Below are 56868 nucleotides of genomic sequence, written 5' to 3'. Positions count from 1 at the left end.
GAGCGTCGAGTACGTGGCGCTCGACGACGCGGTGGGACGCGTGCTCGCCTGCGACCTGGCGTCGACGAACACGCTGCCGGTGGTGCGCGCCTCGTCGTTCGACGGTATCGCGGTGAAGTCGGCAGCGTTCGCGAACGGCATGCCCGACACGAGCAGCTGGAAGCCCGGCGTGGATTACGTGCGCGCCGACACCGGAGACGACTTCCCCGACGCGTTCGACGCCGTGGTGATGATCGAGAAGGCGGTCGTTCGGGAGGACGGATCGGTAACGTTCGACGACGACGTGACCGTCGAGCCCGGTTCGGGCGTGCGGCCCGCCGGCTCCACGCTGCGCGCGGGCGAGCCGCTCATGAGCGCCGGCAGCATTATCCGACCCACCGACCTGGCCGCTCTCGCCATGGGCGGCGCCACGATGGTGCCCGTGCGCGTCAAACCGCGCGTGGCGTTCATTCCCACGGGCAGCGAGCTCGTACCCGCAGGCATCAAGCCCCGACGAGGTCAAAACGTGGACACGAACAGCCTCATGTGCAAGCACCTCCTCATCGAGTACGGTGCCGAACCCGTGGTGTTCCCCCTCGTGCACGACGATCCCGTCGAGCTCGAACGCGCCTTCGAGGCGGCGCTCGCCACCGCCGACGTCGTGGTGGTCAACGGGGGATCGGCCCTCGGCGAGGAGGATTTCAACGTGAAGCTGGTCGAACGCCGCGGGCAGGTGGTGCACCATTACATCGCCGCCGTGCCGGGACGGCCGCTCATGCTGGCCGTAGCCGACGGCAAACCGGTCGTCGATCTGCCCGGCCCCACCATGGCCGCCTACTTCGGCTCCGAATGGTGCCTGCAAGCGATCACGGCGCGCATCCTGGGAATTCCGCTGCGCCGCCGCCCCGTCGTGCAGGCGCGGGCGGATGCCGCGAAGACGAGCATCCCCAAGATGGCGAACATAGCCCGCGTACACGTGACGCGCGACGACGAGGGCTACGCGGCGCACTTCCTCGATTTCAAAGCCGGGGAGCTGGCCGCGTGCATGACGTCGAACGCCCAACGCGTCTCGCCCCTCGGCGAAGCGGGATGGGCCGAAGGCGACCTTTTGGACGTGGAGTTGCTGCGCGGCGAGGAGTTCGTCGATCAAGGCTAGGGCGCGCCTGAAGCGGCCCCACCGATGCCGTTGTCGCCCGAAAGCCGCGCTTCGAGGGCGAAAACCACGGCTTTCGGGCGACAACGCGCGCGGATCGTCCCTGGACGCACGAACGGCCCGGTCATCGACCGAGCCGTTCGCTGTGCTTGCTGCAGAAGCGCTATTCGGCGGCAGGAGCCTCTTCGACGAGGGCGTCCACCGCGGCGGCTTCCTCGGCCGTAGCCTCGGGAGCGGTCTCGGCGGCAGCCTCAGCCTCGGCGGCCTTCTTAGCCTCGGCTTCGGACTTCTTGGCGAACTCCTCGGCGCGCTTGGCCTTCTCGGCGGCCTTCGCCTCGCGCTCGGCCTTCTTCTTGGCCTCGGCCTCGGCGATAGCGGCGGCACGCGCGGCCTTCTTGGCGGCCTCGCGCTCGGCCACGGTCTCCTTTGCGGCACCGAACTTGTCGGCGAAGCGCTGGACGCGTCCGCCGGTGTCGACGAAGCGCTGCTGGCCGGTGTAGAACGGATGGCACACATTGCAGATGTCGATCTTCAGCTCAGGCTTCGTCGAACGGGTCTGGAACGTGTTGCCGCAGCTGCACTTGACCGTGCAGTCCACGTACTCCGGATGAATACCCTGTTTCATTATGGTTCTCCTTTACGGGCCTTGGTTTCCGACCAAGGCGAAGACAAGCCTTTGCACTATAGCACAGTCGACGCCGCAACGCACGCGTTTTCTCCGGAAATTCCCAACCTAAGCGAGGAACGCCTCGTTCACCGGAAGATGGTACGCCTCGGCGATGCCGCGCAGGCCCTCGTCGGGAATGGCGCTGGCGAACCGGTCGCTGCCGCCGTTCATCGCGCGCGCCTGCGCGTAGACGGTCGCGGCCTTGTCGATGGTCTGCGCCAGCCCGAACGTCGAGTCGAAGTCGTTCCCAGCGCAGAACAGGCCGTGGTGAGCCCAAACGCATGCGTCGTAGACGCGCATGGCGTCGGCCGTGGCGCTGGCGATCTCGGGGCCGCCCGGCACCATCCACGGCACTACTCCGATGCCCTTCGGAAACGCGATCATGGCCTCCATCAGCATCTTCCACAGCGCACGGGTGAACGTGCGCGCATCGAGCGGCAGCACGTTGGTCAGCGCCACCACGTTTGCGGGATGGGCGTGGTACAGCACCCGGCCCGTGCCGCCGGTCGCCTCCTTGCGTACCGACTGGATGGCTGCGTGGCTGGGGAACTCGCTCGTGGGCACGCCGCCGTTCTTGAAACCCCACACGATGCGCCACGCGTCGCCCGCGGCGTTGACCTCCACGATGCCCGCGCCCGTGTCGGGGTCCAGCGCCACGTTGCGCATGTGCGCTCCCGCGGCCGTCACCAGGAAGAACTCACCGCCCAGGTTGGCGACCTGCACGCCTAGCGGCACCCACGAGCTGGGATTGTCGTAGAAGAACGAGCGGCTGGATGCCACGTCCTCCGGCGCAAGCCGGTACGACGCGTTGCCGCCGTTGCTCTCATGCCATCCCTGGCTCGAGCCCTCGCTGCACAGGCGCGCGAACCCTTTCACGAACGCCTGCTGCTCCACCGCCACGCCCGAGACGGCGCCCTTCGCCGCCGACACGCCGCGGTCGAGCACTTCCTGCGCATTGTCGAAGAAACCCATGGTCAACTCCTTATCCGAAGCCTATCGTCCGTTATCTGCCGCATACGGCCGGCACCGTCCGCCGCGGCCTATAGCCCGCCGTCGCCTTCGCCGGGACGTATCTGCACGACGTACATCACGTTGGTGGCGGCCGCCGCGCCGTCGCCCGGCTCGCCGATGGTGGGACTCGTGGAGGGATCGCCCGCCGTGAACACCGCGAGGTCGCCCGGTCGCACGAGCCCGTTCTCCAGCACGGCGTCGTGCGCCTGCTCGACGACGTGGCGCATGTCGCCCTGCACATCGCCGAGCATGGGCGTCACGCCCCAGTTGAGCTGCTGCTGGCGCATGACGCGCGGAAACGGCGTGACCGCGAGGATGGGCACGCGCGGGCGCAGGTTCGACACGAGGCGCGCCGTGCGACCGGACATCGTAGGCGCGACGATGCAAGCGGCGCCCACGTTCTCGGCCGTCTGCACGGCGGCCAGCCCTACGGCCAGCGCCACGCGCGCCTTGTCGCGGCTGCGGTCGGGCGCGCGCTCGTCGAACAAGTAGGGCTCGCTCGACTCGGCGATGCGCGCCATCATGCGCACGGCCTCCACCGGGTAGCGCCCGCCAGCCGTCTCGCCCGACAGCATCACGGCATCGGTGCCATCGTAGATGGCGTTCGCCACGTCGCCCACCTCGGCGCGCGTAGGACGCGGGTTGCGTATCATAGAGTCCAGCATCTGGGTTGCCGTGATCACCGGCTTCGACGCACGGTTCGACGCGCGGATGATCTCCTTCTGGATGTGCGGCACCTTGTGAGCCGGCACCTCCACGCCCAAGTCGCCACGCGCCACCATCACGCCGTCGGCCGCTTCGATGATGCCCTCGAAGTTCTCCACCGCCTCGGCGCATTCGATCTTCGCGATCAAGCACACGCCCTCGCCGCCGTGCTCGTCGAGGAAACGCCGCAACTCGCGCACGCCCTCGGCGTTGCGCACGAACGAGGCCGCTACGAAGTCGACGTCCTGATCGATGCCGAAGACGAGGTCGGCCCGATCCTGGTCGGTCATCACGGGCAGCGGCACGCTGGCGCCGGGGATGTTGACGGACTTGCGCTCGCCCAACAGCCCGCTGTTGCGCACCGTGCAGCGGATGTCCGAGCCTTCGACCGCCTCCACCCGAAGCTCGATGAGCCCGTCGTCCAGCAGGATGGGCTGGCCGGGCCCGACGACGCGCGCCAACCCCGCGCAGGTTTGCGAGACCAGCTGCGCCGTGCCGTCCACCACGCGCTCGGTGAGCACGAGGGAACCGCCCTCCCGCAGCTCCACGGGACGCCCGCCCGCAAGCGCGCCCGTGCGGATCTCGGGGCCGCGAGTATCCAGCAGGATGGCGCACGGCGAGCCGAGGTCGCGACGCACGCGTTTCAGCAGATCCATGCGCGCCCGGTGTTCGTCGTGCGAGCCGTGCGAGAAGTTGAAGCGCGCCACGTCCATGCCGGCGGACAGCAGCCCGCGCAGGGCGGCCTCGTCGTCGACGGCAGGTCCCAGCGTGCAAACGATCTTCGTGCGTCTTGCCATGCTCCTCCTCGATCGCGCCCGTTCCGTGGGATCCATCATACCGTGAAATCCCCGCGAGCCCCCGTCGCGCCGCGCCAATCCGACGAGTCTGCACACAAGCGCGGGGTCTCCGAGCCGCAACGGGCTTCGAAGCCGCCTTCGGATCCTCGCGCGCTGCGCGAGATCCTTCGACTCGCTTGCGCGCGCCCAGGATGGCGAACGGATATCCGCTAACTCAGGATGGCGACATGCATGCTCTTCCCTTCCGAGCAGACGTCCCGACCGCACGCCTGGCGCATGACCTCCCGAGAAAACGTCTCGCCCCAGGGATCGCACGCCCCGTCGGACGACCTCCCAAGCAGCTTGCAGACGCACGGAGGCTCCCCTGATGGCGAAGCATCGAATTCGGAAGAAATCGAGCGCCTCGGTGGAACCCTGCGCGCGGCGGCGAAAGAAGGGACGCCCGCGACCAGGAGCGATACAGGAGGAGGCCTCCCGACGAACCCGCAGCACCGTCGGGGACTTCCGAATTCGATGCTTTTTCGCCATCCGAGGAACCGTCGAAAGCTCGGAGGCCATGGCGCGCGGGCGAGACGGATGCGGGGATGGGCCGCTCGGGCGGCAAGCGCGACGCATGGTGCGAACCCCGCGCAGCCGCGCCGCGCGGGCAAAACGCCAAACGCGACCGAACGAGTGTCTAAACGCCCATTCAGAACAAATGTTTCACGTGAAACATCCGCAGCGGAAACACGCGCGCCGACCGCGACGCAAACGAAAACGCCCGCCCCGCGAAGCGGGACGGGCGCGTCATGCGCTAAACGCAGGGCCGTCTACACCTCAGCGACCCAAAGGCCGTGCAGGTTGCAGTACTCGTACACCTTGAGAGCCTCATCGCCTTCGGCAATGGCGAAGTCGGCGACGGGAGCATCCTCCGGCGTCAGCTCGACGATCTGGTAGCCGTTCTTCGTGACCAGGCAGATGAACGTGATGTAGTGCTCCGGAGTCATGGGATGCAGCGTGCTGCCCACCTCGACGTGCACGTTCGAGCCGTCGACGCGCACCACGGGCACGTGCTTCTCGACCGCGGCATCGGTGGTATTGGCAGTGAGCTCGGTCATCTTCTCGCCACAGCACACCAGCGGCACGCCCGCGTCGAACGGCTTGATGGCGATGTTGCCGCAGTGCATGCACTTGTAGAACTTGAGATCCATGGGAAGTCCCCCTTCGTCGTCTGATAAAACTTGCAGCCAATATGATCTGTTGCCAGTTTAGCTTCGCCCGGCAAGCAAACCGTTACCGCAGGCAAGGTTGCCGCCGAACCGTAACCAATCGCACGGCTTAGCGAGTCGAAGCCTCGAGGAGCCGTGCGTTCGATTCCCTTATATGTTACTCAGATTGTTTCATTTCAGGAAGCCCTTTTTGGGGCTTTTTCACGACAAGCGCATAAACCAGCACGCCGGCGCCCACGAGGATCAGCGGCACCGATAACAGCTGCCCCATGGTAAGCCAGCCACCCCATAGATAGCCCAGCTGCGCGTCGGGCTCGCGCACGAACTCGACGAGGAAGCGGAAGCATCCGTACATGACGAGGAACGTGCCCAGAAACGTGCCGCGCGGACGCGGCGGCATGCGTCGCGACAGCAGATACAGTACGGCGAAGATGACGACTCCCTCGAGAAAGGCCTCGTAAAGCTGCGACGGATGGCGCGGCATCGTGCCCGCGGCGCCTCCGAACACCACGCCCCAGGCGGCGTCGGTGGGCGCGCCCCACAGCTCGCCGTTGATGAAGTTCGCGCAGCGGCCGAACAGCAGGCCCAGCGGCGCGCCGATGCAGCCGAGGTCGGCCAACGTGAGGTACGGGATACGAGTGAGCTTCGCAGCCGCGATGCCCGCCAAAAGCGCGCCTATAAGCCCGCCGTGGAAGCTCATACCGCCTTTGTTGAACGCGAGGATCTGCTCGGGATGCTGGAAATAGTACCCCTCGCCGTAGAACAGCACGTAACCCAGCCGTCCGCCCACGATGACGCCTATGATGACGCAGAACATGATGGTCAGCAGTGAATCCGCATCCACACGCACGCGCCAGCGGCGCGCGACGCGCCAGATGACGAGGCCCGCGAAAACGAAGCCCAGCACGTAGGCGACGCCGTACCAGCGCACGGTGAACGGGCCGAACGCGAACAGGACGGGATCGATGGATTGGTAGATGTCGTTGAGCATGTCGTTCCTTCGCAGCCCGCGCGGCACGGGCATTCGGTTGTCGTTCGAACCGCATAGAAAAAAGTTCCGCCGGCACGATGCCGGCGGAACCGCTACTCAAGGCCCATGCCGGCGCCCACTTCGAGGGCGGCGAACCGCACCTCCTCGTACAGCTGCGGCGGGATGGGCTGCATGCTGGACACGGTGGCTTTGCAGTGCGGGCAGCGCAGCGTGAACATCGCGAGATCGGCGCGCACCACCATCATGGACTCGTAACGGCACACGTCCAAACCGACCGCCCCGCACGCAGGACAGGTCACGCCTTTGCTCATAGGTTCACGCTCCTCTCGCTTCGTCGCCCGCCTTCCTTCATCTTCATTGTAGCAGAACTCGTCGAGCGCGCTCCCGCGATTGGAAACGCCCCGGCAACGCAGGAGAGGCTCCTCACGACCCGACGACGCGCTCCAGGAAGAAAGCATGCACGCGGGAATCGTCGGTGAGCTCGGGATGGAACGCCGCGGCCAGCGCGCGGCCTTCGCGGACGGCCAGCGGCTCGCCGTCCTCGGACGTGCTGAGCACCTCCACGCCCGCGCCGAGGTCGGCGAAGCGCGGGGCGCGGATGAACACGCCCTTCACCGGCCCTCCTTCGATGCCCGCCCACGGCACCGTCGTCTCGAACGAGTCGATCTGCCGCCCATAGGCGTTGCGGCGGATACGCACGTCCATCAGCGCCAACGGCTCCTGGTCGGGGCGGGCCCCCTCGATGTCGCGCGCCATGAGTATGGCACCGGCGCACGTGCCGAACACGGCCATGCCGGCCGCATGCGCGGCGCGCAACGGCCCGTACATGCCGTGGATGGCCAGAAGCTTCGCGATGGCCGTGGACTCGCCGCCCGGGATCACCAGGCCGTCCAGCCTTTCCAGCTCGGATGGCCAGCGCACGAGGCGCGTGTCGGCCCCCAGGCCTTCCAGCATCCGCCGATGCTCCCGGAAGGCGCCCTGCAAGGCCAGGACGCCGATCGTCTTTCTCACAGGTTCCATTGACACCTCCCTGGTTGGCGTAGTAAGTCAGCGAGGGGCGCCGAGGCGCGCCGAATTCGCGCGATGGCGGAGGCGCCGCGTACTTCGGTACGCAAGCCTTCGACATCGCGCGAAGGCGGGGCACCTCGGCACGCCGCAGCGTCGAGCAGTTCCGGCGGCTGGCAAGCCGCCGGAACCCGCCTTACCAGCCGCGGCCGGCCATGAGCTCGTTCTCGGGGATGTCCGAGATCTCGATGCCCACCATGGCCTCGCCCAGATCGCGCGAGACGCGGGCGATGGTGTCGGGGTCGTCGTAGTTCGTCGTGGCCTCCACGATGGCCCGGGCGCGCTTGGCCGGATCGCCCGACTTGAAGATGCCGCTGCCCACGAACACGCCGTCGCAGCCCAGCTGCATCATCAGCGCCGCGTCGGCGGGCGTGGCGATGCCGCCGGCCGAGAAGTTCACCACGGGGAGGCACCCGTGCTCGGCCACCCACTTCACCAGCTCGTAGGGCGCCTGCAGGTCCTTCGCAGCCGTGAACAGCTGCTCGTCGCGCAGGCCCTTGATGCGGGCGATGTCGGTGGTCACGGTGCGCATGTGGCGCACGGCCTCCACCACGTTGCCCGTGCCCGGCTCGCCCTTCGTGCGGATCATGGCCGCGCCCTCGGCGATGCGGCGCAGGGCCTCGCCCAGGTTACGCGCGCCGCACACGAACGGCACGTCGAAGTCCCATTTGTTCACATGGTACTCGTCGTCGGCCGGGGTGAGCACCTCGCTCTCGTCGATGAAGTCCACGCCCAGGCTCTGCAGCACCTGCGCCTCCACGAAATGCCCGATGCGGCACTTCGCCATGACGGGGATGGACACGGCCTCCACGATGCCCTCGATCATGGTGGGGTCGCTCATGCGGGCCACGCCGCCGTGCGCGCGGATGTCGGCGGGAACGCGCTCCAGGGCCATGACGGCCACCGCGCCCGCGTCCTCGGCGATCTTCGCCTGCTCGGGGTTCACGACGTCCATGATGACGCCGCCCTTCATCATCTCCGCGAACCCGGTCTTCACCTTCAGCGTGCCGTGAGCCTGCTCTGCCATCGTCTCCCTTTCGTCGGTTCTTTGCTGGTATGGGGGTAGCGCGCGGCCGCGCAGATGTCCTGCACGGCCGCGGTTGCTCGCTGCGATTGTCGCGCGCTCCTCGCGGATGCGCGCGTTTCGAACCGGTTCGCCCTGCTAGAGCAGAAACCGGTTCGGATTGCCCTGCCTCGTGACTTCGCCAGTGCGCTCGGCCACGCCAGGGCCGTGCTCCAGGAAGTGCTCGCAGAAGCGACACACCTCCTTGACGGCCGCGTCGTAATCGCGCTCGGGATTCAGCAGCTTGTTGAAATCCTGGCACACCTCGTGCGTCGAGCGCGTGCATGCGGCGAAGCGGCAATCGGCAGGGCACGGCTCGCCCGGGATGTTGTGCGGGCAGCGCGACATCATCTCCTCGTCGCACCCGCGGCGTTCCCAACACTGCGCCATATCCGCCTCCTTCGCCTTCGAGATCGATCCGGTTTACAGGTCGGCCGGAACGACCTTCGTCACGCCGGGAACGCGCTCCTTGAGGATGCGCTCCACGCCGTTGGCCAGCGTCATCTGGGACATGGGGCAGCCCTTGCAGGCACCCTGCAGCTCCACCGACACCACGCCGTCCTCGTTCACGTCGACGAGGCGCACATCGCCGCCGTCCGCCTGCAGGCTGGGGCGGATGAGCTCGAGCACCGCCGCCACATCGTTCTTGTCTACCATGGCAAAGCTCCTTCGTTGAACTTGAACATCTTGCTTTCAGGTGCCGATTCTACCACAGTCTACGATGTGGGCTTCCAATCCTTGCCGAGAACCACCAACACGTCGGTATCGAACGTGTAGAAACCCGCCCCGGGCACCGTACGGCCCAGGCCGAGCGACGCCACCACGGTTTCCGCCGCCGCCTCGAACGCGTCGTCGTTGTACACGACGAGCGTCTCGTCGTAAGCGTACGTGTCGGTGTTGCCCGTCTCGGTCACGTCGAAGCCGCGGTCTTTCAGCGCGTCGGCAATCTGGCCGGCCCCGCCCGTCACGCCCGAGCCGTTGCGTACGGTGATGGTGAAGCTGCCCGGATCCACCTGGGGCGCCGTTTGCTCCACCACGGGCTCGGAACCGGCCGCCACGAGCTCCATCATGCTCTTCCAGGCATCGGAAGACACCACATACGAGCTCGCGCCATCGCGCGCGGTCTCGTAGCCGGGCACAAGCGCCCCGTACACCGAGGAAGAGTCCACACCGCGAAGCGCATCGGCGACGGAAAGCGCGGCCGCAGCCGAAAGGTCGGTCTGGAACGACCCTCCCACGTTGTCGAGCGTGGCGAGGAAGCTCAGCCGCCCTTCCCCCAGAAGGCGCAGCGACAGTGCCGTGAGCAGCTCGCGCTGGTTCGCCGCCTGGACTTCGAGGCCGTTCGAGAAGTTGCTGGCGCGCAAAAACGTGAGCGCCTGCGCGCCGTCGAGCGTCTGGGTGCCCGCCGGCAGGTAAGCATCGCCCGCGTTCGGGTCGTCCACCTCCTCGGCCACGTTCACCTCGACGCCGCCGAGGGCGTCCACGAGGCGCACGATGGATTCGGCGTCGGTCTTCACGTAATGAGCCACGTTCACCCCTGCGAAGTCGGCCACGGCCGACACGAGCGCGGCATCGCCCTCCTGCGTCGAAGCCTCGCGCAGCGGGTGCTTCTTGCCGTCCTTCAGCGACACCTGCAGCGTAGGCGGAATCGAGACGACGGTGACGACGCGGGTCTCCTCGTCGACGCGCACCAGCGCGATGGCGTCGGGGCCGTCCGTCGCATTCGCCGAGCCCGGCGCATCGAGGTCGGCCGACACCACCGTGTAGAACGCCTTCGCATCGGCCTTGGGAGCAACGAGCGCCGACGCTGCATCGGAATCCTTGAGTCCGAGCTTCGCGTCGAGCGACCCGAAGAACGTCGCCACGCCGACGGCGGCGGCGACGGCAACCGCCACGAGCAGGCAGACCGCGATCGCGACGATGCGGCGGATGCGCGCCTTACGTTGGATGTCCTGGGCGAATTCGCGACGGCTGACGCGGCGGGCGTATTGCGACGAGCTCTCGCCCGACGATGTGACGGGCAGAATGGTTTCCACGATGCCGCGAGCCGCGCGCTTCCTTTTGCGCGGGCTGGAGAATCCCACCGCCTCGCCGTTCATATGACGCGACGAGCGTCGCGGCACATGGGTGCCGACCGTTGCCGACCTCATGCGATGCGACGTAAGTTTCGCACGAGCCTGCGTCAGGCCCTGCTTGCGTTTGTTGACCATGGGCGCTCGCTACCGGGACATCTGGGCTTGCTCGGTTTCAGCGCGCACGACATCGGCGCCGAGAGCGCGCAGCTTGCCCACGTAGTCCTCGTAACCGCGATCGATATGGCCGATGTTGTGCACGCGAGTCTCGCCCTCCCCCGCAATGCCGGCCAGCACGAGAGCCGCCCCGGCGCGCAGATCGGTGGACGACACGTCGGCGCCCTGCAGCACGTCCACGCCGCGCACGAGGGCGTGATGGTCCTCAATGGCGATGTCCGCGCCCATGCGCATGAGCTCGCTGGCGAACATGAAACGGTTCTCGAACACGTTCTCGGTGATGACGGACATGCCGTCGGCGAACGCGGCCAGCAGCATGAACTGCGCCTGAAGGTCGGTGGGAAACCCGGGATGCGGCAGCGTCTGCAAGTCGATGGGAGCCAGCGGGCGCGTGCGGCCCACGGTGATCCAGTCGTCGCCCGTCTCCACGTCGCAGCCCATGGCGCGGAGCTTCATGAGCGCAACGCGCAGATACGACGGATCGATGCCGTGCACGGTGACGGGACCGCCCGTCAGCGCGCCTCCGGCCAGGAAGGTGCCGGCCTCGATGCGGTCGCCCACCGTCGTGTGCTCGCAAGGATGCAGCGAAGAAAGCGGCACGCCCTCGACCTCGATGATGTCCGAGCCCGCGCCCGCGACGCGCGCCCCCATGGACACGAGCATGTTCGCAAGATCCACGATCTCGGGTTCGCGCGCGGCGTTCTCTATGACCGTGGAGCCCTCGGCCGCCACGGCGGCCATGAGCAGGTTCTCGGTTGCTCCCACACTGGGGAAGTCGAGTACGACGTGCGCGCCGTGCAGCCCGTTGGGCGTGCTGGCCTCAAGGAAGCCGTGGTCGATGGAGAACTCCACGCCGATGGCCTCGAGGCCGACAAGATGCATGTCGATCTTGCGAGCGCCGATCTGACAGCCGCCCGGCATGGCCACGCGGGCGCATCCGAAGCGGCCAACGAGCGGGCCGAGCACCGAGATGCTCGCACGCATCTTCGACACCAGCTCGTAGGGGGTCTCGTGCTTGTCGATGGCGGAGGTGTCCACCGTCAGCGTATGGCCGTCGCGCTCCACCCGCGCGCCCAAACAGCGCAGCACGTCGGACATGATGCTGATATCCGAGATGAGCGGGACGTTATGGATGGTCGTTTCCCCCTGGCCCAGCAGCGCGGCGGCGATCAGCTTGAGCGCCGAGTTCTTCGCGCCCGACACGGCGACGTCGCCGGCCAGCGTGTTGTTGCCCTGTACGATGATGATCTCTTCAGCCATGGAAGCATCCTCCGCGCCCGCGACGACGAGGGTCCGGGCGTTGGTTTCATTGGGTGGCGGACGCCGTCCGAGGCGCCCTTCGCGGTACCCACCATTATAAGAACAGGGAGGCTGCGCGCCCACCATCATCACAACGAAAGCAGAAGGGCCGATAGCTGCTGGTACCGAAACGAAAAACGCAGGTTGGCGCAGCAAGACAGCGAGAAGCCCCCTCGTGCCGATCCTCGCCTCGTTTCGCGGCTGAGCGTACTTCGGTACGCGAAGGCAAGCGAAAAAGGGCTGAGGATCGGTGCGAGGGGGCTTCGCAGCGTCGAGCGATTCCGACGGCCATCAGGCCGCCGGAACGCAGCTATTCACCAAGCACGAAGCGCTTGAAGTCGACGATCTTGATCTCGCCGCCCAGGCTCTTCGCAACCTCGGCCGTGTAGTCGTTCACGGACTGGTCCGGGTTCTTCACGAAAGCCTGCTCGGTCAGCGTGCTCTCCTTGAAGAACTTCTCCAGGCGGCCGACGGCCATCTTCTCCTGGATGGCCTCGGGCTTGCCGGACTCGGCGGCCTGAGCCATGTAGATGGCCTTCTCGTGCTCGACGACGGCCGGGTCGACGGCCTCGCGGGTGGCGGCCACCGGAGCGGCGGCGGCAACCTGCATGGCCACGTCGCGGCCGTACTGCTTGAAGCCGTCGGACGCGGGGTCGATGCCCTCGACATCGAACTGCACGAGCACGCCGATCTTGCCGCCGCCGTGGATGTAGGACGACACGGCGCCGCCCTCCACCACCGCGAAGCGGGCGAGCTGGATGTTCTCGCCCAGCGTGTGGATGGCGTCGGTGACAACGGCTTCCACCGTCTCACCTTCGGCGTCGGCGGCCTTGAGGGCGTCGAGGTCGGCGGGCTTGGCGGCCAGGGCGGCCTTGGCGATTTTCTCGGCGTAGGCCTTGAACTTGTCGTTCATGCCCACGAAGTCGGTCTCGCAGTTCAGCTCGACGACCGCGCCGGACGTGGCGTCGTCGGAGACGATGGCCATGACGGTGCCTTCGTTGGTGGCACGGCCGGCCTTCTTGGCCACGGCGGCCAGACCGCGCGTGCGCAGCACGTCGACGGCCTTGTCCATGTCGCCGTCGGCCTCGACGAGCGCCTTCTTGCACTCCATCATGCCGGCGCCGGTCATTTCACGGAGTTCCTTGACCATGGAAGCGGTAACAGCAGCCACGTTGTTCCTTTCTCTCACGATGCCGCGGCCTTGGGACGCGGCGGGGTGTCGAGCGCCGCCGCGCGGGAAGGGCGCGACGGCGCGTTCAGTGCAATAGATGCGCAGATCAGCTTATTCGGCGGCAGGGGCAGCGGCCTCGGCGGGCGCGGCCTCGGCGGCAGGGGCCTCCACGGCCTCCACGGCGGCAGCCTCGACGGCGACCTCGCCCATGTCAGCGGCGGTCATCGGCACGCCCACGCCGGCGATGACGGCGTCGGCGATGAAGTCGGCCAGCAGGCGGACCGAGCGGATGGCGTCGTCGTTCGCGGGGATGCCGTAATCGACGTCGTCCGGATCGCAGTTCGTATCCAGCGTGCCCACCACGGGGATGTCGAGGCGGCGGGACTCATGGATGGCGATGGCCTCGCGGTTCGTGTCGATCACAAACACGGCGTCGGGCGTGCGCTTCATGTTGCGGATGCCGTTGAGGTTCGTCTGCAGCTTGGACAGCTCCTTGCGCAGCAGGATCTGCTCCTTCTTGGGCAGCACGGCCATGCGGCCGTCGGCCTCCATGGCCTCCAGCTCCTCCATGCGGTTCACGCGGGAGCGGATGGTCACGAAGTTGGTCAGCATGCCGCCGAGCCAACGGGCGTTCACGTAGGGCATGCCGCAGCGGTTCGCAGCATCGGCGACGGCCTCCTGGGCCTGCTTCTTCGTGCCCACGAACAGCACGGTGCCGCCCTTCTTGGCCAGCTCGGACACGAACGTGTACGCCTGGTCGAGGCCCACGAGCGTCTGCTTGAGGTCGATGATGTAGATGTCCCCGCGGCTGCCGAAGATGTACGGCTTCATCTTGGGGTTCCAACGGCGCGTCTGATGGCCGAAGTGGCTGCCCGCATCGAGCAGCGAGGTGATGCTGACTTTCGTCATGACTCTCTCCATTCGTTAGTCCTCTGCCTGCGGTCATCCCCGAGCCCCGCAGCCTTTTTCGGTTGGCCACTAGCGGAGCGGGTCGCGCAAGCATGCGTAATTAGAAACCGCAGAATTATACCACGCCGCCCAGCGTTTGCAAGCGGAAAGCGCAAAAGGGCGCGGTTGTGCGCGGTTGCCCACAACCGCGAGCGGATGCGGCGAATTCACGACCGGCCGACGGCGGCACCCACGTTCAAGCCGAAGACGAGCTGCGCGACGAGATCAGGAGTCAGTACGACGCCCTCGAAGGAGGGATTGGATCGTGAAATCGGGGGCGCCGTTGTAGAAGGACACGTCGACGCGGCGGTCCATCATGACGGAGTGGACGAGCAGAGCGGCTGCGGCGGCGAAGCAAGCGAACAGCCACAACGGCACGAACGAGAACATCTGAATCGATTGGAGCATGCCGGGCATGAACATGCCCAAGACAAGCAGCGCGACACCGCCACCGACGCCGAACAACTTCCGACGGCGCGCTTCCGCCTTCTCCTCCGGCGTGTAGCAATCCTCGACCACCGGATGCTCCTTGCGAAACGCCGCATGGCTGCGATACGTCGGAACGAAAAAGCACAGGCCGAGCGCGATCCCTACGAGGTGGACGATGATGCTCGCCGAAACCGTCGCGCTGTTGTAACCGCCGCCCGTCACGAACATCGCCACCCCAAAGCTCATGACGATCACCGCCACGCCCGCAGCGACATCCCACGCACGGCGGCGCATGTGCTCGTCGTAGCCGTCCTTATCGACAGGCGTGGCTGCGGAGGCTGGCTCGGCCTCCACGATCGCCTCGCTCGCCGTCGCGCTGCCGGTTGAGTCGCCTCGCACGAGGTCGTCGAGCGAGCACTCGAACAGGTCGCACAGCTTGATGAGCTTGTCCATCTCGGGGTAGCTTTTCTCGGCCTCCCACTTCGCCACGGACTGGCGGCTCACGCCGAGCAGCGTCGCAAGCTGCGCCTGGCTCAAATCGCGCGTTCCACGCAGATGCTGGAGGTTGTCTCGGAAGCTCATAGGATTCTCCTCTCGCTTGCCTTCTCTCTACAGCATGCACCGAAACCGCGGTTCCCTCAACCAACTTTCGGATGCTTTTCACGGTTTTTCTCGACAACCGGAAGTTGTCACCGCTGCTTACCGGCCGGTTTGCGCATGGCGCGCGCATAGAAGAACGCGACCAGCAGCCCCGCCACGGCGATGGCGACGGCGATCGAGAGCGTGTGCGCGAACGCCGACGCGTACGCCGCCGCCTTCGCCGCGCCCGCGGCCGTGTCGCGCAGCACGTCGGCCGACAGCACGCCGACGAACAGCGACGAGCCGAGGGCCGAGGCGATCTGCACGGCCGTGGAGTTGATAGAGGCGCCGGCGGAGTACATCGCGGACGGCAGCGTTCCGAGCGCCGCGGTCTTGGACGGCGCCACCACGAACCCGGCGCCTGCGTACACGGCCGCCGACGACAGTATGATCAAGACGGCGACCATGCCCTCGGCCGAGAAGAACGCCGCGGCCTGCCCCGCCAGCACCAGCACGAGGCCTGCGGGGATGAGCGGCCACGCGCCGTGCTTGTCGAACAGCCGACCCCCGAGGAACGTGAACGCCGCGTTCACCAGCACGGGCCCCAACAGCAGCAGGCCGGCAAAGAACGCCGTGCGGCCCAGCGCGCCCTCGTAGTACAGCGGCAACAGGATGCTCATGGAGAACGACGTGAGCATGCCCACCATGACCAGCAAGATGCCCACGGCGAACCGAGGACGGGCAAGAGGATGCAGGTCGAGCAGCGGGTCCTTCAACGAGAACTGGCGCCAGGCGAACAAGGCCAACAGCACTGCGCCCGCCGCCAGCGCGATGACGGAGGGGCCGGCGTCGTGGGTGATCTCGCCCAGGCCGTACAGAAACGCGGCCAGCCCGAGCGGGCCCAGCACCACGCTGAGCGCGTCGATGGGGATGCGGACCGACGAAGGACCGCCGCGGATGCGGAAGAAGCCGACCGCAAGCAGCGCGGCGGACATGGCGAGCGAGACGACGAACATCGAGCGCCACCCGAACTGCGTGAGCGCGAAGCCCGAGACCGTGGGGCTGACGGCAAGCCCCACGGCGATGACGCCGCTGTTCAGTGCAAGGCGCGTGCCGCGCACCTCCGCCGGCGAGTTCGCCATGATGACGCTCGTCACCGACGGGAAGAACAAGCCCGTGCCCACCGCCTGCACGAGGCGGCTGGCGAACAACATGGGGAAGTTCTGCGAAACCAGCGCGAACGCGCTTCCGAGCGCAAGCGCCCCCGCCCCGACGAAGAACACGCGGCGCAGCCCGAGACGGCGCAGCATGAACGCCGCCAGCATGATGGCCGTCGCGGCAACCACCATGTACCCGACGATCACCCAGTTCGCGATGGAGAGCGTGATGCCGAAGCGCTCCGCCAGCTCGGGCAGGGCGACGTTCATCATGCTCTGCCCGAACGAGGCCGTGAAGGAGCACGCCAACAGCACGGGCAGCATGCTGGCCGTGCTTTCCCTGAACTTGCCCGCCTTTCCCATCCGACCGCCTTTCCTCGTTCGCGAACCCGCCCGCCTCCGGCTCTTGCAAGCGGCAGAAGCATCCAGTGTAGCGACGCGGTCGAAGCGGGCTCGCCCGCGTTCCGAACACGCAACGCTCCGGTTGCGAAACCGATGCACGGCCGACGCGGCGCTGCGCTTGCTTCGCCCCTTGGATTTTTCCGGTAGTCGAACGGCGATGCGCGGGTGCGCGATGCTTTCGGGTATGCTGGGACTCAGCTATCCAGCCGATCGAAAGGACCACCCGATGGGGCTCTTCTCCATGAGCGGTCGCAAAAAGCGCCGCACCAACCAAGGCAGCGGCTATTATCAACAGCAAGGGTTCATGGGCAAGCTCGGCGGATTTATGGGCTCGTTCAGCAGCTCGGACCGCAAGCGCTACGGCCACGGCTATCCTCAGCAGGCCGCACAGCCCTTCCCCGGCCAGGTGCAGGCCGCGCCCCAGACGCAGACGCCGCATCCCTCCTCTTCCGCAGGCTCGCTTTCCTGCCCGAAGTGCAACGCGCAGGTGCCGGCAGGCTCCAAGTTCTGCCTCGAATGCGGCGAGAAGCTGGGCGGCGGGTTCTGCGCGCAATGCGGCGCGACGCTGCCTCCCAGCGCGAAGTTCTGCCCCGAATGCGGCACGCCGCGCGGCTAGCGCGCTTCGCCACCGCGGCCGGCGACCGCAGGCTCGTCGGCCGCACGTTCGGCGCATGGCGGCTCGACGCCGTGCTGGGCCAAGGCCGCTTCGGCACGTGCTTTCGCGCCTCGCGCGCAAGCGGCGAGCCCCGCATCGCCGCCCTCAAGCTGATCAGGCCCGAGCAGGGGTCACGCGACTGCGACGCTCTCTGGAACGAGGCGAAGGCGCTGTCGCTGTGCGCGCACCCCGCCGTCCCCCGCTGGCTCGGCATCGTGCGCGAGCGCGACGGCGCACACGACCGCGGGCGCTGCTTCATGGCGCAAAGCCTCATGCCCGGAACTTCCCTCGATCGCCTGCTGTTCCGGCAACGACGATCGTTCGACCAAGCGGCGATCGCCTCCATCGGCCGCCAGGTCATCGACGCGCTCGCGCACCTGGAGGGCCGCGGCGTGGCGCACGGCGACGTGCGGCCGGCGAACCTGCTGATCGACGATGAAGGGACGGCGTCGCTCGTCGACTTCGGACTGGCCGGCTTCTTCGACCGGAACGCGGCGAGCCCGGCCGCGATCGCGACCGATCGCGCCGGGCTCCCCGACGTGCTGCTGTTCCTGCTGTACGCGAACCCCGCCGTTCCACGTCGCGGCGGAAGCGCGAAGCTCCCTTGGTTCGACGACCTCGACCTCCCGGCCGCCCAGCGCTCCCTGCTGCTCGACCTGTTCTCGGACGAACCCGCGCTGCACGGCTTCGCGTCAATCGGCAACGCCTTCGAGGAGGCGTTCGCAGCGCCGCCGACGGCCTGGCGCTAGACGCGGTACGCCCCGCCGTTCCTCACGCTGAGCGCCACCGTGGACACGTTGTGCAGCAGCGACGAGGTCTGAGGCGCGACGAGACCGCCGATGCCCGCCGCCAGCAGCGCCGAGTTGATGGCGACGACCTCCTTGAACGATGCATTCAGGCGCGCGGTCAGCCCCGCGCTCAGCGTCCGCAGCGTCACGAGCGCGCTCAGGCGCCCTCCCGTCAGCGTGATGTCAGCCACCTCTTTCGCCACGGCAGTGCCCTGCCCCATGGCGATGCCCACGTCGGCCAGCGAGAGCGCCGGAGCGTCGTTCACGCCGTCGCCCACCATCACCACCTTGCTCCCCTCCGCCTTCAGCCGCTCAACGAACGCATACTTGTCCTCGGGCAGCAGGTTGGCGCGGTACTCCGTCACGCCGGCGGCGTCCGCGATGCGCGCCGCCGTGCGCTCGCCGTCGCCCGTGAGCATGACGACGCGCTTGAACCCGAGCATCCGCAGGTCGGCTATGGCCTCGCGCACTCCGGCCTTCAGCGGGTCCTCGATGCCGATGACGCCGATCAGCTCGCCGTCCACCGCCAGGTACAGCGGCGACAGCCCCTCCGTTTCTTCGGCCACGCGGCGCTTCTGCTCCTCGGTGAGGGACACGCCCTCGTCCTCCACGACGAAATGCTCCGAGCCGATGACCACGCGCTTGCCGTCGAGCGACGACGCGATTCCATGCGCCACGAGGTACTCCACGTCGGCGTGGCGCTCGCGGTGGCGAAGGTTCTTCTCCGCGGCCGCGCGCACCACGGCGCGAGCCACCGGGTGCGGGAAATGCTCCTCCAGGCAGGCGGCAAGCCGCAGCACTTCGCGGCGGTTCCACCCGTCGAGCGCCAGCACGCAGGCCACGTTGGGCGTGGCCTCGGTCAACGTCCCGGTCTTGTCGAACACGATGGTGTCGGCCGCCGCCATGGCCTCGAAGTGCTTCGAGCCCTTCACGGTGAAACCCGCCTGCGCGCTTTGGCTCATGGCCGCCAGCACGGCAATGGAGCCAGTGAGCCTGAGGGCGCAGGAGTAGTCCACCATGAGCGCCGCCGACGTCTTCACGAGGCTGCGCGTGGCAAGCGCCACGGCGCCTGCCAGGAGGAAGTTCCAAGGCACGATGCGGTCGGCCAGCCGCTCCATGCGCGACTGGGTTTCCGATTTGAAGGATTCCGCCTGCTCCACGAGCGCCACGATGGAACGCAGCTTCGTCTCACCCGCATCCGCCGTCACGCGCACGATGATCTCGCCGTCCTCGACCGCGGTGCCCGAGAACACGTTGTCGCCCACGCCGCGCTCAACCGCCAACGGCTCACCGGTGAGGGCAGCCTGGTTCACCATGGCTGTGCCGCGCACCACCTCGCCATCGACGCACACGGGCATGCCGGTGCGCACGGCGATGCAGTCGCCCGGCTTGAGGTCCGATGCCGCCACCTGGATCTCCTGGTCGTCCTCGACGAGCTGCGCGGTTTCCGGAAGATCGAGCAGCGCGCTCACGAGCGCTCCCTCCGACCGCGAGCGCGTGTACTCCTCCAGCGTCTCGCCCATGTTCAGCAGCAGCATCGTCTCGCCCGCCGTGCGCGGGTCGCGCTTGGCGAACGACATGCCGATGGCGGCAGCGTCAAGCACGGGCACGTCGAGCCGCGCCCGCCCGAGCGAGCGAACCGCCGCCGCCAGGAAGCCGCGGTAGCGCCAGGCGGTGACGAGGGCCGCGACGGGCTTCGGCAGGAACCACCGGCGCGCGAAGTACGACCCCACGAGCACCGCGATGTCCATGAGCAGCGACTGGGTGCGCGGCGCCAGCTCTATCCCGCAGTTCGAGCGGGCTTCGGCGATGACCTCGGCGTCGATGGAGTCCAGGCGATCGAGCACCCGCTGCCGCGCGCCGTCCTCCGCGCGGTAGTGCACGGCGATGCTGCCGATGCGAGGATAGACGTTCGCGTGCTCCACCGCCGGGCACGCGCCCAGCACGCGGTAGAGCGCGTCGAGATCGCCGGCGGGCACGGGACCGACCAGCCGCACGCGCAAGCGGCCGGGGATCTCGCTCGCGATGACGTAGTCCATCGCGCTCTACTTCGCCGGCTGTTCGTCGGCCTCGACAACAGGCTCGGCAGGACGTTCCCCATCCTTGCCGGCGACGCTGATGTAGGCGGCCTCGGCCACGATGTCGTCGACCTCGGCCTTCGCCTGCTCCACGATGCTCTCGTACGTCGCTTTCGCGCGCAGACCCTGCGCGACGCCCCGCACGTAGCATTTCTTGGCGGTGCTGCTGGTCAGCGCCTTCACGCCCACCGTGCCCAACAGAAAGCCCATGCCCACCAAGAGCCCGCTCTTCTTCCTGAATCCCATCGCTTGCGCCTCTCTCTCGTTGGTTCCGCATCCGCTCGCTTCGATTCGAAGTTGCACGAATCTAACTTTTAAAGGATAATACGCTTGTCGTATAAAGTCAATCATGGTTAACTCGTATCGTCAGCATCGAAGCGAAGGAGGTCGGGCATGAAGCAGCATCGTTTCTGGGCATGGGCGAGCCTCGCCTGCATGGCACTGGCGCTGTACACGGGACGCAAACACGTCTGACGCATCCCATGGGGAATGCGGGGGTTTGCCGGGTTCCGCCCGCATTCCCCGCGCGATTCGGGTACCATGAAGGGCACCGAGAACAGCCAGCGGCAAGGAGCGCCCCATGAACATCAACAACGTGACATTCGAGCGATCGTTCGGCGTGTCGTCTCAGCTCACGCCTTCGACTATGCCCGAGATTGCGTTCGCAGGACGCTCTAACGTGGGCAAGTCGTCGTTGCTGAACAAGCTGTTCAACCGCAAAGGCCTGGCAAAGGTGTCGCAGACGCCGGGCAAGACGGCCACCATCAACTTCTTCTCGTGCGACGGCGTGCGCTTCGTCGACCTGCCGGGTTACGGCTACGCCAAGGTGTCGAAATCGGACAAGAGCCGCTGGTCGGAGCTGATCGAGGGTTACTTCAACCAGGATCGCGACCTCGCGCTGGTGGTATCGCTCGTGGATATCCGCCACGAGGCATCCGACCTCGACATGAACATGATCGGCTTCTTGCAGGAGGCCGAGTTGCCGTTCGCCGTAGTGCTGACGAAGGCCGACAAGCTCAGCCGCCAGCAGCAGATGAAGCAGAAGGCTGCACTGAAGAAGCAGCTGAAGCTGGGAACCGACGTGCCGCTGGTGGTATGCTCGTCGGAGAAGGGCATCGGCATCGACGAACTGCGCTCGCTCATCAAGAACAGCGTGCGGTAGGCGCTGCCGCAGCATGCACCCGAAAGAAAACGGCCCCGAAGGGCCGTTTTCTTTCGCTTGAGGAATCCGGGGCTACGGGCGAACGATGATCATGTCACCCTGCACCGGGCTGATGCACACCGTCTGGCCGAAGGTTGGAGCATGGATCATCTGGCCGTTGCCGATGTAGATACCGCAGTGGCCCCAACTGGTGGCGATATCGCCAGGTTGAGGATCGCTTACCTGCGACATGCCCATGAACGTGTTCGTGGTTCCCCATCGGGAGAAGCTTCCAGTCACGGCATAGCTTACCAGGCCGGAGCAATCGAACGAGCTCGGTCCTACCCCACCCCACGAATACGGCAATCCTATGCAACCGTACGCCCGGTCGACGATAGCATTGCCCGTCACAGGATTGTAGGAGGGTCCGGAAGGCTCGCTCGGAGCGGGCGACGGAGAGGGCGAAGGCGACGGAGAAGGCGAGGGATCGTTGCCCGGAGCAACATTGCCCGAAGCGTTCGCGTTCTCTTGGGCCTGACGCGCAGACGCTTCCACCACGGCTTGGGCCTGAGCTGCATCGGCGGCTGCCTGCGCAGCGCGCTCCTGCTCCAGCAGCTCGGCCGCTTCGGCGCTCAGGCTGTCGTAGGTAGCCTGCATGGCGGACATCGTGGACGCCGCCTCCTGCTTGGAGCGCAGCGCCTCATCGGCCTTCTCGGCGGCTACGCGCTGCTGCTCTGCATAGGCGGCCTGCTGCTCCTGCACTTCGGCACGCAGATCTTTCGTCTGCTGAACGAGATCGGCATCGTTCTCGTTCAAGGTGTTGAGCATATCCCAACCCGTCGAGAACTCCTGGAAGGTGGTGGCGCCCAGCAGCAGGTCGAGGAACGAGCTTCCGCCCGTGCGGTACATGCTGCGCGCACGAGATCCCAATCGGGTTTGAAGGTCGGCGATCTGGCCGTTCGCCTCGTCGATGCGCGCCTGCGCCTCGTCGCGCTTGGCCTCGGCTTCTCTCTGCGCGGCCAAGGCCTCATCGTAGACGACGGAGGTTCGGTTGAGCGTGCTCTGCATGCTGTTGAGCGATGCGAGCGCGGCCTGAGCTTCAGCCTGCTTTTCGCTGGCAGTCGGATCGGCGTACGCCAACGAAGGGATCATGAGAGTCGCCGCGAGGGCCGCAGCCACTGCTCCCGCGAACACGCCCTTGCGGGCGCGCGTTGCTTGCTGTTGCATGTGGGAACCTCCACCTGCGCTCAGATGCTCGTATACATTGCGAGCTAGTGTATCAGATCGCATGGCTCGCCTACGAAACAGCTTGGAAATCGAACAGGAACATCATACGAACCTCGGGTGAGCCGGGTGCAGCTTCGGAATCCTCGCTTATCCGCTGAAGCCCTCGTCGCGAATGCGCCCCGCGCCGTCGGCGGCCGTCGTGGCCAGCTCGTCGCAGCGCTCGTTCTCGGGATGGCCCGCATGCCCCTTCACCCACACGAACGTCACGTCGTGAGGCTCCTTGGCCGCCAGCAGACGCTTCCACAGATCGTCGTTCTTCACGGGCTGCTTCTGCGCGTTCTTCCAGCCGCGCTTGAGCCAGCCGTCAACCCAATGCTGGTTGAAGGCGTTCACCACGTACTGCGAGTCGGAGTACAGCGTGATGGAGCACGGGCGCTTGAGCACTTCGAGACCCGCCACCACGGCCATGAGCTCCATGCGGTTGTTCGTGGTGCGCTCGTAGCCCTGCGACAGCTCCTTCTCGTGGACGGCGCCCTTCGAATCGACGAAGCGCAGCACCGTGCCGTAGCCCCCCGGCCCCGGATTCCCCCGCGCCGCACCGTCGGTGTATATGTCTACATGCATGTGGAGGGCCTTTCGCGTCGGAGGGGCAAAACCGGATGGGTATCATACCACGAGAGAGCGGTCGCCATCGAATTCTACGCGTCAGCCCCAGATGAGGTCCATCATCTCCTGGCGGTCGTGGACGCCCATCTTGGCGTAGATATGGGAGACGTGGGTCTTCACGGTGCTGCCTGACAGCACGAGCTCGTCCTGGATGAAGGCGCGCGTGCGGCCCTGGGCCAGAAGCACGAACACCTCGGTCTCGCGCGGCGACAGCGCATAACGTCCCGCCAGCTCGAGACACGTGTCCGACACCGTCTGCACGAGCGGAGCAGCGACCTCGCCCGAAGCGGCATCCTTTCGACTCGGCACGAACCATACGGCGCACAGCGCAACGACCACGAAAGCGTAGGTTGCCAGCATCACGAGCAACGTGTCCACGATGGCCGCGCGTCCCAACAACAGCACCCAGGCGATGGACGCTCCCGCATAGACCACGCCGGCCACCCCCATGACGCGGTACGACGGCACGTCGAGCACGTCGAGCGCCGTTACCACGACGGTCCAGAACAAGAGGTGCGCGAACAGCTCGTCGATCTGGATGACCACGGTGAGGAACCCGAGCGACGCTCCCGTGGGGTTCGCCTGGATGGCTACGACGAACAAACCCACCAGGATGAGCAGCAGCGCAGGCTGGAATCGGATCGGCAACGCGGCATCGGCCAGGCGCGCGAGCGCGGCGTAGGCGAACACCACGACGCAGACGGCCGGAACGATCATGGCGGTGAGCCACGGCAGCGCCGTGGAGATGTTCGCGTTCGTATCGCCCCACATCCCCAGGTAGCTCACCGAGCGGATGACAGCCAGCACCACCGCCGCGATAGCCAACAGCACGAGCATGGTGCGGCGTTCGGCAGCCGACGTGCGCTCGCGCGTGCGCGGGACGGCCGGCACGCCGAACACCGTACGAGCGCGAGAGCCCTCCGAGGCGGAAGCCGCCCTCGAAGGCGCAACGGCATCCGAAACGCCCTCCCCTGCCGCGAGATCGGCACGATCGCGCGCAAGAGCGCATGCCGTTTCGAACAGAAGCGCCGTGGACACAGGCATGGCGATGGCGACGATCACCTGCACTGCGGGGCTTGCGAACGCGCTGAGCACGAGCAAAACGGGAAGCTTCAGCACCAGACTGCCCGCTATGCTGGCGACGGCGCACACGTAGCCCTGCGTGCGCGCGAGCAGCAGCATATAGCGCGCCGCCAGCCAGAAGTAACCCACGCCGGCCACGAACAGGCCGCCCACGGCCAGCGCCCCGGGATCGAAGAAGGTCTGGTGGAACGACATGCCGAAGCACGCCGTGCCGAAGGCCGACAACAGCGGCAGCACGAAGCGCAGCATGCCGTCGGCGCGCTTGAGCGCACGCGGAGCCGTCGCGAACGCCGCCGTGCATAGAAGGATACCGGCAAGGAAGAACAGGCGCGGATTCGCCCACGCATCCATGCCGGCTGTTGACGACATGAAGCCCAGCGTGTGGCCCATCAACGTGCACCAGACCAGATTGAGCCCCAGCCCGCACGAAGCGAGCACGCCCACCGGATTGATTTGCAGACCGCGGTTGCCCATGATCGGTGATTCCCCAAGCCTCCCCAACATCAGGCCGCCGCACGGCGACCGCCTCTCATTATCGCACGCCCTTCGCACGCCCGCACCCTCAAAAACGGCGCGTTCGGTCCGAACCGGCAGAATCACCCCGCTCTGCACGGGCATCGGCCAAAGTGTCCGATGCGGAAATCATCGGACGACCCGCGAATCGGATACTTGGGCGATGGCGCGCACGGCAGCCCGCATCCTACGATGGGACGGTCCGCGCGCATCGACGACGCAAGAGGAAGAAGGGAGGGACGCAAACGGCGAAGCGCGAGCGCGCATGGCGGACGACGGGAACCAAGACAAGGAAAGGGGGATGCATGAGGCTCAACAAGAAGGCCATCATCGTGGCAACCTGCGCGGCCTGCACGCTCGGCCTGGCGGCAGGATGCGCGCCGCAGCAGTCGGAGAACGCGGGCGCCGCCGCTCCGTCCGGGGACGGAGGCGCCGTCCCGCAGGAGCAGAAGCTCACGCCCGAGCAGCAGGCCGTCATCGACGGCGCCGAAGGCACCACGAACGAGGACATCGACGAGAACTACTATCCCGGCAAAGAATACCTCGACAACCTATGGGACCGCTGGGACCAGGTTGCGACCGAATACGCTCCCGAAGTGCGCACCCTGCCGAACGGGCAGATGGTGCAGCGCACGCCCACCGAGTACGAGGTGAACCCCGACGCTTGGCAGATCCAAGCCGGTTCCAACTCGTACAACACCTACTGGCTGGACGCCGACAACCGCGGCTGCGAATCGTGCCATGCCGACATGAACTCGCTGCTGAAGCACCTGCCCTACGAGCACCCGGTTGCCTGGAACGACGAGTTGGACAACAAGACCACGCTGCAGCAGTGCCTGTTCTGCCACTCCTACGCTCCGGGCTACATCGCGAAGCAGTACGAGTTCGGCACGCTCATGCACGCCGTTCACTACGGATCGCGCACGAAGAGCGACTTCGTCAACCAGTATCAGGGCGACTGCATGTCCTGCCACAACGCCACCGAGAACGGTGCGGGCCTGGAGCTGTGGGATCTCACGAAATACGATCGCCTGTGGGGCATCAACGACATCGAGAACGTGCAGGGCGACTTCAAGATCGACCAGGAGAAGACGCAGGATCAAAGCGGCGTGTTCTCGTACGACTGGATGCACGCCTACTACGACAACATGCGCCACGGCGCGGGCGTGAACGGCCTCAACCTCGAGATGCCGCAGAGCCTGTTCGACGAATGGACCATCACCGTTGACGGCAACGTGAACGCCGAGTACACGGCCACGCTGCCCGAGCTCATCAAAGAAGCCGAGGCCGACGGCGCCGTGATCACGAAGACCTCGAAGATGGTGTGCAACTGGAACCCGGTGGGAGGCGGCGGAGTCACGAACACCGAGATAACCGGCATTCCCGTGAGCTGGCTCATCGAAAAGGCGGGCGGCTACAAGAACGGCACGACGGGCGTGAAGGCGCTGCGCGCCGACGGCAGCTCCAAACGCGCCTTCCCCGTGGACAAGGTCGACTCCGACGAGGCGCTGCTGGTGTACAAGATCGGTGGCGAGTACCTCGACGCGACGCGCGGCTATCCGTGCACGAACTGGGTGGAAGGCGTGGACGCGCAGATCAACTCGAAGCAGATCGACACCTACCACGTCACCGACGAGGACATCGACTACACCGACAAGTGGGCCGGCAACCCGAACGGATGGCAGAACGAGGACGACGTTCCCATGAACAAGCCCAACGCCACCATCCTCGGCGTACCCGACGGCCTGCTCGTGCAGAACGGCCAGCCCTACGAATTCACCGGCTACGTGGACGGCTACGACGAGAAGATCGCAAGCGTCGAGTTCTCCCTTGACCGCGGAGAAACGTGGACGAAGTACGATATCGGCGACATGGATCGCAACAAGATGGTGTGGTGGAGCTTCACCTACAAGCCCGAACTGGAAGGCGCGTACTGCCTGACCGTTCGCGCCACCACCGAAAGCGGCATGACGAGCTTCGAGACCCAGACCGTCATGTTCAACGCGAAGGACAAGATGCCCAACCCCGAGGACACGACCGTGCTGGAAAGCGCATCGCTGATCCCTCCGAAGGTCGCGGCGGCATCTGACGAGAAGAGCGAGTAGGAGGACGCCATGGCTTACAACCCCAAGAAGATCGCGGGCGGCGTGGCCGGCGGCGCGCTGCTGATGTTCGGAGCAGTGGGCGGTATCGGCGCTACGGCCGGACTGCCGCAGACCGCCGACGCGGACCCGATCGCCACGACGCACGCCGTGGGAGACAACGTCGTGACCGCACAATGGTTCAACGAGGACGACGCGTCCTACGTCTCCGTGGCCAACGCCCAGGGAGCGTTCACCTTCAACCAGGAGGGCGTCACCCCCAACGACGAGCTGTTCAACGTGTTCGGAACGGCGCTGACCAGCATGTGCTCGAAGCCTGCCACCGAGCTCGTCGACGTGGAGGGCGGCGTGGCCAACTTCTACGTGAACGTGGGCGGCAACATCAAGAAGAACTTCACCATCGACGTGCGCGACCTGGCCGACGACGCCAGCCAGGAGACGATGATGGCGTGCTCGTGCGCCACCGGATCGCCCTTCGGCCAGGCGGCCGTCATGGGCGTTCCGCTGTCGGCCGTGGTGGAGATGGCCGACCTCGAGGACGGCGTGAACACCGTCACCGCCTACGGCGCGGACGGCTTCGGCCAGCCGCTGCCCTTGCGCTACGCGCTGGAGAAGAACGCGCTTCTGGTGTACCAGGTGAACGGCCAGGAGCTGGAAGCGGCCACCGGGTCGAGCCTGCAGCTGTGGATGCCCGAGACCGTGGCGCGCTACTTCACGCGCGACATCGTAAACATCGAGCTGACGCAGGAGGATGCGGAGCCCGACGTGCAGCAGGTGGACCCGTGCTACCGCAACAAGATCAACATCATGAACTACTCCGACGACTGCGTGTTCAAGGCAGGCGACGAGATCACGTTCGAAGGCGTGGCCGACGATCTGGGAAGCCCCATCGCCGCCATCGAGTTCTCATTCGACAACGGCCGCACGTGGACGTCGTGCGACACCGACGGCGCCACGGCCGACAAGTGGGTGAACTGGCAGTTCACCACGTCGTTCGAGGAAAAGGGCGACTACCGCATGACCGTGCGCGCGAAAACCGCCGACGGCATGGTGTCCCCGCTTGCGGCGACTCTGCTGTTCGAAGTGGCCTAAACCCTTCGCAGCACGCAACCTCGAGCCAACCGAAAACGCCCGTCCGCGAAATGCGGGCGGGCGTTTTCACGTTGCGTCCCGCACCGTCGCGAGCGTCCATGCGGGCGAACGGCAGCACCCAGTGCGTCAAGAGGACGAGTGCTTTGACACGTTGGAACCCTGACGTGTCAAATCCGACATAGAGCGAGGCGGAGCTGGGCGCAAAACGGGTCCCATGACAAATTCGGCGGCCGGATCGGACGTCGGCGGCGACGCAAGATTTTCACCACCTGGGATTATACGGTTTGGCGAAGCCCACCGGCACGTCGAAACTGCTTCGAGATTGTCATGGAACCCTCTTTGCGCCCAGGCCGGCAGCCAACCCAGCCCGCCGGCCGCGTCCCGAATCGTGGTGTATCAGGGCCATCGCCGGAGAATCGCCGGCACCCTTGCGAGGTGAATCTTAGCCTTCGTCCTCCTTCGGGTCAATGGCGCTCCCTATGATCTTGCGCGCCGCCTCGCGGGCGGCGAGCACCTCGGCCTCGCCGGGGGCCTCGCGCTCCTGGGCCTTCCAGGCGTGCGCGAGCGAGGGCCTGGAGATGACGCAGCGCGCCGACCACTCCTCGTCGGCCTCGATGAGCGCCGCTCCCACCAGGCGGATGAGCGACTCGCGCGAGGGGAACCCCTGCACGACGCGCGTCCTGCGCTTGATCTCGCGGTTGGCCCTCTCCTGGACGTTGTTGGTGCGGATCTTGGTGCGGTGCGTGGCCGGGAACGCCAGGTAGGCGAGCGCCGCCTCCTCGGCCTCCAAGAGCACGTTTCCGGCCGCCCTCGAGATCTTCAGCACCTCCTCGGTCGCCTCTTGGTAGCACGCCCGCACGAGGACGGGGCTCTTCTGCGCGAAGACGGCCTTCATGGCCTCGCGCGCCTTTCTCTGGTCGTCCTTCCTGTGGATGCGGCCCGCCACGTTGCGCATGAGGTGCGTGACGCAGCGCTGCCAGGCCGCTCCTTGGAACGTCTCGGCTATCGCCTTCGCGAGCCCTTCGTGGGCGTCCGAGACGACGAGGCGCACGCCGTCGACGCCGCGCGCCCTCAGGCCGGAGAGGAACGCCTTCCACCCGGCGTGGCTCTCCGTGTCCACGCAGTCCACGCCGACGAAGCGCTTGTGGCCCGTGTCGTCGAGCCCGATCGCGGTCACGACGGCCTGGGACGCCGAGCGCCCCTCCGCGCGGCACTTCACGTAGGTGGCGTCGAGCCACAGGTAGGCGAAGCGCACCCCGTCGAAGCGCTGCCTCCTGAACGCGTCCACCTCGGCGTCCAGGCACTCGCACAGGCGCGACACCTGCGACTTCGACATCGACCTCACGCCGAGCTCGCCCGCGACGGCCTCCACCTTGCGCGTCGATATCCCCATGACGTACATCTCGGCCACCGCCGCGACGAGCGCCCGGTCCACCCTGCAGTAGCGCTCGATCAGGTCCTCGGGGAAGAACGAGCCTCGGCGCAGCTTCGGAATCTTGAGGGTGACGTCGCCCGCGGCGGTCGAGAGCCCCCGCTCCCGGTAGCCGTTGCGCGAGTTGACGCGCCCCTCGTCGCGCTCCCCGTAGGGGGCGTTGCACGCCTCGTCGGCCTTCGCCGACATCGCGGCGTTCGCCAGGAGCTCGAGCATCCTGCGCCCGAAGGCCTGCAGGTCGGTGCATTCCTCGAGGATCGCGAACGCGAGCCCCTTCACTTCGGGGTCGTTGAATAGTAGAGTGTCCATAGCGGGCATCGCCTTCCTTCGAATCTGTCTTTTGTGGTGATTGACGATTCTAGACGATGTCCGTTTTTCTCGGGCAGGCTTCGCCCTCCAAAAACGGATTGATACACCAACTTTCGGGACGCTACCGCCCGCCAACCAGCCCCCTCGGATGCCGGACCACGCGACGGCCGACGCACGTTTTCGCCGCCCCGCGTGCAGCAAAAACGCCGGTTTGGCAGCCTCGATGCCCAATCCCGAAGAACACCGCGACAAAACTCCAGATGGCGCTCGGTCGCATTCCGCAAAACAACGCTCCCGAACCCGAGAAGAAGGCGTCCGAACGAGCCGGCGCTGCCAAACCGGCGTTTTTGCTGCACGCAACCCACCCACGGCTGCGCATGCGTCGAACCAGCCGCCCCTCCCCAACACTTGTCAACCGAAAGCGCCCGCCCGCATTCCGCGGACGGGCGCTCTTCATCCCGAAAACATCCCCGTTGGGGGCCTGCCCCCTGCCGGGACGTTACTTGTACTGGCTCGGGTGCTTCGCGAAGAAGTCGAAGCGCGGGGGCAGCTCGCGGATGCGGTGGCGGGCTTCAGTGATCTCGCCGGCGCTGCACAGCTCGTCCATGTTCTCGAAGTCGTAGTTCCAGCTGAAGAAGTCGTCGAACTCGAAGCTGAGGTAGTCGCAGATCTTCTCGGCGCCCGCCGGAACCACGGGGTGCATGAGCAGCGTTGCCATGCGCAGCAGGAAGAACGAGTCCACGAGCACCTGGCGGCGCAGCTCGTCATCGCCCGTGTTCTCGGCCTCGCGGATGCCGTCCGACCAGCGCTTGTTCGCCCAGCGGATGAACTCGTCCATGATGGACATGATGGTGTGCAGCTCCACGCGGTGCATCGTTTCGTCGTAGGTGCGCAGCACCTCGTGCACCTTCGTTACCACGTCCTCGGACGCATCGCCCAGCGGCATATAACCCTCGAAGTTCTTCTGCGCCTCGTAGAAGCAGCTGCGAGCCAAGCGGTTGAACACGTTCGTCAGCAGCGCGCCCTCTTTCAGCACCGGGTCGGCCACGCGCGTGTCCGCAAGCTCCTCGGGGGTGGCCAAAAACGGCTTGGGCTTGAAGCCCACCGACTTCTGGTCGAGGCCGAGCGCCAGGAAGTGCGCGCGCAGCTGTTCGACGGTGTAGTAGTCCAGCAGCTCGTCGGCCGTGGGCGGCTTCACCGAGCCCGACGACGAGGCCTTCTTGTCGCCGAACAGGATGTGATGGTTCGCCACGAGGGTGGTCTGGCGGATGGGATGCTCGGTCACGCCGGGCGTCAGGATGTCGCCAGGGCGCAGCGCCTCGATGAGCGCGGGCTGCGCAACACCGTAGAAGTACAGGTTGTCCTGGCCGATGAACTGGTACACCTCGGCGTCCTCCGAGCACCAGAAATCGCGCCAGCTGCCGCGCGGCAGGCCCATCTTGTCGTTGACGGCCATGGTGAACGACATGGGCGCCCACAGGCTCTCGGGCCAGCACCACACCGTGAGGCCTTCCAGCCCGTCGATGACCGGCGCCTTCACGCCCCACTCGATGTTGCCCGTGATGCGGAACGGCACGAGCGCCTTGCCCGTGCGGAAGCGGATGCCCGCCCGCCCCAGCACCTCGCGCGCCGCGTCGCGGTCGTCGATGGAGGCGAACTCGATCTCGAAGCTCTGCTTGCCCTTCTCGGCCTCGCGCAGCTGATGGGCCGGCAGCTCGCCCGCCACGGCATCGTAGGCCTCGCGGGCGTCGTTCTTGATGTAGACGACGGGGGCGCTGAGGAACTCCTTGATGGTCTGCGGCACGATGGCGCGCACCTCGGGGTCGGCCTCGAGCGCCGCCACGTGGCCGCGCAGGAAGTCGGCGAACGCGGGCAAATCGAAGTACCAGTTCTCCACCGGGCGCATCTCGGGAGTCGTGCCCGTCAACGACGACTTCGGCGCGATGAGGTCCTCGGGGGCGTAGCTGTGCCCCAAGTCGCACTCGTCGGCGTAGGCGTGCTCGGACCTGCAGCCCTGCACGGGGCAGCGCCCAACCACCTGGCGGCCGTTGAGGAACGTGCCCGCTTCCGCATCGTAGAACTGCAGCGTGCTTCGGCGCTGCAAGTGCCCGTTCTCGTGCAGCTTCTCGATGAACTTCTCGGTGATCAGCTGATGCACGTCGCCCGAATGCCCCATGCCGGAGCCTTCGTAAATGGACAGGCTGATGCCGTAGGCATCCAGCGTGTTCTTCTGCGCCTCGTGGTTGCGCTCGACGTACTCGGCGATGGTGCCGTCGAACTCGCCGGCCTCCACCAGCTTGCGGTAGCCCTCGTTGATGGGCGAGCCGAAGCAGTCGGTGCCGCTGATGAAGCGCACGTTCGCCGCGCCGATGCGGTCGCGCAGGAAGCGCGCGAAGGCGTCGGCCGGCACGAACACCCCGGCGATGTGGCCGAAGTGCAGCGGCTTGTTGCCGTAGGGCATGCCCGCCGTGACGACGGCGCGCTTGGGCCACGAGATTCGTTCGTTGCTATTGGGCGATGCTGCCATCGGTGTCCAGCTCCTTCAGCGCTCGGGCGATATCGTCGGTGGAAACGTTGCTCTTTGACATGAGGTCGAGCAGGCTCGACAGGCTGCTCGTGGGATTCTTGAGCGTGACGGTGGTGTAGTGCGCGATGTTCGCCAGCTCGGCTGCCTTCGCCACGGCGTCGTCCTTGGTGCCGATCTCGTCGGCAAGGCCGTTCTCGACTGCCGTCATGCCGGTGAACGTGAGACCCGTGGCCAGCGCGCGCACGTCTTCGACGGACATGTCGCGACCCTCGGCCACGGTCTGGATGAACGTCTCGTTGATCTGGTCGACCTGATCCTGGTAGTAGGCGCGCTCCTCCTCGGTGAGCGGGCGCGTGCCGTAGCTGGAATCCTTGCTGTCGGCGCTGGTGACGTTGTCCACCGAGATGCCCAGCTTCTCCATGAGGCCGGACAGGTCGGTAACCTGCATGACCGTGCCGATGGCGCCGATGGCCGTGGTCTTGGCCGTGTAGATATAGTCGGCCTGCGAGGATATCTCATAGGCGGCGCTCGCATTGACGGACGCGCTGGACACCACGACGGGCTTGCCGGTGCGCTCGGAGAACCCGCGCACGTAGTCGGCCATCTCCTCGCCCGCCGTAGCCGTGCCGCCGCCGGAGTTCACACGCAGTACGACGGCCTTGATATGGCTGTTCTTCTCGGCGCGATCGAGCTGGGCCTTCAGGCCTTCGGGGCTGGAGGTGGTGTTGTCGTACTGGATGGTGCCGTCGATGTCGATGACGCCGACTGCGTCGCCCGTGAGGTAGTCCACGTCGTCGACCGTGGAGCCCGTGCCGAAGGACCCGAACGACGAGGACATGACCGACGTGCACGACCACATGCCCAGCGCCAGCAGCGCGAACACGAGCACGACGGCCACGAGGGCGACGATCCAGCCGCGGTTTTTCTTCGGGGGCTGCACGGCGTAGCCGTACGGCGCGGCCGGCGCGACAGGCTGCTGCGGTGCGGCAGGCTGCTGCCACACCTGCTGCTGCCAGTTGTTGTCTTGAGACATGGTCCCTCCTTGGTTCATGCGTCTGACCATACTACCGTATGCGACAGGGAACCGCACCCAACGGATGCGGTTCCCTGGTGGTTTCCATTATAAGACCGCGACCGGCGCGCACGGTGTCGGCCGGATGACGGATGGGCGCGCCTAGAACTCCAGCGAGCCGTCGGCTTTGGTGTGCTGGGCCTTCTTCGCCGTGCGCACGAGGAACTCCTGGTTCGTCTCGGTCTGCTTGAGCGACTTGATCAGCATGTCCATGGCGCGTTCGGTGCTGTTCGTGTTCGCGAGGATGCGGCGCACGGCCCAGATGAGCGGCGCCTCCTGCGGCTCCAGCAGCAGATCCTCCTTGCGGGTGCCCGACGCCACCGGGTCGATGGCCGGGAAGATGCGGCGGTCGGCCAGGTTGCGATCCAGCTTGAGCTCCATGTTGCCGGTGCCCTTGAACTCCTCGAAGATGACCTCGTCCATCTTCGAGCCCGTGTCCACCAGGGCCGAGGCCAGGATGGTCAGGCTGCCGCCGTGCTCGATGTTGCGCGCGGCGCCCAGGAATCGCTTCGGCGGGTAGAGCGCCGTGGAGTCCACGCCGCCCGACAGGATGCGGCCCGATGCCGGCTGCGCCAGGTTGTAGGCGCGCGCGAGGCGCGTGAGCGAGTCCAGCAGCACGACAACGTCCTTGCCGCATTCCACGAGGCGCTTCGCGCGCTCGATGACCAGCTCGGACACGGCGATGTGGTTCTCGGTGGGCATATCGAACGTGGAGGAGATGACCTCGCCCTTGATGGAGCGCTCCATGTCGGTGACTTCCTCGGGACGCTCGTCCACGAGCAGGCACATGAGGTGCACTTCGGGGTTGTTCGCGCTGATGGCGGCGGCGATGTCCTTGAGGATGGTGGTCTTGCCCGCCTTCGGGGGGCTGACGATCAGTCCGCGCTGGCCCTTGCCGATGGGCGACACGAGGTCGATGACGCGGGCGGTGACGGTGTTCTTGCCGTGCTCCATGACGAGGCATTCGTCCGGGTAGACCGGCGTGAGGTCGCCGAAGCGCACGCGGCTGCCCAGCTCCTCGACGGGCGTGCCGTTGACGGCCGTGACCTTCTGGATGGCGGCGTACTTCTCGTTCTCGCGCGCCGGGCGCGTCTGACCGGACACGAGATCGCCCTTGCGCAGGCCGTTGCGGCGGATGGTGGAAAGACCCACGTAGCAATCCGTCTCGCTGGGCAGGTAGCCCTGCGTGCGGAGGAAGCCGTAGCCGTCGGCCAGGATGTCGAGGATGCCCGACACCTCGATGAAGCCCTCGGCCTTGACGCTGGCTTCGAACACGGCCTCCACCAGCTCGGCCTTCTTGAGGCCCGTCACGTCGAGGTTGAGCTCGGCGGCCTTCTCGCGCAGCTCGGCCACCTTGAGCTTCGCCAGCTCCTCGCGCGACACGCTGGGCTGCACTTCGCGGTTGCCGCGGTTGTTGTCGTGCTGGCGACGCTGACGACGCTGGTTCTGGCTGTTGTTCTGCCGGTTCTGGCCGCCGCCCTGCTTCTGGCGATTGCTGCCGCCGTTGTTCTGCTTGCCGGCGTTCGAGGCGTTCTGGCGGCGGTTGTTCGAACCGCCCTGCGGCTGTTGCTGCTGCGCGCCGCCCGCCTTCACCGATTTGCGCGGCGTGCGCGTGGCCGACGAGTTGCGGCCCGGAGTGGCTGCGCCCTCGGCCTTGCCCTGCGTCTTCGCCTTCACGCTGGTGGAACGTCGCTTGACGGGAGCGGCCGCAGGAGCCTCCGTGGTTGCTTCGGTTTCGCTCATGCTTGCTGAACTTTCTCCCAGTCCTTCATGAACGCATCCAGGCCGCGGTCGGTCAGCGGATGTTGCACGCACTTCTTGAGCGCAGCGAACGGCACCGTGGCGATGTCGGCGCCCATGAGGGCGGCCTGCGTCACGTGGTTCGCGCTGCGCACCGACGCGGCGATGATCTCCACGTCATGGCCGAAGTCGTAGTTGTTCACCGCGGCCACCACGTCGGCCAACTGCGAGATGCCGTCCTCGGCGATGTCGTCGAACCGGCCGACGAAGGGGCTGATGTAGCGGGCGCCGGCGCGGGCGGCCATGATGGCCTGCGGCACGCTGAAGCACAGCGTCATGTTGACGGGGATGCCCTCTTCGGAGAGCGCCTTGGTGGCGGCGAGACCCTCCACCATGGTGGGGATCTTCACGACCACGTTGTCGGCAAGCGCGGCCAGCTCGCGGCCGTCGCGGATGATCTCGTCGCGCGTCATGGCGACGCTTTCAGCGGAGACGGGCCCGTCCACGATTTCGCAGATGCGCTTGATGTGGTTGTGGAAATCGTCGAGCTTGCCTCCGGTGCGCGCGTACAGCGTCGGGTTCGTAGTGACGCCGGCGAGCACGCCCCAGCTGGCCGCCTCTTCTATTTCGTCGAGATCGGCGGTGTCCAGAAAAAACTTCACCCAGGTCCTCCTTATACAATGGCTATTACAGGTGAAACGCGCGCGACGGCGCGCATGGATTCCGTGATGAGATGCGGGTGTGTTGGATGTGTGCTGTGAGATAAAAGAACTGATCATCATGGTACCGCATGTGTTTCCTTCGTTCAAGCGCAAAGCGGCAGGTATCGTGTAAAAGCGATGGAGGAAGGTCTACGAAACGGTGCGAGCGCGCCTTGCGGACGGCGTGATCCTCAATCTTGCTCGAAACGACCGAGACGCTTCAGCAAAAGATCCATCTCCGTCTCGCGCGTGACGTTTTCCACGAGGCCGACGGCCTTGACGGGCGCGCCCGTCTCGTTCGGCATGGCCAGAAGCGTCACGCGGTTCCACGCGCGCGACCCGTCTCCCATGATGGCGCGCACAACCGCCGACGTGCGAGGCGCGCCGGCGTAGAGGTCTCGGTAGATGGCGCGAAAATCCTCGATGGACTCCTCGGCAACCGTCCCCTGCTCGATGAACCCCTCAGGGGCGTTCGCCACGGTCTCGGCCAAGCCGAACGCCTGCTGCAAGAACTCCGAATAGCGAGCGGTGCGCGTGGGGATGTCCAGCTCGAACACCACCGTGCCGCTGGCTTCCAAGGTCATCTCGAAGCGCTGCTCGCTCTTGCGCAGCGCCTCCATGTACTCCATGCGCTCCGTGACGTCGGTCACGGAGCCGTACACCGTGGCCGAGCCGTTCGTCGTGTTCAAATGGAACAGGCGCATCTTATGCCAATGGCAGCCGTTCGTTCCCATGCGGCGCACGACCACCTCCACCCCGTCGTCGGGGCAGGAGCGCACCGTCTCCTCCGCCGCGGCCACGAGGGCGTCTCGATCTTCGTCATGCACGAAAGGAAACAGGCTGCCGCCCTCCTCGGCGCCGTTCACGCCTTCCCCGAGCGTCGCTATCAAGCGCCGGTACGCTTCGTTGCCCCGAATCAGGCGCAGATCGCCGTCGGCATACGAGTACAGCGCCACCGAGCCGATGATGCTGGAAAGCATGCGGTCGCTGATGGTGTTCTCATGCAGCAGATCCCTGAAATCGAGGATGGGGCGGCGCGCATCCTGCAGAGCGCATTGCTCGTGCTGAACTTTCGAACCGTCGGTCAGCAGCGCCTCGAACGCCGCCGCCTCCATGGGGCGCGCGTAGTAGTAGCCTTGCGCGTACGAGCACCCCACGTCCAAAAGGAAGTTCACCTGCTCGCGCGTCTCCACGCCTTCGGCGATGACGGGCAGGTCCAGCCAGCGTGCCATGCGGATGACCGATTCCATGATGTCCTTGCTGCGCCGGTCGTCGCGGTCGAGGAAGCGCATGTCGATCTTCAGCACGTCGACGTTGATGTCCTTCAGCATGTTGAGCGACGAGTAGCCGCTGCCGAAGTCGTCCATGAGCACGGTGAAGCCGCGCTCGGCCAGCGCGTCGAACGCGGCCACGATGCGATCGGGGCGTTCCGAATAGGCGCTCTCGGTGATCTCCACCTCGATGAGCGACGGATCGATGCCGTAGCGCTCCACGAGCGCATGCAGTTCGGCGGCCACGTCCACGAGGTAGATGTCGGCGCGCGACACGTTCACCGACACGGGAACGGGCTGCACTCCTTCGTCGATGAGGCCCCTGATCCACGCGGCGGTCTTCTCCCACACGCGCAGGTCGAGTGAGCGCACAAGGCCGTTGCGCTCGATCAGCGGGATGAACTCGCCCGGGGCGACGATGCCGCGCTCGGGATGGCGCCAACGGGCCAGCGCCTCGGCACCCACGATCTTGCCGGTGCGTATATTGCATTTCGGCTGGAGGAACAGCTCGATGCGATCCTCGCGCAACGCCGATTCTATGCCGGCGACGACCTCGCGTTCGAGGACGAGCGCCTCGCGCATGCCGGGGTCGTACAAAGCCACGCGGTCGAAGTAGCTGCCCTTCACCGTGCGAAGCGCGATGACCGCGCGGTCGCACATGATGCTGACCGGCGAAGCAGGATCCTCGATGCGGTACACGCCCGCGCGCACGATGGCGTCGATGCCGTTCGGACATTCGGAGGAGATGTCGACGAGGATGCGCTCGACGCGCTCGGGGCGGATGCCGGTCGCGCACAAGGCGAACGTGTCGGCCGCAAGGCGCGCGAGCGGTTGCGCCCCGTCGGGCGAGAAGCGGAGGGCGAGGGCGCGACCCAGGTACCTTAGAAGCTCGTCGCCGCAATCAAGTCCGTGCAGATCGTTGAACAGTTTGAAATGGTCGACATCGAAGCAGACGATGCTGACATCGCGTGCGCCCGAATGCCTAAGATACGCAGCGGCCTCGTCGAAGAAGGCTTCTTTGCTAAGCAGCCCGGTAGCGGCATCGATGCGCGGGGCTTCAAGGGAAGCCCGAGCGAAGCCGGTCGAGCCCGCTTCCCCGTCACGGCCTGCCGTCGACTTGTCAGTCACTCGCGTCCCCTTCTAAACCATCCCGTAATCGAACGCAATATTATGAGGCACGATCGGCATCCTCACAACCCCTATGATGCAACGGCTCAACATAAGCGGAATCCTCGGGCCTCGCTGCACTGAGCGTTCCGAGCGAGAGGCGGCTAGCGGGGGAACGCGCGGTAGAAGCAGGTGCGCTCGCCGGTATGGCAGGCCGGACCCGCCGGATGAACGAGCGCGAGCAGCGTGTCGGCATCGCAATCGTAGCGAAGCTCCACAAGCTTCTGCACGTTGCCCGAGGTGGCGCCCTTGTGCCATAGTTCCCGACGGCTGCGGCTCCAGAACACCGTCTCGCCGCGCTCGAGCGTGAGCGCAAGCGACTCCTCGCTCATCCACGCCATCATGAGCACCTCGAGCGTGCCTGCATCCTGCACGATGCAGGGAACGAGCCCGTCGGCGTTGTAAACGATGCCAGGAATGTTCATACCTATAATCCTCACTCGATCGATGTACTGCGGCTGCTTGCGCAACCGCAGCCTGCATCCGCCCCTCGCTTCTCTCCTGCGAAGGCGGAAGGCCGGCGCGTGAACGTCCTCGGGACGATTCCAAACGATGCCGTCGGATCGTCCGAATACCGGATCGCTCCTCCACCCGTGCGGCCTACGGCGTTCTGAATGGCGAAAAGCCATCGAATTCGGAAGACATCGCCCGTTTCAAGCGCATGCGGCGCCCGGGAACGGAAAGGAGCAAGCCCGCAACCAGGCTCTATGCGCGAAAAGAGCCTCCGACGAGCTTGCGACCCAGCTAGAAACTTCCGAATTCGATGCTTTTTCGCCAGTCGCAGCGCTTTCGGCTGCACGGAAGGCTCGGCCGTGCGACCCCTTGACGCGATGGAGGATCGCGGTCGAGCGACCCGTCGTCGCGTTCGCTCCGGAAACGAGGGCCGCCCCACCCCTACAGCCGCACGGGGATGCCCTGGGCGCGCATGTGCTCCTTCACTTGACGGACGGAAAGCTCGCCGAAGTGGAAGACGCTTGCAGCCAGCACGGCATCGGCCTCGCCCTCGATGACGCCTTGGGCGAAGTGCTCGAGCTTGCCCACCCCGCCCGAGGCGATGACCGGGATGTCCACCGCACGCGCGACGGCGCGGGTGAGCGCGCAGTCGAAGCCGTCGCGGCTGCCGTCGCGATCCATGCTGGTGAGCAGGATCTCCCCCGCCCCGCGCCGGGCCGCCTCCTGCGCCCAGGCGACCGCGTCGATGCACGTGGCCTTGCGCCCGCCCGCAACGTAGACCTCCCATTTGTTCGGGTTGCCCGCCACCTGCTTCGCGTCGATGGCGCAGAGAATGGCCTGCGAGCCGAACGCCGCGGCGGCGCTCGTGATGAGCGACGGATCGGCCACGGCGGCCGAGTTCACCGACACCTTGTCGGCGCCGGCCGCGATCATCGTGCGAATGTCGGCCACGCTGCGGAAACCGCCGCCCACGCAGTACGGCAGATGCAGTTGCTCGCTGGCGCGGCTGGCAAGGTCGACCGTGGTGGCGCGGTCGTCGCTCGTGGCCGTGATGTCGAGGAAGATCACCTCGTCGGCGCGCTCCTCGTCGTAGCGCTGCGCGAGCTCGATGGGATCGCCCGCGTCGCGCAGGTTCACGAAGTTCACGCCCTTGACCACGCGACCGTCCTTCACGTCCATGCAAGGTATCACGCGTTTCGCTAGCATCTCGCTCCTTCCGTCGTTGCTAACGCAACGACGGACGTGCCGACGCTGCGCGGGTACTTCGCGGCACGCTTGCCGCTCCAGGTTCTCCTCACGTGCCCAAGGCACGCTTCGTCGAGCCTTCGCGGCAATCACACTCGCGAAGAACCCGCTCGCTGACCTTACCAAACATGTTGGACTCACATTCCACAAGGGTTCGCCTGGACGGCGGCGGCCTCGGCTCGGCGCGTGGCCTCGTCGCATGCGCGCACGCCCTCCTGCACCGACAGCGCGCCCTCGTACACGGCGCGTCCCGCGATGACGCCCTCGATGCTGCCGGCCACCTCGCCCAAACGCACGATGTCGTCCACGCCGGCCACGCCGCCCGATGCGATCACCGGATGCCCGAACGCCTCGGCCATGCGCACGTACGCCGCGGCCTCGATGCCGGTCTGCATGCCGTCGCGCGCGATATCGGTGTACACGAGATGCCGGAACCCGAGCGCCGCCATGTCGCGCGCCAGCTCCTCGGCGGCCACGCCGGCGCCCTCGCGCCACCCGGCCACGGCCACCTCGCCGCCCTTCGCGTCGATACCCGCGCACAGCAGCTTGCCGTACTGCGCGATGGCGGCCTCGGCGAAATCGGGGTCGGCCACGAGCGACGTGCCCAGCACCACGCGCGACACGCCCGCGTCGGCCAGGCGCGCGATGGTGTCGAGCGAGCGCACGCCGCCGCCCACCTCCACCTTGAGCAGGGTCTTGCGCATGATGCGCTCGACGATGGCGATATTCTCAGGCGTGCCCGAACGCGCGCCATCGAGGTCCACCACGTGCAGCCACGTCGCGCCCTGCTCTTCGAACAGCTGCGCCTGCGCGGCGGGGTCGTCGTGGTACACGGTCACGCGGTCGTAGTCGCCTTTGGCGAGGCGGACGGCCTTGCCGCCCAGAATGTCGATGGCTGGAAGCAGGTACATGGCGCTCACGCCCCTTTCACGATGGACACGAAGTTCTGCAACAGACGCGCGCCCGCATCCGAGCTTTTCTCGGGATGGAACTGCACGCCGTACGCCGCCTCGCCGTACTGGACGGCGCTCGGGAACGTCACGCTGTGCGTCGTCTCGCCGACGACGAAGGGACCCGACGGCGCGATGTAGCCATGCGTGAAGTAGAAGTAAGTGCCCGACGGTATGCCTTCGAACAGGGGGCATTCCTGAAACCTGTCCGCGAGGAGCTCGGCAACGCCCAGTCGCTCAGACAGTCCTGCTCGCTCGGACAGTCCACAGGACTGTCCGGCTCGTGCGGAACTCGCTTGGTGGGCGCCGCCGAACCCCTCGCTGCCGTCTCCGAAATGCACGGTGTTCCAACCTACATGTGGCACCTTGTAGGAGAGGGAGTGTTCATCCTGTTTCGGCATCTTGGTTACCACGCCCGGCAGCACTGCCAGGCCGCGGGCGTTGTGGGTCGAGGTTTCGTCGTCCTCGCGCGGCGCGCCTTCGACGCCTTCTTCGAACAGGAGGTGCATTCCCAGGCAGATGCCGAGGAACGGCACGCCGGCGGCTATGCGCTCGCGGATGGCGTCCATCTGGCCGAGCTCGCGCATGGTGGCGGCCGCGTCGGCGAACGCGCCAACGCCGGGCAGCACGATGGCATCGGCTTTGGCGATGGCGGCGGGATCGCTCGTGACGAGCACCTCGGCGCCCGCCGCGACCAGACCGCGCTCGACGCTTTTGAGGTTGCCCTTATGATAGTCGACCACGGCGATCATAGCGCGCCCTTCGTCGAAGGCAGCGCATCGCCGATGCGGGGGTCGAGCTCGACGGCCTGGCGCAAGGCGCGCGCTGCGGCCTTGAACGACGCCTCCACGATATGGTGCGCGTTCTCGCCAGCCAGGCTGCGCACGTGCAGCGTAAGTCCCGCGTTCGCGGCGAAGGCGATGAAGAATTCCTTGGCCAGCGACGCGTCGAACGTGCCCAGCATGACGCAGGGCACGTCCACGGCCCAGTGCAGCTGGCCGCGCCCCGATATGTCCACGGCCGCCAGCACGAGAGCCTCGTCCATGGGAAGCGAAAGCGACCCGAACCGCGCGATGCCGCGCTTGTCGCCGAGCGCACGCGCAACGGCTTGGCCCAGCACGATGCCCGCGTCCTCCACGGTGTGGTGCGCGTCCACCTCGATATCGCCTTTTGCGCGCACGTCGAGGTCGATCAGGCTATGCCTTCCGAAGGCCGTCAGCATATGGTCGAAGAACGGCACGCCCGTCTCGATGTCGGTCGCACCCGCGCCGTCGAGGTTCACCGCGACGCGGATGTCCGTCTCGTTCGTCGTGCGGACGATTTCGGCGGTTCTCTGGTTCATGGTTGGCCTTTCTTTATCGCTGGTCCAGCAACGTCAGCGAGGGTTTCCGTGGTGCCCGAGATCGTGGGGAGGGCGAGGACGAAGCGCGCCCCGAAGGAAGTCCCCGTAGGGGATACTTCGGTACGCGAGTCCTCGACCTCGCCGCGAGATCGGGCACCACGGGAAGCCGCCCCCTACGGGGACTAGCTTCGCGTCGCAGCCGTCGGCTCGTTCCGTCGGCCGTCAGGTCGACGGAACCTTCAAATCGCACTTGCCCATCACCGCATCGCGCAGCGCGCGCAAAAACGCGTCGTTCTCCTCGGAGGCGCCCACGGTCACGCGCAGGCAGTTCTCCAGATGCGCCGCACGCGAGAAATCGCGCACAAGCACACCGCGCTCGTACAGCGCCTCCCAGATGACGGGCGCGTTCTCCACGCGGAACAGCACGTAGTTCGCATCCGACGGGAAGGGCTTCACGCCGGGAATCCTCTTCAGTCCCTCGATCAGGCGGGCGCGCTCCTCGATGACGGCCAGGATGCCGCGCTCGAACTTCGCGCGGTTCGCGTACACCACGCGCGCAACGGCCTGCGAGACGGCGTCCACCGAATACGGCTGGCGCACCTTGACGAACTCGCGCACGACCTCGGCGTCTCCCAGGATGTAGCCCATACGCGCCCCGGCCAGGCTGAACGCCTTCGAGAACGTGCGCAGGATGACGAGGTTCTTGTGCTGCGCCAGATACGGGCGCATCGTCTGGCGCGAGAACTCGAAGTAAGCCTCGTCCACCATCACGAGCGCATCGGTGGCGTCGAGCAGCCGGAGGATGAACGTCTCGCTGGCAAGCTGCCCCGTGGGGTTGTTCGGGCTGGTCACCACCAGGTAGTCGATACCGCCCTCGGCGACGCGCGCCAGCACGGCCTCCTCGTCGATGGAGAAGTCGGCGCGGCGCGGCACGTCCACCACCGACGTGTTCGTGAGGCGGGCGTTCGCGTCGTACACCGAGAACGTGGGCGGCAGGTTGAGGAACGTGCGCCCCGGCCCGCCCCACGCCAGCGCCAGGTTGAACAAGAGCTCGTCGCCCCCGTTGCCCACCAGCACCTGGTCGCGGTCGAGCCCGTTCGCTTCGGCGATCATGTCGCGCAGGTCGTTGGCCAGCGGGTCCGGGTAGCGGTTGAGGGGCAGGCGCTTCACCTCGCGCATGATGTCGCGGCGGATCTCGTCGTCGACGTCGTGCGGGTTCTCGTTCGCCGAGAGGACGGCGGTGGCGGGCAAATACTTCGGATCGTAGGGCACCACGCCCGCCAGCTGGGGCGCGGCCGCGCACACGCTACGCATCGGCACCCCCGTCTCCGGCCGCGCGGCCCGCTCCGTCGCCGCCCTCGATCCCATACACGTTGCCCGTGTCGAGCAGGTTCTTGCGCATCTCCACGCTCATGGCGTGCGCCCACAGGCCCTCGTGGCGCGCGATGGTGGTTACCATGTCGGCATCGCGGGCGAGCGCCTGCGACGAATACTGGATGACGCTCGACTTCTTCACGAACTCGTCCACCGACAACGGCGAGGCGTAGCGCGCCGTGCCGCCCGTGGGCAGCGTGTGGTTCGGGCCGGCGGCGTAGTCGCCCACGGCCTCGGGCGTCCAGGCGCCCAGGAAGATGGCGCCCGCGTTGCGGATGGCGCCCAAGAGGTCGAAGGCGTGGTCGACGTGCAGCTCGAGGTGTTCGGGCGCGATGGCGTTCACGGCCTCGATGGCTTGCGGCATGCTGTCGCACACGACGATGAGGCCCTGGTCGGCCAGCGATGCCGCCGTGATCTCGGCGCGTGTGGACGACTTGAGGTGGCGCTCAACCATGCGCTCCACCTCGTCGGCGTAGGCCGCATCGAACGTAACCAGGTAGCAGGCGGCCAGCGGGTCGTGCTCGGCCTGCGCCATGAGGTCGATGGCCACGAGCGCCGGATCGGCCGTGGAGTCGGCCACGACGCACACCTCGGACGGGCCGGCGATCATGTCGATGCCCACATCGCCCGACACCACCTTCTTCGCCGCCGCCACGTAGGCGTTGCCGGGTCCGGTGATCTTGGCCACGGGCGCGATGGACTCGGTGCCGTACGCCAGCGCGGCGATGGCCTGCGCGCCGCCCACCGCGTAGATTTCGGTGACGCCCGAGATGCGGCACGCCTCCAAAATGGCCGGATCCAGCGTTCCGTCGGCCGTCGGCGGCGTCACGCATACGATGCGCTTCACGCCGGCCACGGCGGCCGGCAGCGCGTTCATCAGCACCGACGACGGGTACAGCGCGCGCCCGCCCGGCACGTAGATGCCCACGGATTCCAGCGGCTCCACCTTCGAGCCCACGAGCGCGCCGTCCTCGCGCACGGTGAACCAGCTCTGCTGCTTCTGGCGCTCGTGGAAGTCGCGGATCTGTGCGGCGGCCTGACGCAGGGCGCGCGCCGTCTTGTCGTCGACGTTCACGATGGCTTCTGCGATAGCCGCCTGCGACACGCGGAACTCCTCCACGCGCACGCCGTCGAACTGCTCGGTGTAGGCGCGCAGGGCCTCGTCGCCGCGCTCGCGCACGCCCTCGATGATGGCGGTGGCCGCCGTCAGGGCCTGGGCGTTGAACGCGCCGGTGCGCTTGAGGTGGGCGTTGGTGAACTGCTCGCCAGGTTGCAAGATGATGCGGCGCATGGGCTACTCCTTTTCCTCGCCGGCCGGGCTCGCGGAGGCTTCCGCGTTCCGCTGCAGCGTATTCGCCAATTGTACGATACGCGCGTCCGTGCGGAACGCGCAGGTGTTCGAGAAGAAGCGCGCGGTCGACGAAAGGACTTCGTCCACCACCACGAGGTCGTTCTCCTTGAGCGTGGTGCCGGTGGCCGTGATGTCGACGATGCGCTCGGCCATGCCCGTGAGGGGCGCCAGCTCGATGTTGCCGTGCAGCTTCACGATTTCCACCTGCGTGCCCGTCTTCGCGTAGTGGGCGCGCGTGATGTTGGGGTACTTCGTGGCGATGCGCAGCGATCCCAGGCGGCGGTAGTGCTCGCCTGTGGCCTCGGCCGCACCGGCGGGCTCGGCCACCACGAAGCGGCATGCGCCGTATCCGAGGTCGACCAGCTCGACGACGTCGGACTGCGCTTCCAGCAGCGAGTCCTTCCCGCAGATGCCGCAGTCGGCCGCGCCCAGCGACACGAACGCGGGCGCGTCGGTGGGCCGCACGATGACGTACTCGACGCCGGGGTTGCGGATGATGAGCTGACGGCCGGGGTCGTCGAGCCCGGTCGTATCGAGGCCCGCGGCCTCGAGCGCGGCAACCGTGTCGGCGTTGAGCGAGCCCTTCGGCACCGCGATGCGCAGCGGGCGCGCGGCTTCGTCGTCGACCGAGCGCTCGGCGGCGGCGGCCGCGGCCATGGCCTGCTCCAACGAGAACGCGAAGCCGGCGGCCGGGCGGCTCTCGCCGTACGAGCCGATCATGTTGTCGTAGCGCCCGCCGCTGCCCAGCGGCGTGCCCAGCTCGGGCGCGTAGGCCTCGAACACGATGCCGGTGTAGTAATCGAACGAGCTCATCACCGAGAAGTCCACGAGGATGCGGTCGGCCAAGCCCGCCTCGGCCAGCAGGTCGCAGGTGCGGGCAAAGTCGTCGAGGCCGTCCTCGCACCCCAGGGGCGCCACGAGCGCGCGCACCTCCTCCACCGCCTCGCGCCCGCCGCGGATGCGCGGCAGCGCGCGGATGGCCGCGGCGAACACGGGCGGCACGGCCGCCGCCTCACCCGTGAGCCGGTCGACCTCCACGAAGTTCGAGGCGTGGAACGCCGCCAGCACCCGCTCGGTCCACTGCGCGGACGCCCCGCTGGCCGCCAGCAGCGCGCGCAGCACGCCCACCGTGGCCAGGGCCAGCTTGCAGCCGCGCGCGCCCGCGAGCTCCAGCGCCTCCGCCATGAGCTCCACCACCTCCGCGTCGGCTTGCGGCCCGGCCTCGCCGATGCATTCCACGCCGATCTGCGTCATCTCGCGCGCCTGCGCCTGCATGCGCCCTTCGGCCTCGCGGAACACGCGCTGCATGTAACGGAAGCGGAACGGCCCCGGCTGGCCCGCGAGGCGCGTCGCGCACATGCGCGCCACCTGCAGCGTCACGTCGGGGCGCATGGCCAGAAGGTCGCCGCTCGCGTCGAAGAACTTGAAGGGAGAGCCGGGCATACGGCCGCCCGCGCGCATGACGTCCATGACCTCCAGCGTCGGCGTCTCGATGGGCAGGTAGCCGCGCGCCGCGAAGCATGCCTGCACGTCGCGAGCGATGCGCTCGCGCATGCACGCCTCGTCGGATAGCACGTCTCTGAACCCTGCCGGTGTCACGTAATCCATGGTTCTCTTCCTTCGCTGCATCGTTTCGCCGGTTCGCACGCGGCCGCGCACGCCGTTCGTTTGCTGGTAGTACTTTATCACAGTAGAGTAGTAAAGCAAGCCGTTTGCAGAACGTTTCGGACAACCGCTTTATTTTACGTCATAGAAGGAGCGCGATCACGGCTCGCCGCACCTCGAGGAAAGAATGTTTAGCCGAAGAAAAGGACGCTGCATCCTATCGATTCCCCGCACGCGGAAAAACGCCGTCCGCATCAAGCGACGGATGTACGCTTTGGACTGAGCTATCTGCTGCAAAAACGGGTTCTTGGCAGCAATTTCGCGGCTTCAGCGCCACCGAAAGCCCTCGAACACGGGGAAGTCTGAAAAACACCTGGTCGCAAGATTTCCGCCGGGAGCGTTCGTTCCCCTTGCCGCCAAAAACCCGTTTTTGCAGCAGATCGAACCGACCATCCGTGCCGTTCCTGAAAAGCAGCGATTCCGAAGCCGCAATGAAGCCTGCCCGTAGAAAAGGCAAGGAAGTCGAGGGAAGCCGGATCTGCGGCATTTCGGTCGATACCGCACACGCGATGCCGCCGTCGGGGCGAAGGCGCACGCCCTCGCCCACCCCGCCTTAGAACAAGGAGAACTGTTGGGGCGCGAAGTCGTACGTGCACACCACTTCGTCCAGCAGCAGCTCGACCTCGTGCGACTCCCACTCTTTGACTGACACGACGTAGTTCGTGCCCTCCTGCTGGAACACCAGCGCGCCGCCCACCATGCCGATGCAGCGTCCGCCGCATTCGCCGTCGTGGCCTTCGGGCACCTGCAAGTCGTGGCAGTCGGGCGACGGGCCGCCGAAGTAGTGGGGCGACAGGTCCTGAGCCGGCTCAGCGCCCTCGAGACCCAGACGTTCCACCACGTCGTCGAGCACCGCCTTCGCCTCGACGAAATCGAAGCGCTCGTTCACCAGCAAGTCCACTTTCTTCGACGCGCGCATCGTCTCCAGGATGCCGGGCTGCGCGCACAGCGCCGCCTCCAGCTCGCGCGCGTCGTCGGCGCATCCGAAGCGGCCGACGATGCGGGCCGCGCGGGCGCCCTGCTCCAGCAGGCGCTCGATGCCGCGCGTCTCCGACGAGATGCCGGCTTTCACGTGCTTCGGCGAGAAGTACGCCAGGTACGTGAAATGCGGCGTCAGGTTGTAGGCGCGCTGCTGGGCGGAGATGAAGTCGGCGTAGTAGAACGAGGGGTTGAAGCCCGTGGCCTCCTGGCATGCCGGACACATCGTGTCCTTCGCATCGGGAAGCAGCTCCACGTTGAGCGGGCACACCTCCTTCGTGTAGGACGCCAGATCGAAGCGTCCCACGCAGCGGCGCGTGGGAAGGCGGCGCAACGAGAACGTCTTGCCCAACACGGGAAAACGGTGCTGCTCGCCTTGCTCTACGTCGTTGATCAAGAGGTAGGGGCCGGACTCGGCGAAACCGTGGCCTGCCAGGACGGTCGTGTGACCGTTCGCGAAGTTCGTCATATCGTTATCCTTGTGCAACTCGTACTGAATGGATCACTGTTTTCGTTGGAAATGATAGCGCACAAGGAACATTCGCGATACGCTCTTGCGGCGAAAGGCGAAAAATCGCACAGGAGTCGTTCGCCTTCCGAAAAAGCAAGGGTCGTCCCCCTCGGTTGCGAGCGGGACGACCCTTCTTCCGCAGAGAGTCGCGAACCGAGCGGCGCGGACGACCTACGCCATGCCCGCCGCCATGAGCGCTTGCGTAGCCTGGTACATGGTCACCGAGAAGTACACCATGAACGCCACCGCCACCGAAGCGAGGACCTTCGCCACGATATGCCAGCTGCTCCTCCAGCACAGCACGATACCCACCGGCCAGAACACGATGAGGAAGAACACGATCCAAAACGTCTGCTTGCACCAAGCCTTCTGGTTCGGCTCTTCGATCAGGTCGTTCGCGTTCTTGCGCAGGTCGCGCTTCTGCCAGTCGCCCGCGCGACGGTCGTCGTCAGCCATGCCGCTTCCTTTCCCAAGGCGCGCCGCCCGCCCGCGCGCGTTTCCCTCTATCCTACCACGCCCGTCCAGCGGCGCGCGTCAGTTCAGCCCGACGTACTCGGGGTCGAGCGCGTCGTCCAGATACTCCTTGACCGGCGGCTTGCCGTAGTCGTGCACCTCGGACACGTGCCAGCATTCGGTCTTCGGCATACCGGGAATGCGATCGGCCACGAACACCGGATCGATGCCCTCCTTACGCTGGCGCGTGTAGTCGTCGAGCGCCGCAAGCGCCCATTTTCCAAGGAAGAGCAGGGCGATGAGGTTCACGAGCGCCATGAAGCCCATGAAGATGTCCGCGAGGTTCCACGCCAAGTCGAAGCTGTTCACGGCGCCGTAGAACACCACGCACAGGCACACCACGCGGAACACGAACAGCAGCGCCTTGCTGTCGCCCTTGATGAAGCGCAGGTTGTTCTCGGCGTAGAAATAGTTGCCGATGAGGCTGGAGAACGCGAAGGCGAAGATGGCGAACGTGATGAAGTGGATGCCGAACTCGCCCACCGAGTTGTTCACGGCCATCTGCACGAGCGGCATGCCGTTAAGGGCGGAAGCCGCCTGCGGATCCTGCACGTAGAACACGAGCACCATCATAGCCGAGCACGTGCAGATGAGCAGCGTGTCGATGTACACGGACAGGCTCTGCACGAGACCCTGCTTGCAGGGATGCGACACCGACGCCGTGGCCGCAGCATTCGGCGCCGAGCCCATGCCGGCCTCGTTAGAGTACAGGCCGCGCTTGATGCCCAGCATGACCACCGAACCCGCGAATCCGCCGAAGATGGCCTGCACGTCGAAGGCCGAGGCGAACACCATCGCGAACACGCCCGGCAGCTCCGTGATGTTGGAGAGGGTGGTCCACACCGCGATGGCGATGTAGCCGATGGCCATGATGGGCACGATGATGGACGTGATGACGCTGATGCGCTTCGCGCCGCCGAAAATGACGAACGCGGTCATCACCGCCAGCACGATGCCGCAGGCGATGGCCGTGCCGTTCGTGGCGTAGTCGGGAATGTAGTATTCCAGCGCCGAGGTGGCGTTGAAGGCCTGCAGGCCGTTGAAGCCGAACGCGAAGCACAGGATGAGCAGCACGGCGAACAGGATGCCCAGCCAACGCTTGCCGAGCGCCTTCTCGATGTAGTAGGCCGGGCCGCCGCGGAACTCGCCCTCCTTGCCGCGCACCTTCCAGATCTGCGCGAGGGTGGACTCGACGAACGCCGACGCCGCGCCCACGATGGCCATGAGCCACATCCAGAACACCGCGCCCGGGCCGCCCGTGGCGATGGCCGTGGCCACGCCCGCGATGTTGCCCGTGCCCACGCGCGAGGCCGTAGACACCATGAGCGCCTGGAACGACGAGATGGAGCGCTCGCCCTTGACGTGCTTCTTCTCCGTCAACTGCGTGAACATGTCCTTGATGAAGCGGATCTGCACGCCTTTCGTGCGGATCGTGAAGTACACGCCCACGAACACGAGCAGGACGAGCAGGATGTACGTGTACAGAAACCCGCTCACCTCGCCGGTGATGCCGACGAGCATCTCATTGAAATCCATTGGTCTTCCCCTTTACGAGAACGAAGCGCGCCGCCGCCTATCCCGAGGCGGCGGCGCGCATGCTTACCCGAGCTTCTTCGCCAGAAGCTCGTTGATGAGCTTCGGGTTGCCCTGGCCGCGCATCTCCTTCATGCACTGGCCCACGAAGAACCCGATGAGACCGGTCTTGCCGCCCTGGTACTGCGCCACCTTGTCGGGGTTGGCGGCCAGCACCGCGTCGACGACGGCTTCGATGGCGCCCGTGTCGGACACCTGCTTCATGCCGCGCTCTTCCACGACGGCGGCCGGGTCCTTGTCCTCGTCGAGCACGGCCGCGAACACCTCTTTGGCCTGCTTGGACGAGATGGCGTCCTCGGCGGTGAGACGCACGAGCGCAAGCGCGCGCGCCGGGGTAAGCGGCGTGTCGGCCAGCTGAACGCCTTCGTGCGCGTTCAGGTAGGCGGTCACGTCGTTGATGACGAGGTTCGCCACCGGCTTCGCCAGCTTGGCCGCATCGGCGCCGGCCAGCTCCATGCACGCCTCGAAGAAGTCGGCCGTGGCGCGATGCTCCACCAAGTGGCGCGCATCGTAGGCGCTCAGGCCGAACGCGTCCTCGAAGCGGGCCGCCTTCTGGTCGGGCAGCTCGGGCAGCTTCGCGCGCACGGAATCGATCCACTCGTCCGTAAGGTCGTAGGGCGCGAGATCCGGATCGGGGAACAGGCGGTAGTCGTCGGCCGTCTCTTTCACGCGCATCACGATGGTGCGCTTGGCCGACGGGTCCCAATGCCGCGTTTCCTGGAAGATCTGGCCGCCCTCCTCGAGCACTTCCGCCTGGCGGCAGATCTCGTAGGCCAGGCCGTCGTGGAGGTTCTTGAAGCTGTTCATGTTCTTGAGCTCGGTCTTCACGCCGAACTCCTTTGCCCCGCGGCGGCGCAGGCTCACGTTGCCGTCGCAGCGCATGGAGCCCTCTTCCATCGAGCAGTCGGAGATGCCCAGCGCCAGGTAGATCTGGCGCAGCTTCTGCATGAACAGGCGCGCCTCCTCGGGCGTGCGCAGGTCGGGCTCGGTGACCAGCTCGGTGAGCGGGGTGCCTGCGCGGTTGTAGTCCACCAGCGAGTGCGTGGCGCCGGCGATGCGGCCTTCGCCGCCGCCGATGTGCACCATCTTGCCCGCGTCCTCCTCCATATGTATGCGCGTGATGCCCACGTGCGCGGTGTAGCCGGTCTCGGTGCGCGTCACGTTGCCGCGGCTCTCGCCCACGTCGAGGCCGTCCAGGTCGATGCGCTCCTTGGCGGCCGCGCCGTCCACGTCGAGGTCGAGGTGGCCGCGCATGCAGAACGCCACGGGGCCCTGCGTGGTCTGGTAGTTCTTCGACATGTCGGGGTACATGTACGTTTTACGGTAGAACATCGAGTGCTTCTCGATGTCGCAGTTCGTGGCCAGGCCCGCCAGCACGATGGACTCGATGGCCGCGCGGTTCGGCACGGGCAGCGCGCCCGGCATCCCCAGGCACACGGGGCACGTGTGCGTGTTCGGCTCGGCGCCGAACTCCAGCTTGCAGCCGCAGAACATCTTGGTGTCGAGCGTGGTGAGCTCGGCATGGATCTCCAGGCCGATGACGGCCTCCCAATCCTCGAGCACCTCTTCGAGCTTCCGCATGGCTACTCACCTGCCTTTTCTACCTGGAACGGGAGCCCTCCGGGGGCATCCAGTCGCTCAGACAGTCCTCGCTTCGCTGCGGAACTCGCTTGGTGGACGCCCCCGGAGGGCTCCCTGTCCATGCATAGTCCCGGCAGGTCGACGCCTGGGGTCGCGTCGGCGGCGTCGGGGATGTCCGCCATCGATCCTTCGGGGTAGGGTTGACCCGGGGCGAAGGCCGGGGCCACGGGGGCGGGGCCGTACACCGTTTCCAGCGCGGCGGCCACGCGCAGCATGTTCTGGTCCTTGAACTGGGGCGAGATGAGCTGTACGCCCACGGGCAGCTGCGTCTGGGCGCCGAGGCCCACCGGCAGGCTCATGCCGCCGTTGCCAGCGATATTGATGGAGATGGTGAACATGTCCGACAGGTACATGTCGGTGGGGTCGCTCACTTCGCCGAACGTGAACGCCGTGCGCGGCGACACGGGCGCGACGATGCAATCCACCTGCTCGTAGGCGCGCGCATAGTCCTGCGTGATGAGCGTGCGCACCTGCTGCGCCGGGTAGTAGTAGGTGTCGTACACACCTGCGGACAGAAGGTAGCTGCCCAGCATGATGCGGCGGCGCGCCTCGGGGCCGAAGCCCTTCGCGCGGCTGGCCTCGTACTGGCCGCCGAGGTCCTTGTGGCCCGGGTCGCAGTAGCCGTAGCGCACCGAGTCGAAGCGTGCGAGGTTGCTGAACGCCTCGCAGGGGCCCAGCACGTAGTAGGCGCTCATAGCGGCCTGGGCGTTGGGCAGCTCCACCTCCACGATGTCGGCGCCGAGCGCGCGCAGATGCTCCACGGCCTCCTCCACCTTGGCCTTCACCTCGTCGGTGAGACCCTGGGCTTCCATGAACGCGGGCACCACGCCGATGCGCATGCCCTTGACCCCCTCGGCGAGGTTCGCCGTGAAGTCGACGTCCAAGTCCTGGCTCGTGCAGTCCAGCACGTCGCGGCCGGCGATGGCGTTGAGCGCGAAAGCCGCATCCTCCACCGAGCGCGTGAACGGGCCCACCTGGTCCAGCGAGCTGCCGAAGGCCACCACGCCGTAGCGGCTGACCACGCCGTACGTGGGCTTGACGGCCACAGCGCCGCAGAAGCTGCCCGGCTGGCGGATGGAGCCGCCCGTGTCGCTGCCCAGCGTGATGGCGGCCAACCCCGCGCCCACGGCAGCGGCGCTGCCGCCCGACGAGCCGCCGGGCACGCGCGAGAGATCCCACGGATTCCTAGTGGAGCCGAACGCGCTCGTCTCCGTGGAAGAGCCGAACGCGAACTCGTCCATGTTGAGTTTGCCCAGCGGAATACCGCCGGCTTCGATGGTGCGCTGAACGCACGTAGCCGTGAAGGGCGACACGTAGTTCGCCAGCATCGCGGACGAGCACGTGGTGTGCGTACCCTCCAGGTTCATGTTGTCTTTGAACGCCACGGGCACGCCGGCCAGCGGGCCGCACGCGTCCAGCGTACCGGCCGCGACGGCGGCGTCGAGCGCAGCCGCCTGCCGAAGCGCCAGCTGCTCGGTGGTTTCGAGGAACGCATGCGTCGCGCCGTCGAGCGCGCGCACGCGGGCAAGCGAGCTCTCGGCGATCTCGCGCGCCGAGAAGTCCTTGGAGGCGAGGCCCGCGCGGATCTCGCGCACGCCCATTGCGGCGAACACGGGTGCGGTTGCAGCCATCAGCGATCGCCCCCTTCGCCCAGAATCGAGGGGATCAAAAAGCAGCCGTCCTGCTGCTTCGGCGCGTTCTCCAGCGCCTCCCCCTGCGTGAAGGAGGGGGATTCTTCGTCCTCGCGCATGACGTTTGAAAGGCCGCCGATGGGGTGGAACGTAGGCTCCACGCCGTCGAGGTCGTATTCGGTGATGGGCTTCAGGCTGTCGATGATGGCGTTGAGATCGACCGTCATCTGCACGACTTCGTCGGCGTCCAGCCCGATGCGCGCGTACTCCGCGATGCTGCGGACGTCGCGCTCGGTGAGGTGTTGGGTCATAGAGCCTGCTTTCCTTCTCTCGTTTTCACGCATCGGCTCCGCGCGTATCGCTCGAAAACCGAAGGTGGCACCGGTGAAAACATAACCCGTCTATAATAGCAAACCTCGGCGTTGCCAACCCACCGCGCTCCCGCCCCGCATGATTTTTCTCAACGCCCGCGCGCCTTGAGGAACGCGGCTCGGATCGCGCCGCGCCGGGTCGTCGCTTCGTGCCGTCGGGCGGGTTCGCGCGTCTCCTCAAGGCGATGTGCAGCAAAAACGAGGTTTTGGCACGCCGGACCCGTCCGGAAACCGCCGAACCGAGGCCGAATGCCGCATTCCCAAGGCTCGATGAAACGCGACCTGGGGTTTTGCTGCAAAGTTTCAACGAGCAAAATGCCGAAGAGCACCGAGGGGTGCCAAAAGCTCGTTTTTGCTGCACATGGAACCACGGAAACATGCCGCGCCGGTCGACGTGCCGCGCACTACCGTAACGGCGCCGAGCGCGCGATCGGCGTCTCCCGCCCGGGTTCTCGCGACCGATACCGTCGCGCCTCGCTTCGATGGAGAACCGCACAAATGTTTCACGTGAGACACTCGCGCACTTCGGCTGAGCGGGAAGGCTCCGCGACCAGGCCCTTCCCCATCTCGGAGCGTCCCCGCAGCCCCAGCAGCTCATCGGCAGCCGTCGCAGCCGTCGCAACCGCACAGCCCCGGCAGCTCATCGGCAGCCGTCGCAACCGCACAGCCCCGGCAGCTCATCGGCAGCCGTCGCAGCCGCGCAGCCCCTTCCCCGCCATCCTTCCCGCGGAATCTCCAAATACCCGTTGACGCCTTATACTATGTGTCATATAGTATAAGGCGAAAGGAGGTATGCGATGGATGCACAATTGAAACGAGGTTTCCTCGATGTTTGCGTGCTCGCATCGATCAACCGCCAGGACTCGTACGGGTACCAGATCGTCAAAGACGTGCCGTCGAGTTTGCATTTGACCGAATCGACGCTGTACCCCCTGCTCAAACGCTTGGAATCGGCGGGGCTGCTGACGGTTTACGCCATCGAGCACAACGGGCGCCTGCGCAAGTACTATCGCATCACGCCGGCCGGGGTCACGTACCTCGACGAGTTCTTGAAGGATTGGGACGACGTATTGGACGTCTACGAATATGTGAAACGAGGTGCCAACCGATGAACAAGACCGAGTTTCTGGATGCGCTCAGGCATGCGCTCGGCAAGCTGCCCTCCTACGAGGTGGAACAATCGATCGCGTTCTACGCCGAGATGATCGACGACCGCATCGAAGACGGGATGAGCGAGCAGGAAGCCGTGGCCGCGCTGGGATCGGTGCACGCCATCGCAGCTCAGATCGTCGCCGAAACGCCGCCCATTCCCAAGGCCATCGCGAAGGCGAACACCGGCAGCCGCACGCTCAACATCGTGCTGCTTGCCATCCTCTCCCCCATCTGGGTGACGCTGGCGCTGGCGTTCGCCTGCATGGTGTTGGCCATCTACCTGGCCATTTGGTCGGTCGTCGTGGCGCTGTGGGCCGTCGTGCTCACGCTGCTCCTATGCGCGCCCATCGGCGTGTTCGGCCTGGCCTGGTGCGCGGCCACGGGGTTTCCGCTCTCGGGCATCTGGGTCTTCGGCTGCGGCCTGGCCGGTGCAGGCCTGGGATTGTTCTCTTGGTTCGGCGTGCTGGCCGCCAGCAAGGGGCTCGTCAACCTCACGCATTCGTTCGCCCGCTGGGTGAAGGGGCTGTTCATCAAGCTGAAGCGCAACGATGCCAGCCCGATCGCGCCGGAAGGAGCAGCTCATGTCTAGCGGCAAAAAGACGTTGCTCGTCATAGCAACCATCCTCGTCATCGGCGGAGGCGCCATATCGTTCGGCGCGTTCGCGGCGGCCGGGTTCAACTTCGAGAACCTCTCGACCGAATCCCGCAATTGGACGTCCTCCACGAAGACGTTCGCACCCGAGACGGAAAACCCCCACACCGCCATCGTCCTGCGCGACATGGGCGAGGACGTGCGCATCGAGCCGACCGACGGCGACGCCATCGAGGTGACGTACTGGACGAACGAGCGCAAGAGCTTCGACGTGGACGACAACGGCGGCACCGTCACCGTCGAAGGCTCGCGCGAGCCGGCCATCGGCATCATGATGATCGGATCGTTCGAGGACCACTCTACCGTTCTGAAGGTGCCGCGCAGCTACACGGGCACGCTCGACATCGACCTCATGGGCGGCAATGTGGATGCCGCAGATCTGGACAGGTTGGGCTCAGTGACGGCGAAAACCGCGAGCGGCAACATCTCGCTCTCCCGCCTCGCCGCGGACGATATCGTGACGAACGCCGCCAGCGGCAACGTGCAGGTGCAGCGCGTCCAGTGCGCATACCTGAGCGCAACCACGATGAGCGGCAACATCGAATTCTCCGACGTCGAGGCGACCGAGATCGTGAAGCTGGACACGGCGAGCGGCGGACAGCTGCTTCGAGGCGTGAACACGGCGACCCTCGACGCCCGCATGGGTAGCGGCGACATCCTGGCGGCGGGCGTGGCAGCCACCGACGCGAAGTTCGATGCCGTGAGCGGCAGCGTGAACGCCTCGTTCTCCGGTTCGGACGGCGAATACGCCATCGAGGCCTCCTCGGTCAGCGGAGACGTGCACTCGCCGGCCGGCAGCGCCACAGCGTCGAGGCATGTGAGCGCTCGCACCATGAGCGGAGACGTGACGCTCACGTTTTCCGGCGGCAGCGCGAGCGTCAGCAACGGCAATGGCGTCCGCAGCGACTCCGGCGCGCCGACCGCACCGGAAGCCCCCGAAGCGCCCGAGGCCCCGAAGCTCTAAATCACCCTTCTTCCTGCGCAAACGCGCAACGAAGGCCCGCGGCGT

Annotated in this window: 51 protein-coding genes (1 of these 51 only partly in view); 10 read left to right on the top strand and 41 right to left on the bottom strand. The window is 66.4% G+C overall.

All coding sequences use genetic code 11. The annotated features are described in order from the left end of the window. Positions 1 to 1135, top strand: the 3' portion of a protein-coding gene (locus GT590_RS12545; RefSeq protein WP_021410513.1) for a molybdopterin molybdotransferase MoeA. Its footprint begins 80 nt before the window's first position; 1135 of the gene's 1215 nt are visible here — the last part of the coding sequence; its start codon lies beyond the left edge, outside the window; it ends in the stop codon at positions 1133 to 1135. Positions 1136 to 1295: 160 nt separating this feature from the next. On the opposite strand, the gene rpmE is transcribed toward GT590_RS12545, so the two are convergent. From rpmE to GT590_RS12465, 16 genes are all read right to left on the bottom strand, one after another. After that, positions 1296 to 1757 (bottom strand): 50S ribosomal protein L31, encoded by a 462-nt coding sequence (rpmE, locus tag GT590_RS12540; RefSeq protein WP_009304752.1) that lies wholly within the window; start codon positions 1755 to 1757, stop codon positions 1296 to 1298. Between the two features lie 108 nt (positions 1758 to 1865). Continuing rightward, positions 1866 to 2771 carry a rhamnulose-1-phosphate aldolase gene (gene rhaD, locus GT590_RS12535; protein WP_009608842.1) on the bottom strand — a complete coding sequence of 302 codons (906 nt, stop codon included), beginning with the start codon at positions 2769 to 2771 and terminating at the stop codon, positions 1866 to 1868. A gap of 68 nt (positions 2772 to 2839) precedes the next feature. After that, a complete protein-coding gene (pyk, locus tag GT590_RS12530; protein WP_086414717.1) occupies positions 2840 to 4312 on the bottom strand; it encodes a pyruvate kinase in 1473 nt (490 codons plus the stop codon). A gap of 809 nt (positions 4313 to 5121) precedes the next feature. After that, positions 5122 to 5502, bottom strand: a complete 381-nt coding sequence (locus tag GT590_RS12525; RefSeq protein WP_009304755.1) for a desulfoferrodoxin family protein — start codon at positions 5500 to 5502, stop codon at positions 5122 to 5124. Positions 5503 to 5677: 175 nt separating this feature from the next. Next, entirely contained in the window at positions 5678 to 6511 is an 834-nt protein-coding gene (gene lgt, locus GT590_RS12520) for a prolipoprotein diacylglyceryl transferase (RefSeq protein ID WP_009304756.1), read from the bottom strand. 92 nt (positions 6512 to 6603) lie between these two features. Further along, positions 6604 to 6822, bottom strand: coding sequence for a hypothetical protein (locus GT590_RS12515; RefSeq protein ID WP_009304757.1), 219 nt, complete (start codon positions 6820 to 6822; stop codon positions 6604 to 6606). A gap of 112 nt (positions 6823 to 6934) precedes the next feature. Then, entirely contained in the window at positions 6935 to 7531 is a 597-nt protein-coding gene (gene pdxT / locus GT590_RS12510) for a pyridoxal 5'-phosphate synthase glutaminase subunit PdxT (protein WP_157003610.1), read from the bottom strand. A gap of 181 nt (positions 7532 to 7712) precedes the next feature. Further along, a complete protein-coding gene (gene pdxS, locus GT590_RS12505) occupies positions 7713 to 8603 on the bottom strand; it encodes a pyridoxal 5'-phosphate synthase lyase subunit PdxS (RefSeq protein ID WP_009304759.1) in 891 nt (296 codons plus the stop codon). A 135-nt stretch (positions 8604 to 8738) separates the two neighbouring features. After that, the gene (locus tag GT590_RS12500) at positions 8739 to 9029 is read right to left on the bottom strand and encodes a hypothetical protein (RefSeq protein ID WP_009304760.1); all 291 of its coding nucleotides are present in this window, start codon (positions 9027 to 9029) and stop codon (positions 8739 to 8741) included. Between the two features lie 33 nt (positions 9030 to 9062). After that, on the bottom strand, positions 9063 to 9296 hold the full coding sequence (locus GT590_RS12495; RefSeq protein ID WP_009304761.1) for a NifU family protein: 234 nt from the start codon (positions 9294 to 9296) through the stop codon (positions 9063 to 9065). Positions 9297 to 9355: 59 nt separating this feature from the next. Further along, positions 9356 to 10849, bottom strand: coding sequence for an LCP family protein (locus GT590_RS12490; RefSeq protein ID WP_114558118.1), 1494 nt, complete (start codon positions 10847 to 10849; stop codon positions 9356 to 9358). 9 nt (positions 10850 to 10858) lie between these two features. Beyond that, the gene (gene murA, locus GT590_RS12485) at positions 10859 to 12148 is read right to left on the bottom strand and encodes a UDP-N-acetylglucosamine 1-carboxyvinyltransferase (RefSeq protein WP_114558117.1); all 1290 of its coding nucleotides are present in this window, start codon (positions 12146 to 12148) and stop codon (positions 10859 to 10861) included. 349 nt (positions 12149 to 12497) lie between these two features. Further along, the gene (gene tsf, locus GT590_RS12480; RefSeq protein ID WP_057385030.1) at positions 12498 to 13358 is read right to left on the bottom strand and encodes a translation elongation factor Ts; all 861 of its coding nucleotides are present in this window, start codon (positions 13356 to 13358) and stop codon (positions 12498 to 12500) included. A gap of 111 nt (positions 13359 to 13469) precedes the next feature. Continuing rightward, the gene (gene rpsB / locus GT590_RS12475) at positions 13470 to 14267 is read right to left on the bottom strand and encodes a 30S ribosomal protein S2 (RefSeq protein ID WP_114550396.1); all 798 of its coding nucleotides are present in this window, start codon (positions 14265 to 14267) and stop codon (positions 13470 to 13472) included. Between the two features lie 264 nt (positions 14268 to 14531). Beyond that, the gene (locus GT590_RS12470; protein ID WP_114550364.1) at positions 14532 to 15317 is read right to left on the bottom strand and encodes a helix-turn-helix transcriptional regulator; all 786 of its coding nucleotides are present in this window, start codon (positions 15315 to 15317) and stop codon (positions 14532 to 14534) included. Between the two features lie 107 nt (positions 15318 to 15424). Continuing rightward, a complete protein-coding gene (locus tag GT590_RS12465; RefSeq protein ID WP_114550363.1) occupies positions 15425 to 16834 on the bottom strand; it encodes an MFS transporter in 1410 nt (469 codons plus the stop codon). Positions 16835 to 17114: 280 nt separating this feature from the next. Between GT590_RS12465 and GT590_RS12460 the strand changes: the two genes are divergently transcribed. Beyond that, positions 17115 to 17489: a zinc-ribbon domain-containing protein gene (locus GT590_RS12460; RefSeq protein ID WP_227791329.1), complete on the top strand. Its 375-nt coding sequence runs from the start codon at positions 17115 to 17117 to the stop codon at positions 17487 to 17489. Then, positions 17468 to 18277, top strand: coding sequence for a protein kinase (locus tag GT590_RS12455; RefSeq protein ID WP_161171137.1), 810 nt, complete (start codon positions 17468 to 17470; stop codon positions 18275 to 18277). Before GT590_RS12460 ends, GT590_RS12455 begins: the two co-directional genes overlap by 22 nt. On the opposite strand, the gene GT590_RS12450 is transcribed toward GT590_RS12455, so the two are convergent. Together GT590_RS12450 and GT590_RS12445 are read right to left on the bottom strand one after the other, a co-directional pair. Continuing rightward, positions 18274 to 20355, bottom strand: a complete 2082-nt coding sequence (locus GT590_RS12450; RefSeq protein WP_139912618.1) for a heavy metal translocating P-type ATPase — start codon at positions 20353 to 20355, stop codon at positions 18274 to 18276. The genes GT590_RS12455 and GT590_RS12450 overlap by 4 nt on opposite strands. A gap of 6 nt (positions 20356 to 20361) precedes the next feature. After that, complete coding sequence (locus tag GT590_RS12445; protein ID WP_139912617.1) at positions 20362 to 20640, bottom strand: DUF6110 family protein; 279 nt, start codon at positions 20638 to 20640, stop codon at positions 20362 to 20364. A gap of 334 nt (positions 20641 to 20974) precedes the next feature. Between GT590_RS12445 and yihA the strand changes: the two genes are divergently transcribed. Next, complete coding sequence (yihA, locus tag GT590_RS12440) at positions 20975 to 21556, top strand: ribosome biogenesis GTP-binding protein YihA/YsxC (protein ID WP_139912616.1); 582 nt, start codon at positions 20975 to 20977, stop codon at positions 21554 to 21556. Positions 21557 to 21628: 72 nt separating this feature from the next. On the opposite strand, the gene GT590_RS12435 is transcribed toward yihA, so the two are convergent. The 3 genes from GT590_RS12435 to GT590_RS12425 form a co-directional block, all read right to left on the bottom strand. Beyond that, positions 21629 to 22762, bottom strand: coding sequence for an NlpC/P60 family protein (locus GT590_RS12435; protein ID WP_139912615.1), 1134 nt, complete (start codon positions 22760 to 22762; stop codon positions 21629 to 21631). Positions 22763 to 22909: 147 nt separating this feature from the next. Beyond that, complete coding sequence (rnhA, locus tag GT590_RS12430; RefSeq protein WP_139912614.1) at positions 22910 to 23386, bottom strand: ribonuclease HI; 477 nt, start codon at positions 23384 to 23386, stop codon at positions 22910 to 22912. 81 nt (positions 23387 to 23467) lie between these two features. Continuing rightward, the gene (locus tag GT590_RS12425; RefSeq protein ID WP_139912613.1) at positions 23468 to 24985 is read right to left on the bottom strand and encodes a helix-turn-helix transcriptional regulator; all 1518 of its coding nucleotides are present in this window, start codon (positions 24983 to 24985) and stop codon (positions 23468 to 23470) included. Between the two features lie 344 nt (positions 24986 to 25329). Between GT590_RS12425 and GT590_RS12420 the strand changes: the two genes are divergently transcribed. Both GT590_RS12420 and GT590_RS12415 read left to right on the top strand, forming a co-directional pair. Then, complete coding sequence (locus tag GT590_RS12420) at positions 25330 to 27129, top strand: molybdopterin-dependent oxidoreductase (RefSeq protein ID WP_114558114.1); 1800 nt, start codon at positions 25330 to 25332, stop codon at positions 27127 to 27129. A 9-nt stretch (positions 27130 to 27138) separates the two neighbouring features. Beyond that, the gene (locus GT590_RS12415) at positions 27139 to 28218 is read left to right on the top strand and encodes a molybdopterin-dependent oxidoreductase (protein WP_114558113.1); all 1080 of its coding nucleotides are present in this window, start codon (positions 27139 to 27141) and stop codon (positions 28216 to 28218) included. A 442-nt stretch (positions 28219 to 28660) separates the two neighbouring features. Here GT590_RS12415 and GT590_RS12410 read toward each other — a convergent pair whose 3' ends face one another. The 14 genes from GT590_RS12410 to hisZ form a co-directional block, all read right to left on the bottom strand. Beyond that, positions 28661 to 29959, bottom strand: a complete 1299-nt coding sequence (locus tag GT590_RS12410) for an IS256 family transposase (protein ID WP_227791449.1) — start codon at positions 29957 to 29959, stop codon at positions 28661 to 28663. Positions 29960 to 30458: 499 nt separating this feature from the next. Then, complete coding sequence (locus tag GT590_RS12405) at positions 30459 to 32486, bottom strand: methionine--tRNA ligase (RefSeq protein WP_161171136.1); 2028 nt, start codon at positions 32484 to 32486, stop codon at positions 30459 to 30461. Further along, a complete protein-coding gene (gene sppA, locus GT590_RS12400; RefSeq protein ID WP_114558052.1) occupies positions 32467 to 33519 on the bottom strand; it encodes a signal peptide peptidase SppA in 1053 nt (350 codons plus the stop codon). Before sppA ends, GT590_RS12405 begins: the two co-directional genes overlap by 20 nt. A 141-nt stretch (positions 33520 to 33660) precedes the next feature. Continuing rightward, positions 33661 to 35301 carry a transcription termination factor Rho gene (gene rho / locus GT590_RS12395; RefSeq protein ID WP_009608903.1) on the bottom strand — a complete coding sequence of 547 codons (1641 nt, stop codon included), beginning with the start codon at positions 35299 to 35301 and terminating at the stop codon, positions 33661 to 33663. Continuing rightward, complete coding sequence (gene fsa / locus GT590_RS12390) at positions 35298 to 35960, bottom strand: fructose-6-phosphate aldolase (RefSeq protein ID WP_009608849.1); 663 nt, start codon at positions 35958 to 35960, stop codon at positions 35298 to 35300. The genes rho and fsa overlap by 4 nt, the downstream gene beginning before the upstream one ends. A gap of 230 nt (positions 35961 to 36190) precedes the next feature. Next, on the bottom strand, positions 36191 to 38398 hold the full coding sequence (locus GT590_RS12385) for a GGDEF domain-containing phosphodiesterase (protein ID WP_114558053.1): 2208 nt from the start codon (positions 38396 to 38398) through the stop codon (positions 36191 to 36193). Positions 38399 to 38541: 143 nt separating this feature from the next. Further along, positions 38542 to 38862, bottom strand: a complete 321-nt coding sequence (gene hisI, locus GT590_RS12380) for a phosphoribosyl-AMP cyclohydrolase (protein WP_114533052.1) — start codon at positions 38860 to 38862, stop codon at positions 38542 to 38544. 469 nt (positions 38863 to 39331) lie between these two features. Further along, positions 39332 to 40096, bottom strand: a complete 765-nt coding sequence (gene hisF, locus GT590_RS12375; RefSeq protein WP_114558054.1) for an imidazole glycerol phosphate synthase subunit HisF — start codon at positions 40094 to 40096, stop codon at positions 39332 to 39334. 176 nt (positions 40097 to 40272) lie between these two features. Continuing rightward, positions 40273 to 41046: a 1-(5-phosphoribosyl)-5-[(5-phosphoribosylamino)methylideneamino]imidazole-4-carboxamide isomerase gene (gene hisA / locus GT590_RS12370; RefSeq protein WP_114555431.1), complete on the bottom strand. Its 774-nt coding sequence runs from the start codon at positions 41044 to 41046 to the stop codon at positions 40273 to 40275. A gap of 5 nt (positions 41047 to 41051) precedes the next feature. Beyond that, complete coding sequence (hisH, locus tag GT590_RS12365; RefSeq protein ID WP_009304786.1) at positions 41052 to 41837, bottom strand: imidazole glycerol phosphate synthase subunit HisH; 786 nt, start codon at positions 41835 to 41837, stop codon at positions 41052 to 41054. Continuing rightward, complete coding sequence (hisB, locus tag GT590_RS12360; RefSeq protein ID WP_009304787.1) at positions 41834 to 42427, bottom strand: imidazoleglycerol-phosphate dehydratase HisB; 594 nt, start codon at positions 42425 to 42427, stop codon at positions 41834 to 41836. The genes hisH and hisB overlap by 4 nt, the downstream gene beginning before the upstream one ends. Before the next feature lie 222 nt (positions 42428 to 42649). Beyond that, positions 42650 to 43741 carry a histidinol-phosphate transaminase gene (gene hisC, locus GT590_RS12355; protein WP_035577289.1) on the bottom strand — a complete coding sequence of 364 codons (1092 nt, stop codon included), beginning with the start codon at positions 43739 to 43741 and terminating at the stop codon, positions 42650 to 42652. Further along, positions 43734 to 45092: a histidinol dehydrogenase gene (gene hisD / locus GT590_RS12350; RefSeq protein WP_009608801.1), complete on the bottom strand. Its 1359-nt coding sequence runs from the start codon at positions 45090 to 45092 to the stop codon at positions 43734 to 43736. Before hisD ends, hisC begins: the two co-directional genes overlap by 8 nt. 3 nt (positions 45093 to 45095) lie before the next feature. Beyond that, a complete protein-coding gene (gene hisZ, locus GT590_RS12345) occupies positions 45096 to 46760 on the bottom strand; it encodes an ATP phosphoribosyltransferase regulatory subunit (protein ID WP_015760392.1) in 1665 nt (554 codons plus the stop codon). A gap of 104 nt (positions 46761 to 46864) precedes the next feature. Here hisZ and GT590_RS12340 point away from each other — a divergent pair, with 104 nt between their 5' ends. Continuing rightward, entirely contained in the window at positions 46865 to 47374 is a 510-nt protein-coding gene (locus tag GT590_RS12340) for a hypothetical protein (protein ID WP_139019518.1), read from the top strand. Here the strand turns inward: GT590_RS12340 and GT590_RS12335 are convergent. From GT590_RS12335 to gatC, 6 genes are all read right to left on the bottom strand, one after another. Further along, the gene (locus GT590_RS12335) at positions 47371 to 48264 is read right to left on the bottom strand and encodes a DUF2797 domain-containing protein (RefSeq protein ID WP_009304792.1); all 894 of its coding nucleotides are present in this window, start codon (positions 48262 to 48264) and stop codon (positions 47371 to 47373) included. The genes GT590_RS12340 and GT590_RS12335 overlap by 4 nt on opposite strands. A 213-nt stretch (positions 48265 to 48477) precedes the next feature. After that, complete coding sequence (locus GT590_RS12330; protein WP_009304793.1) at positions 48478 to 48762, bottom strand: hypothetical protein; 285 nt, start codon at positions 48760 to 48762, stop codon at positions 48478 to 48480. A gap of 78 nt (positions 48763 to 48840) precedes the next feature. After that, entirely contained in the window at positions 48841 to 50355 is a 1515-nt protein-coding gene (locus GT590_RS12325; RefSeq protein ID WP_009304794.1) for a sodium:alanine symporter family protein, read from the bottom strand. Between the two features lie 63 nt (positions 50356 to 50418). Then, positions 50419 to 51993 (bottom strand): Asp-tRNA(Asn)/Glu-tRNA(Gln) amidotransferase subunit GatB, encoded by a 1575-nt coding sequence (gene gatB, locus GT590_RS12320; protein WP_161171135.1) that lies wholly within the window; start codon positions 51991 to 51993, stop codon positions 50419 to 50421. A 2-nt stretch (positions 51994 to 51995) separates the two neighbouring features. Continuing rightward, positions 51996 to 53684 carry an Asp-tRNA(Asn)/Glu-tRNA(Gln) amidotransferase subunit GatA gene (gene gatA, locus GT590_RS12315; protein ID WP_009304796.1) on the bottom strand — a complete coding sequence of 563 codons (1689 nt, stop codon included), beginning with the start codon at positions 53682 to 53684 and terminating at the stop codon, positions 51996 to 51998. Continuing rightward, positions 53684 to 53995: an Asp-tRNA(Asn)/Glu-tRNA(Gln) amidotransferase subunit GatC gene (gene gatC / locus GT590_RS12310; RefSeq protein WP_009304797.1), complete on the bottom strand. Its 312-nt coding sequence runs from the start codon at positions 53993 to 53995 to the stop codon at positions 53684 to 53686. Before gatC ends, gatA begins: the two co-directional genes overlap by 1 nt. Before the next feature lie 857 nt (positions 53996 to 54852). Here gatC and GT590_RS12305 point away from each other — a divergent pair. Genes GT590_RS12305 through GT590_RS12295 form a run of 3 tightly spaced genes read left to right on the top strand, consistent with a single transcriptional unit; the run spans position 54853 to position 56823 of the window. Beyond that, entirely contained in the window at positions 54853 to 55167 is a 315-nt protein-coding gene (locus GT590_RS12305; RefSeq protein WP_009304798.1) for a PadR family transcriptional regulator, read from the top strand. Continuing rightward, positions 55164 to 55796 carry a DUF1700 domain-containing protein gene (locus GT590_RS12300; protein WP_009304799.1) on the top strand — a complete coding sequence of 211 codons (633 nt, stop codon included), beginning with the start codon at positions 55164 to 55166 and terminating at the stop codon, positions 55794 to 55796. Before GT590_RS12305 ends, GT590_RS12300 begins: the two co-directional genes overlap by 4 nt. Beyond that, the gene (locus GT590_RS12295; protein ID WP_161171134.1) at positions 55789 to 56823 is read left to right on the top strand and encodes a DUF4097 domain-containing protein; all 1035 of its coding nucleotides are present in this window, start codon (positions 55789 to 55791) and stop codon (positions 56821 to 56823) included. Before GT590_RS12300 ends, GT590_RS12295 begins: the two co-directional genes overlap by 8 nt. The last annotated feature ends 45 nt before the right edge of the window (positions 56824 to 56868 follow it).

The sequence above is a fragment of the Eggerthella sp. BIOML-A1 genome (genome assembly GCF_009875595.1).
GTDB classification, from domain to species: Bacteria; Actinomycetota; Coriobacteriia; order Coriobacteriales; family Eggerthellaceae; genus Eggerthella; species Eggerthella lenta.
The sequence above is the reverse complement of the archived record's forward strand: the minus strand, read 5'-3'. Positions and strand labels throughout refer to the sequence as shown.

Bases quoted from the DNA above. Each gene is read 5' to 3' on its own strand.
- hisI (WP_114533052.1), bottom strand. From the start codon at position 38,862: ATGAACATTCCTGGCATCGTTTACAACGCCGACGGGCTCGTTCCCTGC.
- rpmE (WP_009304752.1), bottom strand. From the start codon at position 1,757: ATGAAACAGGGTATTCATCCGGAGTACGTGGACTGCACGGTCAAGTGC.
- gatB (WP_161171135.1), bottom strand. From the start codon at position 51,993: ATGCGGAAGCTCGAAGAGGTGCTCGAGGATTGGGAGGCCGTCATCGGC.
- gatC (WP_009304797.1), bottom strand. From the start codon at position 53,995: ATGACCCAACACCTCACCGAGCGCGACGTCCGCAGCATCGCGGAGTAC.
- GT590_RS12515 (WP_009304757.1), bottom strand. From the start codon at position 6,822: ATGAGCAAAGGCGTGACCTGTCCTGCGTGCGGGGCGGTCGGTTTGGAC.
- sppA (WP_114558052.1), bottom strand. From the start codon at position 33,519: ATGTCTCAAGACAACAACTGGCAGCAGCAGGTGTGGCAGCAGCCTGCC.
- hisA (WP_114555431.1), bottom strand. From the start codon at position 41,046: ATGTACCTGCTTCCAGCCATCGACATTCTGGGCGGCAAGGCCGTCCGC.
- GT590_RS12425 (WP_139912613.1), bottom strand. From the start codon at position 24,985: ATGGGCAACCGCGGTCTGCAAATCAATCCGGTGGGCGTGCTCGCTTCG.
- pyk (WP_086414717.1), bottom strand. From the start codon at position 4,312: ATGGCAAGACGCACGAAGATCGTTTGCACGCTGGGACCTGCCGTCGAC.
- GT590_RS12445 (WP_139912617.1), bottom strand. From the start codon at position 20,640: ATGGGATTCAGGAAGAAGAGCGGGCTCTTGGTGGGCATGGGCTTTCTG.
- hisB (WP_009304787.1), bottom strand. From the start codon at position 42,427: ATGAACCAGAGAACCGCCGAAATCGTCCGCACGACGAACGAGACGGAC.
- rho (WP_009608903.1), bottom strand. From the start codon at position 35,301: ATGAGCGAAACCGAAGCAACCACGGAGGCTCCTGCGGCCGCTCCCGTC.
- GT590_RS12500 (WP_009304760.1), bottom strand. From the start codon at position 9,029: ATGGCGCAGTGTTGGGAACGCCGCGGGTGCGACGAGGAGATGATGTCG.
- GT590_RS12325 (WP_009304794.1), bottom strand. From the start codon at position 50,355: ATGGATTTCAATGAGATGCTCGTCGGCATCACCGGCGAGGTGAGCGGG.
- GT590_RS12335 (WP_009304792.1), bottom strand. From the start codon at position 48,264: ATGACGAACTTCGCGAACGGTCACACGACCGTCCTGGCAGGCCACGGT.
- GT590_RS12435 (WP_139912615.1), bottom strand. From the start codon at position 22,762: ATGCAACAGCAAGCAACGCGCGCCCGCAAGGGCGTGTTCGCGGGAGCA.
- GT590_RS12300 (WP_009304799.1), top strand. From the start codon at position 55,164: ATGAACAAGACCGAGTTTCTGGATGCGCTCAGGCATGCGCTCGGCAAG.
- yihA (WP_139912616.1), top strand. From the start codon at position 20,975: ATGAACATCAACAACGTGACATTCGAGCGATCGTTCGGCGTGTCGTCT.
- lgt (WP_009304756.1), bottom strand. From the start codon at position 6,511: ATGCTCAACGACATCTACCAATCCATCGATCCCGTCCTGTTCGCGTTC.
- hisZ (WP_015760392.1), bottom strand. From the start codon at position 46,760: ATGGATTACGTGACACCGGCAGGGTTCAGAGACGTGCTATCCGACGAG.
- GT590_RS12450 (WP_139912618.1), bottom strand. From the start codon at position 20,355: ATGGACTACGTCATCGCGAGCGAGATCCCCGGCCGCTTGCGCGTGCGG.
- rpsB (WP_114550396.1), bottom strand. From the start codon at position 14,267: ATGACGAAAGTCAGCATCACCTCGCTGCTCGATGCGGGCAGCCACTTC.
- hisH (WP_009304786.1), bottom strand. From the start codon at position 41,837: ATGATCGCCGTGGTCGACTATCATAAGGGCAACCTCAAAAGCGTCGAG.
- GT590_RS12420 (WP_114558114.1), top strand. From the start codon at position 25,330: ATGAGGCTCAACAAGAAGGCCATCATCGTGGCAACCTGCGCGGCCTGC.
- pdxS (WP_009304759.1), bottom strand. From the start codon at position 8,603: ATGGCAGAGCAGGCTCACGGCACGCTGAAGGTGAAGACCGGGTTCGCG.
- GT590_RS12415 (WP_114558113.1), top strand. From the start codon at position 27,139: ATGGCTTACAACCCCAAGAAGATCGCGGGCGGCGTGGCCGGCGGCGCG.
- hisC (WP_035577289.1), bottom strand. From the start codon at position 43,741: ATGCGTAGCGTGTGCGCGGCCGCGCCCCAGCTGGCGGGCGTGGTGCCC.
- pdxT (WP_157003610.1), bottom strand. From the start codon at position 7,531: ATGGAACCTGTGAGAAAGACGATCGGCGTCCTGGCCTTGCAGGGCGCC.
- GT590_RS12470 (WP_114550364.1), bottom strand. From the start codon at position 15,317: ATGAGCTTCCGAGACAACCTCCAGCATCTGCGTGGAACGCGCGATTTG.
- GT590_RS12525 (WP_009304755.1), bottom strand. From the start codon at position 5,502: ATGGATCTCAAGTTCTACAAGTGCATGCACTGCGGCAACATCGCCATC.
- gatA (WP_009304796.1), bottom strand. From the start codon at position 53,684: ATGGCTGCAACCGCACCCGTGTTCGCCGCAATGGGCGTGCGCGAGATC.
- hisF (WP_114558054.1), bottom strand. From the start codon at position 40,096: ATGCTAGCGAAACGCGTGATACCTTGCATGGACGTGAAGGACGGTCGC.
- GT590_RS12465 (WP_114550363.1), bottom strand. From the start codon at position 16,834: ATGGGAAAGGCGGGCAAGTTCAGGGAAAGCACGGCCAGCATGCTGCCC.
- GT590_RS12455 (WP_161171137.1), top strand. From the start codon at position 17,468: ATGCGGCACGCCGCGCGGCTAGCGCGCTTCGCCACCGCGGCCGGCGAC.
- rhaD (WP_009608842.1), bottom strand. From the start codon at position 2,771: ATGGGTTTCTTCGACAATGCGCAGGAAGTGCTCGACCGCGGCGTGTCG.
- GT590_RS12295 (WP_161171134.1), top strand. From the start codon at position 55,789: ATGTCTAGCGGCAAAAAGACGTTGCTCGTCATAGCAACCATCCTCGTC.
- GT590_RS12305 (WP_009304798.1), top strand. From the start codon at position 54,853: ATGGATGCACAATTGAAACGAGGTTTCCTCGATGTTTGCGTGCTCGCA.
- GT590_RS12330 (WP_009304793.1), bottom strand. From the start codon at position 48,762: ATGGCTGACGACGACCGTCGCGCGGGCGACTGGCAGAAGCGCGACCTG.
- hisD (WP_009608801.1), bottom strand. From the start codon at position 45,092: ATGCGCCGCATCATCTTGCAACCTGGCGAGCAGTTCACCAACGCCCAC.
- GT590_RS12410 (WP_227791449.1), bottom strand. From the start codon at position 29,959: ATGGACACTCTACTATTCAACGACCCCGAAGTGAAGGGGCTCGCGTTC.
- rnhA (WP_139912614.1), bottom strand. From the start codon at position 23,386: ATGCATGTAGACATATACACCGACGGTGCGGCGCGGGGGAATCCGGGG.
- GT590_RS12405 (WP_161171136.1), bottom strand. From the start codon at position 32,486: ATGGCAGCATCGCCCAATAGCAACGAACGAATCTCGTGGCCCAAGCGC.
- GT590_RS12490 (WP_114558118.1), bottom strand. From the start codon at position 10,849: ATGGTCAACAAACGCAAGCAGGGCCTGACGCAGGCTCGTGCGAAACTT.
- GT590_RS12495 (WP_009304761.1), bottom strand. From the start codon at position 9,296: ATGGTAGACAAGAACGATGTGGCGGCGGTGCTCGAGCTCATCCGCCCC.
- murA (WP_114558117.1), bottom strand. From the start codon at position 12,148: ATGGCTGAAGAGATCATCATCGTACAGGGCAACAACACGCTGGCCGGC.
- GT590_RS12460 (WP_227791329.1), top strand. From the start codon at position 17,115: ATGAGCGGTCGCAAAAAGCGCCGCACCAACCAAGGCAGCGGCTATTAT.